46 protein-coding genes and 1 pseudogene (2 of these 47 running past the window's edge) are annotated in these 57,671 nt (G+C 60.9%); 19 read left to right on the top strand and 28 right to left on the bottom strand.

Annotation, left to right across the window (positions count from 1 at the left end):
* Window positions 1–1,635: the 5' portion of an APC family permease gene (locus EKH49_RS05735; RefSeq protein ID WP_201739568.1), read on the bottom strand. 360 nt of this gene lie to the left of the window's left edge; only the first 1,635 of its 1,995 coding nucleotides appear in the window; its start codon is at window positions 1,633–1,635; its stop codon lies off the left edge, out of view.
* A gap of 145 nt (window positions 1,636–1,780) precedes the next feature.
* Between EKH49_RS05735 and EKH49_RS05730 the strand changes: the two genes are divergently transcribed.
* Together EKH49_RS05730 and EKH49_RS05725 are read left to right on the top strand one after the other, a co-directional pair.
* Complete coding sequence (locus EKH49_RS05730) at window positions 1,781–2,458, top strand: potassium channel family protein (RefSeq protein ID WP_128470082.1); 678 nt, start codon at window positions 1,781–1,783, stop codon at window positions 2,456–2,458.
* Window positions 2,459–2,473: 15 nt separating this feature from the next.
* Window positions 2,474–3,139 carry a potassium channel family protein gene (locus tag EKH49_RS05725; protein WP_066144433.1) on the top strand — a complete coding sequence of 222 codons (666 nt, stop codon included), beginning with the start codon at window positions 2,474–2,476 and terminating at the stop codon, window positions 3,137–3,139.
* On the opposite strand, the gene EKH49_RS05720 is transcribed toward EKH49_RS05725, so the two are convergent.
* From EKH49_RS05720 to dut, 4 genes are all read right to left on the bottom strand, one after another.
* Complete coding sequence (locus EKH49_RS05720) at window positions 3,136–3,867, bottom strand: DUF3159 domain-containing protein (protein ID WP_236641049.1); 732 nt, start codon at window positions 3,865–3,867, stop codon at window positions 3,136–3,138. The genes EKH49_RS05725 and EKH49_RS05720 overlap by 4 nt on opposite strands.
* Before the next feature lie 62 nt (window positions 3,868–3,929).
* Window positions 3,930–4,304 carry a hypothetical protein gene (locus EKH49_RS05715; protein WP_128470081.1) on the bottom strand — a complete coding sequence of 125 codons (375 nt, stop codon included), beginning with the start codon at window positions 4,302–4,304 and terminating at the stop codon, window positions 3,930–3,932.
* Window positions 4,305–4,307: 3 nt separating this feature from the next.
* Entirely contained in the window at window positions 4,308–4,997 is a 690-nt protein-coding gene (locus EKH49_RS05710) for a DUF3710 domain-containing protein (RefSeq protein ID WP_128470080.1), read from the bottom strand.
* Between the two features lie 38 nt (window positions 4,998–5,035).
* Window positions 5,036–5,494, bottom strand: coding sequence for a dUTP diphosphatase (dut, locus tag EKH49_RS05705; protein WP_128470079.1), 459 nt, complete (start codon window positions 5,492–5,494; stop codon window positions 5,036–5,038).
* A 141-nt stretch (window positions 5,495–5,635) separates the two neighbouring features.
* Between dut and EKH49_RS05700 the strand changes: the two genes are divergently transcribed.
* Complete coding sequence (locus EKH49_RS05700; RefSeq protein WP_128470078.1) at window positions 5,636–6,169, top strand: DUF3093 domain-containing protein; 534 nt, start codon at window positions 5,636–5,638, stop codon at window positions 6,167–6,169.
* 87 nt (window positions 6,170–6,256) lie between these two features.
* On the opposite strand, the gene EKH49_RS05695 is transcribed toward EKH49_RS05700, so the two are convergent.
* Window positions 6,257–6,556 carry a DUF4193 family protein gene (locus EKH49_RS05695; protein ID WP_128470077.1) on the bottom strand — a complete coding sequence of 100 codons (300 nt, stop codon included), beginning with the start codon at window positions 6,554–6,556 and terminating at the stop codon, window positions 6,257–6,259.
* 259 nt (window positions 6,557–6,815) lie between these two features.
* Here EKH49_RS05695 and sepH point away from each other — a divergent pair, with 259 nt between their 5' ends.
* Complete coding sequence (sepH, locus tag EKH49_RS05690) at window positions 6,816–7,880, top strand: septation protein SepH (RefSeq protein ID WP_128470076.1); 1,065 nt, start codon at window positions 6,816–6,818, stop codon at window positions 7,878–7,880.
* Window positions 7,881–7,960: 80 nt separating this feature from the next.
* Here sepH and EKH49_RS05685 read toward each other — a convergent pair whose 3' ends face one another.
* From EKH49_RS05685 to EKH49_RS05675, 3 genes are read right to left on the bottom strand one after another with little or no spacing between them, the layout of a single operon-like run.
* Entirely contained in the window at window positions 7,961–9,145 is a 1,185-nt protein-coding gene (locus EKH49_RS05685) for an alkaline phosphatase family protein (protein ID WP_128470075.1), read from the bottom strand.
* A 2-nt stretch (window positions 9,146–9,147) separates the two neighbouring features.
* Window positions 9,148–9,735: a DUF5998 family protein gene (locus EKH49_RS05680; protein ID WP_121867005.1), complete on the bottom strand. Its 588-nt coding sequence runs from the start codon at window positions 9,733–9,735 to the stop codon at window positions 9,148–9,150.
* A gap of 51 nt (window positions 9,736–9,786) precedes the next feature.
* Window positions 9,787–12,447 carry a bifunctional acetate--CoA ligase family protein/GNAT family N-acetyltransferase gene (locus EKH49_RS05675; protein ID WP_128470074.1) on the bottom strand — a complete coding sequence of 887 codons (2,661 nt, stop codon included), beginning with the start codon at window positions 12,445–12,447 and terminating at the stop codon, window positions 9,787–9,789.
* 98 nt (window positions 12,448–12,545) lie between these two features.
* Between EKH49_RS05675 and EKH49_RS05670 the strand changes: the two genes are divergently transcribed.
* Entirely contained in the window at window positions 12,546–15,179 is a 2,634-nt protein-coding gene (locus EKH49_RS05670; RefSeq protein ID WP_128470073.1) for a DNA gyrase/topoisomerase IV subunit A, read from the top strand.
* Between the two features lie 86 nt (window positions 15,180–15,265).
* Here EKH49_RS05670 and cydC read toward each other — a convergent pair whose 3' ends face one another.
* From cydC to EKH49_RS05655, 3 genes are read right to left on the bottom strand one after another with little or no spacing between them, the layout of a single operon-like run.
* Complete coding sequence (gene cydC, locus EKH49_RS05665; RefSeq protein WP_128470072.1) at window positions 15,266–18,595, bottom strand: thiol reductant ABC exporter subunit CydC; 3,330 nt, start codon at window positions 18,593–18,595, stop codon at window positions 15,266–15,268.
* A 26-nt stretch (window positions 18,596–18,621) separates the two neighbouring features.
* Window positions 18,622–19,647 carry a cytochrome d ubiquinol oxidase subunit II gene (cydB, locus tag EKH49_RS05660; RefSeq protein WP_128470071.1) on the bottom strand — a complete coding sequence of 342 codons (1,026 nt, stop codon included), beginning with the start codon at window positions 19,645–19,647 and terminating at the stop codon, window positions 18,622–18,624.
* Window positions 19,648–19,671: 24 nt separating this feature from the next.
* On the bottom strand, window positions 19,672–21,270 hold the full coding sequence (locus EKH49_RS05655; RefSeq protein ID WP_128470070.1) for a cytochrome ubiquinol oxidase subunit I: 1,599 nt from the start codon (window positions 21,268–21,270) through the stop codon (window positions 19,672–19,674).
* A gap of 397 nt (window positions 21,271–21,667) precedes the next feature.
* Here EKH49_RS05655 and EKH49_RS05650 point away from each other — a divergent pair, with 397 nt between their 5' ends.
* Window positions 21,668–22,039: a BlaI/MecI/CopY family transcriptional regulator gene (locus EKH49_RS05650; protein WP_066144398.1), complete on the top strand. Its 372-nt coding sequence runs from the start codon at window positions 21,668–21,670 to the stop codon at window positions 22,037–22,039.
* Window positions 22,040–22,344: 305 nt separating this feature from the next.
* On the top strand, window positions 22,345–23,025 hold the full coding sequence (locus EKH49_RS05645) for a M56 family metallopeptidase (protein ID WP_330857411.1): 681 nt from the start codon (window positions 22,345–22,347) through the stop codon (window positions 23,023–23,025).
* A 72-nt stretch (window positions 23,026–23,097) separates the two neighbouring features.
* Here the strand turns inward: EKH49_RS05645 and EKH49_RS05640 are convergent, their stop codons facing one another.
* Window positions 23,098–25,206, bottom strand: coding sequence for a DNA gyrase/topoisomerase IV subunit B (locus tag EKH49_RS05640; RefSeq protein ID WP_128470068.1), 2,109 nt, complete (start codon window positions 25,204–25,206; stop codon window positions 23,098–23,100).
* Between the two features lie 221 nt (window positions 25,207–25,427).
* Between EKH49_RS05640 and EKH49_RS05635 the strand changes: the two genes are divergently transcribed.
* On the top strand, window positions 25,428–25,652 hold the full coding sequence (locus EKH49_RS05635; RefSeq protein ID WP_038991880.1) for a DUF7455 domain-containing protein: 225 nt from the start codon (window positions 25,428–25,430) through the stop codon (window positions 25,650–25,652).
* Between the two features lie 124 nt (window positions 25,653–25,776).
* On the opposite strand, the gene EKH49_RS05630 is transcribed toward EKH49_RS05635, so the two are convergent.
* From EKH49_RS05630 to EKH49_RS05615, 4 genes are all read right to left on the bottom strand, one after another.
* Window positions 25,777–26,988: an RNA polymerase sigma factor gene (locus EKH49_RS05630; protein ID WP_128470067.1), complete on the bottom strand. Its 1,212-nt coding sequence runs from the start codon at window positions 26,986–26,988 to the stop codon at window positions 25,777–25,779.
* 254 nt (window positions 26,989–27,242) lie between these two features.
* Window positions 27,243–28,346 carry a DUF4192 family protein gene (locus EKH49_RS05625; protein WP_161567459.1) on the bottom strand — a complete coding sequence of 368 codons (1,104 nt, stop codon included), beginning with the start codon at window positions 28,344–28,346 and terminating at the stop codon, window positions 27,243–27,245.
* A gap of 89 nt (window positions 28,347–28,435) precedes the next feature.
* On the bottom strand, window positions 28,436–29,698 hold the full coding sequence (locus EKH49_RS05620; protein WP_128470065.1) for an MFS transporter: 1,263 nt from the start codon (window positions 29,696–29,698) through the stop codon (window positions 28,436–28,438).
* Window positions 29,695–30,657 carry a proteasome assembly chaperone family protein gene (locus EKH49_RS05615; RefSeq protein ID WP_128470064.1) on the bottom strand — a complete coding sequence of 321 codons (963 nt, stop codon included), beginning with the start codon at window positions 30,655–30,657 and terminating at the stop codon, window positions 29,695–29,697. The genes EKH49_RS05620 and EKH49_RS05615 overlap by 4 nt, the downstream gene beginning before the upstream one ends.
* Window positions 30,658–30,910: 253 nt before the next feature.
* On the opposite strand from EKH49_RS05615, the gene EKH49_RS05610 reads away from it, so the two are divergent.
* From EKH49_RS05610 to EKH49_RS05595, 4 genes are all read left to right on the top strand, one after another.
* The gene (locus tag EKH49_RS05610) at window positions 30,911–32,425 is read left to right on the top strand and encodes a leucyl aminopeptidase (RefSeq protein WP_128470063.1); all 1,515 of its coding nucleotides are present in this window, start codon (window positions 30,911–30,913) and stop codon (window positions 32,423–32,425) included.
* A 280-nt stretch (window positions 32,426–32,705) separates the two neighbouring features.
* Window positions 32,706–34,085: a dihydrolipoyl dehydrogenase gene (gene lpdA, locus EKH49_RS05605; protein ID WP_038991885.1), complete on the top strand. Its 1,380-nt coding sequence runs from the start codon at window positions 32,706–32,708 to the stop codon at window positions 34,083–34,085.
* A 117-nt stretch (window positions 34,086–34,202) separates the two neighbouring features.
* Window positions 34,203–35,936, top strand: coding sequence for a 2-oxoglutarate dehydrogenase, E2 component, dihydrolipoamide succinyltransferase (sucB, locus tag EKH49_RS05600; RefSeq protein WP_128470062.1), 1,734 nt, complete (start codon window positions 34,203–34,205; stop codon window positions 35,934–35,936).
* Between the two features lie 111 nt (window positions 35,937–36,047).
* A complete protein-coding gene (locus EKH49_RS05595; RefSeq protein ID WP_128470061.1) occupies window positions 36,048–36,398 on the top strand; it encodes a hypothetical protein in 351 nt (116 codons plus the stop codon).
* A gap of 78 nt (window positions 36,399–36,476) precedes the next feature.
* Here EKH49_RS05595 and EKH49_RS05590 read toward each other — a convergent pair whose 3' ends face one another.
* The gene (locus EKH49_RS05590; protein ID WP_128470060.1) at window positions 36,477–37,988 is read right to left on the bottom strand and encodes a serine/threonine-protein kinase; all 1,512 of its coding nucleotides are present in this window, start codon (window positions 37,986–37,988) and stop codon (window positions 36,477–36,479) included.
* Window positions 37,989–38,066: 78 nt separating this feature from the next.
* Between EKH49_RS05590 and lipB the strand changes: the two genes are divergently transcribed.
* The 3 genes from lipB (at window position 38,067) to EKH49_RS05575 (ending at window position 40,691) form a co-directional block, all read left to right on the top strand.
* Window positions 38,067–38,741 carry a lipoyl(octanoyl) transferase LipB gene (gene lipB / locus EKH49_RS05585; protein WP_255209585.1) on the top strand — a complete coding sequence of 225 codons (675 nt, stop codon included), beginning with the start codon at window positions 38,067–38,069 and terminating at the stop codon, window positions 38,739–38,741.
* A 33-nt stretch (window positions 38,742–38,774) separates the two neighbouring features.
* Window positions 38,775–39,773, top strand: a complete 999-nt coding sequence (gene lipA / locus EKH49_RS05580) for a lipoyl synthase (protein WP_066144368.1) — start codon at window positions 38,775–38,777, stop codon at window positions 39,771–39,773.
* 168 nt (window positions 39,774–39,941) lie between these two features.
* A complete protein-coding gene (locus EKH49_RS05575; RefSeq protein WP_128470059.1) occupies window positions 39,942–40,691 on the top strand; it encodes a DUF4191 domain-containing protein in 750 nt (249 codons plus the stop codon).
* A gap of 71 nt (window positions 40,692–40,762) precedes the next feature.
* Here the strand turns inward: EKH49_RS05575 and EKH49_RS05570 are convergent, their stop codons facing one another.
* Complete coding sequence (locus EKH49_RS05570) at window positions 40,763–41,200, bottom strand: RDD family protein (protein ID WP_128470058.1); 438 nt, start codon at window positions 41,198–41,200, stop codon at window positions 40,763–40,765.
* A gap of 274 nt (window positions 41,201–41,474) precedes the next feature.
* On the opposite strand from EKH49_RS05570, the gene glnA (EKH49_RS05565) reads away from it, so the two are divergent.
* On the top strand, window positions 41,475–42,899 hold the full coding sequence (glnA, locus tag EKH49_RS05565; protein ID WP_128470057.1) for a type I glutamate--ammonia ligase: 1,425 nt from the start codon (window positions 41,475–41,477) through the stop codon (window positions 42,897–42,899).
* 87 nt (window positions 42,900–42,986) lie between these two features.
* A complete protein-coding gene (locus EKH49_RS05560; RefSeq protein WP_128470056.1) occupies window positions 42,987–43,352 on the top strand; it encodes a hypothetical protein in 366 nt (121 codons plus the stop codon).
* 11 nt (window positions 43,353–43,363) lie between these two features.
* Here the strand turns inward: EKH49_RS05560 and EKH49_RS16835 are convergent, their stop codons facing one another.
* The 4 genes and pseudogenes from EKH49_RS16835 to glnA (EKH49_RS05545) all read right to left on the bottom strand — a co-directional run bounded on the left by EKH49_RS16835 (window position 43,364) and on the right by glnA (EKH49_RS05545) (window position 48,901).
* Window positions 43,364–43,831, bottom strand: a complete 468-nt coding sequence (locus tag EKH49_RS16835; RefSeq protein ID WP_236641048.1) for a nucleoside deaminase — start codon at window positions 43,829–43,831, stop codon at window positions 43,364–43,366.
* A gap of 360 nt (window positions 43,832–44,191) precedes the next feature.
* A pseudogene (locus tag EKH49_RS17165) lies at window positions 44,192–44,476 on the bottom strand (DUF1990 family protein); the annotation flags it as partial.
* A gap of 5 nt (window positions 44,477–44,481) precedes the next feature.
* On the bottom strand, window positions 44,482–47,508 hold the full coding sequence (locus tag EKH49_RS05550) for a bifunctional [glutamine synthetase] adenylyltransferase/[glutamine synthetase]-adenylyl-L-tyrosine phosphorylase (protein ID WP_128470054.1): 3,027 nt from the start codon (window positions 47,506–47,508) through the stop codon (window positions 44,482–44,484).
* Window positions 47,509–47,560: 52 nt separating this feature from the next.
* The gene (glnA, locus tag EKH49_RS05545) at window positions 47,561–48,901 is read right to left on the bottom strand and encodes a type I glutamate--ammonia ligase (RefSeq protein ID WP_128470053.1); all 1,341 of its coding nucleotides are present in this window, start codon (window positions 48,899–48,901) and stop codon (window positions 47,561–47,563) included.
* 136 nt (window positions 48,902–49,037) lie between these two features.
* Between glnA (EKH49_RS05545) and panB the strand changes: the two genes are divergently transcribed.
* Entirely contained in the window at window positions 49,038–49,874 is an 837-nt protein-coding gene (gene panB / locus EKH49_RS05540; protein ID WP_128470052.1) for a 3-methyl-2-oxobutanoate hydroxymethyltransferase, read from the top strand.
* 105 nt (window positions 49,875–49,979) lie between these two features.
* On the opposite strand, the gene EKH49_RS05535 is transcribed toward panB, so the two are convergent.
* The gene (locus EKH49_RS05535; protein ID WP_128470051.1) at window positions 49,980–50,174 is read right to left on the bottom strand and encodes an SPOR domain-containing protein; all 195 of its coding nucleotides are present in this window, start codon (window positions 50,172–50,174) and stop codon (window positions 49,980–49,982) included.
* Window positions 50,175–50,307: 133 nt separating this feature from the next.
* Between EKH49_RS05535 and map the strand changes: the two genes are divergently transcribed.
* Window positions 50,308–51,183, top strand: coding sequence for a type I methionyl aminopeptidase (gene map, locus EKH49_RS05530; RefSeq protein ID WP_128470050.1), 876 nt, complete (start codon window positions 50,308–50,310; stop codon window positions 51,181–51,183).
* 84 nt (window positions 51,184–51,267) lie between these two features.
* On the opposite strand, the gene nrdR is transcribed toward map, so the two are convergent.
* The 4 genes from nrdR to EKH49_RS05510 all read right to left on the bottom strand — a co-directional run.
* A complete protein-coding gene (gene nrdR / locus EKH49_RS05525) occupies window positions 51,268–51,756 on the bottom strand; it encodes a transcriptional regulator NrdR (RefSeq protein ID WP_128470049.1) in 489 nt (162 codons plus the stop codon).
* An 84-nt stretch (window positions 51,757–51,840) separates the two neighbouring features.
* Window positions 51,841–53,193 carry a histidinol dehydrogenase gene (hisD, locus tag EKH49_RS05520; protein WP_128470048.1) on the bottom strand — a complete coding sequence of 451 codons (1,353 nt, stop codon included), beginning with the start codon at window positions 53,191–53,193 and terminating at the stop codon, window positions 51,841–51,843.
* A 78-nt stretch (window positions 53,194–53,271) separates the two neighbouring features.
* A complete protein-coding gene (gene dnaE / locus EKH49_RS05515) occupies window positions 53,272–56,835 on the bottom strand; it encodes a DNA polymerase III subunit alpha (protein WP_128470047.1) in 3,564 nt (1,187 codons plus the stop codon).
* Window positions 56,836–56,941: 106 nt separating this feature from the next.
* A protein-coding gene (locus EKH49_RS05510; RefSeq protein ID WP_128470046.1) for an RluA family pseudouridine synthase crosses the window boundary here: on the bottom strand, window positions 56,942–57,671 show its 3' portion. It continues 215 nt past the right edge of the window; the window shows 730 of its 945 coding nt (coding positions 216–945); its start codon lies off the right edge, out of view; its stop codon occupies window positions 56,942–56,944.

Here is a 57,671-nt window from a genome sequence, read left to right as displayed (position 1 = left end):
CGCCTCAAGCTTCGAGGGACGCGAAGCGCGGGCGAAGGCCAGGGCACGCAGCACCGGCTTGCGCACGGTGGATACCAGCACGAGCGCATGCACGCGCGAGGGCAAGGCGGTGACGGCGAAGTCCTCGTCTACCGCCAGCTCGTCGTCGACCTTCTGGTAGTGGCGCTGCAGCGAATCCATGATCAGCATCAATATGGCAATGCCCAGCACGGCCAGCCACGCACCATGGACCAGGCGGGTGGCCATGACGACCACGAGCACCAGCGCCGAGAGCACCAGTCCCACCAGGTTCAGCAACCGCTTGCGCTGCTTGGCCGCACGGATCTTGCGGTCTGCAATGGGCACCAGAACACGTTTCCAGTGCTTGAGCATGGCCAGCTGGCTCAGCGTGAAGGAAACGAATACGCCCACCACGTACAACTGGACCAGCAAGGTGACATCGCCTTGGAACAGCAGCACCAGCGCGATCGCGGCAATGCCCAGGGACAGGATGCCGTTGGAGAAGCCCAGGCGATCGCCACGGGTGCGCAGCTGGCGCGGGAGGAAGCCGTCGGTCGCCAGATGGCTGGCAAGCAGCGGGAAGGAATTGAAGGCCTGGTTGCCGGCCAGCAGCAGCACGGCAATGGTCAGCACCGAGACGATCACCAGGCCGAAGGTGAAGTCGCCGAACACCGCCTGGGCCAGCTGGCCCAACACCGGGATCTGTACGAAGCCTTCGGGGAGCGGCTCGCCGTGAAGCAGGAACGAGGCCTGCGGATCGGCGACGACCTTGATGCCGGTGGCCCGGGCAAGCATCAGCGTGCCCAGTGTCAGCACGCCGGAGAGCAGGCCCAGCACCAGCAGGATCCGCGCCGCGTTCTTCGCCCGCGGCTTGGCCAGCGACTGCACGTTGGAGATCGGGACCTCGATGCCGGTCAGCGCGGCCGACCCCGTGCTGAAGGCACGCAGGATCAGCAGCGCACCGACAACGCCATGCAGGCCATTGGCGAACTCGGCCTCCGGCACAATCGTGAAGTCCGCACTCGGGGCGAGCCCGAGGGAACCGGTCAGCGCCATCACGCCGCCAATAGCCACGAGCAGCAGCATGCCGATGACGAAAAGGTAGACCGGGATGGCCAGCGTCCAGCGGCCTTGCCCTTTGCCGCGCAAATTGCCGACCACGAGGAAGGCGACCAGGGCAGCGGCCACCCACGCCTTGTATTCGGCCACTGCCGGGAAAATGGCGGCGAGATACAGGGCCGCCGACGAGCTGGAAACAGCAACGGTGAGCACGAAGTCAACCAGCAGCGCCGCGGCCACCGCAGTGCCCGGACGTGCACCGAGGTTTTTCTTCACGATTTCATAGTCGCCGCCACCGGAAGGGTACTCCATTACCGATTGGCGGTAGGACAGCACCAGCACCACCAGCACCGCGAGGACCGCCAGTCCAACCATTGGCGAGAGCGCGGTCGCGGCGATGCCCGCAATGGCCAGAGTCAGCAGGATCTCGTCCGGCGCGTACGCCAAGGACGATAGGGCGCTGGAGGAGAAAATCGGCAACGCGACATTGGGTGGCAACGGCTTCTTTTTCAGCTGTTCAGTGCTGAAAGGCCGGCCCACCAGGATCCGCTTCAAACCGTCAAATAATGCAGGCACGACACAACGTTATCGCAGGGTGCACGGCGCGGGCGTGCTTCACCATCGATAAACTGGGCGCGATCAGCGCTATTGTTGCATTCGTAGCACACAGCCCGTGGGCGCCAAGCGGCACGCGGCAAGCAGCAAAACCAAGGAGTTCTCGGTGGCACATTTCGTGATCATGGGGTGCGGACGCGTCGGTGTCGCGCTGGCCCACACGCTGGATTCGGCGGGGCATTCCGTGGCAGTCATTGACCAGGACCCGCATGCCTTCCGCCGGCTGAGCAAGGATTTCTCCGGCACCACGGTGACCGGCATGGGATTCGACAAGGACACGCTGGAAGCTGCCAAGATTGGCGAGGCCTACGCGTTCGCAGCTGTTTCCAGCGGTGATAATTCCAACATTCTCGCCACTCGCGTATCGCGCGAAACCTATAACGTGCCCCACGTCGTGTCCCGCATCTATGACCCAGGACGAGCGGAGATCTATCAGCGTCTGGGCATCCCCACCGTGGCAGCGGTCCGCTGGAGCACCGATCAGGTGCTTCGCCGGATCCTGCCGGACTATTCGATGCGCGGGGACTTCCGGGAGCCCTCGGGACGTCTGGTGCTGTCCGAAGTGGCCTTGCACCGCGACTGGTATGGCCACCTGGTCAAGGAGCTGGAAGCCGCCGCCGGGGTGCGCGTGGCCTATTTGACCCGCTTCGGCGAAGGCACCATCCCGGAGAACCGCACCCGGCTGCAGGGCGGCGACCTGGTGCATGTGATGATGCGGCTGGACGAGTCCAAAGACGTGGAAAAGATCCTTGCCAGCCCGCCAGCGGCGCAGACCAACGAATAACCTGAGAGGCATCCCATGAAGGTCATGATTGCCGGGGCCGGCTCGGTCGGTTCCTCCATTGCCCGTGAACTAGTCATCAACCACCACGAAGTCCTGCTGATCGATCTGCAACCGGAAATGGCCGAACGCGCAGATCTTGAAGCGGTGAAGTGGCTGATTGGCGACGCATGCGAATTAGCCGTCTTGCAGCAGGCGCAGCTTGAAGAGTACGACGTGGTCGTTTCGGCGACCGGCGACGACAAGGTCAACCTTGTGGTCTCGTTGCTGGCCAAGAGCGAATTCGGCATCCGCCGCACCGTGGGCCGCGTGAACAATCCGAAGAATGAATGGATGTTCGACGATGCCTGGGGCGTCGATGTTGCGGTCAGCACGCCGCGGCTGATGACCGCGCTGGTAGAGGAAGCCGTGGAGGTCGGCGACCTGGTGCGGCTGCTGACGTTGAAGACCGGCGAGGTCTACATGGTCGAGTTCACAGTCCCGCACGATTCGGCCTTGATCGGCCGCAGCATCGGGCGCATCTCGTGGCCCGAAGACACCACCATGATGGCAGTGGTCCGCGACAAGACGCCGTTCCCGCCCAGTGCCGATGATGTGATTGAGGGTGGCGATGAAATCTTCTTCATCACCACCCCGCACGCAGAACCCTTGCTGCGCCGAACGTTGCGCGACGCCACCCGCTAGTCCGCTGGTTTTGGCGTACTGGTCTCGTCGCCGGCTACAGCCGCCGGCTTCGAAACCAGCCACGCGAACCACAGCCCCGCCGCGTACAGCGGCACGCCCATCAAGGCACGGGCCAGGCCCAGGGCCACGACATCATCTGCGATGTACATCGGGATCTGCACCGCCAGGCGCAGCGCGAAAACAGCAATGATGATCCAGGTAGCCACCTGGTAGCGGCGCAGACGTTCGGGCTTCTTGCGCCATTCAGTGCCTTCATTGCGGATGAATCCGAAGAGCAGGCCGATCAGCGGCCAGCGGGCCATCACCGAAATCAGCAGTCCCGCCAGATAGGCGGCAGACACGTAGAACCCCGGAATGTAGTAGTCCTTGGCGTTGCCCGAAGTCCGTGCGGCGAAGGCGCAGATCAGGATGCCGATCAGCCCAGAGCCTGCCTGGATCAGCGTCGAGCGCTTGGCCAGGCGGATGATCATGAACACGACGCCGAGGCTGATCGAGGCGATCAGCCCCCAGCCCAGATTGCTGGTAAGCGCGAAGACCATGATGAACACGAAACCGGGAAGCACGGTTTCCAGGATGCCGCGCACGCCGCCAACGGTGGAGAGCAAGTCAATTCCGCCGTCAGCGTCTTGCGTGATGTTGGAGTTCGAGCCGATCATCTCGGCGAAACTCGGATGCTTAGTTTCCGGTGCGGAATCATCGTCCGGACGGGATGCGTCGTTGTTCACCATGCCTACTTCCAATTAGACGCCAGCTGGCTGGCGTTCTCGAATCCTTGAGTGGCCGTCGCCGGTCATCGACGGACTTCCGGCACGATGACGTAGCGCGGATTGAAGATCGTCGGGATCTGATCCACAGGAGCAACCATTCCCGAGTACTCCACCTTCACGCCCGGCTTGATGCCCGGAACGGTTTTCTGTCCCATGAACGCCAAGCGAACATGCGGCACAGTTCCGCGACGTGCCGACACGGTACCGAGCCGATCCACCACTACAGCGGTCAGCCGCGGGGCGACATTCGGCGCGGAGTAGCTCACCGATTGGACGTACCCGGTGTGCTCGACCCGCCCCTTGGATGGCAGCTGTTCCAGGCTGTCCAGCCGCTGGTAGGTGGGCTTCTGGCCCGAGGGGCCGAGCTGCGGAGTGACGGGTTTGTCCTTCAGCGACATTCTCTAGCCGATCTGGGTGATCTCTGGTCCGCGTTCTGGACGCTTCAGCTCAGGGTTCTGCTCGGGGGCTGCCGGACGGGCCTGGGCATTGGACGGGACGCTCAATGGCAGAAGTTCAGCCGGAGGCAGCGGCTTGTCGCCGCGATTGACCACGACGTCACGCAGAATCCCGTCGACAATGTTGGCGGCCTCCTCGTTGCCGATGGCCGCGCCGCCAATGACTGCACGCAGGAACCAGCGGCGGCCATCGATGCCGACAAAGCGCAGCGCAACATGCCCGGCGCGGCCGTCTGGCAGCTGCTGCGGCACCTTGGCGAGCAGCTCCTGGCCGTACTCGCCATCACGGGTGAAGATTTCACCGTTCTGGGCGCTGATGTCGCTCTTGATCTTGTCGCTGATGCCTGGCCACAGCGACTCGGACTTCGAAGACGAGAAAGCCATCAACTGGATCCGCGACTCGGCGATCTCCAGCGACACCGCGATAACACGCTTGTTGGACTCTTCAACGTCCATGCGGACCTTCAAGCCGGCAACCGGCTTGATCAGGATTGAGCCGAAGTCCAGGTACTCCTGCGTATTCTCGATGTCGTCGTAATCGAACGGGCCGGTCTTCGGCTCCTGCTCGTTCTGGACTGCATCCTCAGCTGGTTCGGCGACTGGCTGCTCTTTGGCCTTCTTGCGCTTGAAAATCATGGTGTCCTTAGAAAATCTTGTTTTGCTTTCAAGGGTACTTAATTGGAGTTAAATCCGCCGGTCGAACCGAATCCGCCTGCGCCGCGGGCGCTGTCTTCCAGCGAATCCACTGCGATGAATGCAGCCTGCTCGACTTTCTGGATCACCAGCTGGGCAATTCGGTCGCCACGGCTGATTTCGAAGGGCTCGGACTTGTCCGTATTCAACAAGGTGACCATGATCTCACCCCGGTACCCAGCGTCAACAGTACCCGGTGCATTTACGACGGTAATGCCGTGCTTGGTTGCCAAGCCGCTGCGCGGGTGCACCAGACCGACATAGCCATGCGGGATGGCTAGCGCGATGCCGGTCGGAACGAGTGCGCGAGCGCCTGGCTCCAGCACCAGGGATTCGCGAGCATGCAAGTCAGCACCGGCGTCCGAAGGATGCGCATAGCTGGGGACCGGCAAATCGGTGTCAAGCATCTTGATGGCTATGGAAATTGATGGCTCACTCATCGATGTAGGTCTTCCCCCGGAGTCTTGTGAAATGGTTACTCGATAGTTTCTCGTGCCTAACTCTATCGCGCACGCCGTCCAATGGCCTGCCAACCGGCTTCGAGGTCTTGAATCGGAGAATTATTGCCTAGACTTGGAACCATGAGTAATTCCAGCCCCGCGGGTTCGAACGTCCAGTACAGCGAAAAGCTTTGGCCATCGGCCAGCACCTGGATTTGGCCAATCATCATTTCCATCACCGCAGGTATTGCGCTAGCTCCGATCAGCAGCATCCTTGGATGGATTGCCGGTGCCGTCGTGTTGCTTTCGCTGATCGCGGTGTTCCTGCTGCGCACGCCGACCATCGAGGTCACCGATGAATCGGTGACCGTTGGACGGGCCAGCATTGAACGCAAGTACATCGGGGATGTTGTCGGCTACCGCGGCGATGAGGCATTCAAGCAGCGTGGGCAGAAGCTGCACGGCCTGGCCTACATGCTGCTGCGCGGCTGGATCGACGGAGTCGTTCGCATGGAGGTCACCGACGAGCGTGACACCACGCCGTATTGGCTGACGTCTACCCGGCGTCCCGAAGAGCTGGCGGCCGCCCTCTCGGGCGTGATGTACGAATTCACCGACGAAGGCAAGGCAGAAGCAGCCAAGCTGGAACAGTCCGAAGACGCTGCCGGCGAATAGCGTTGACTGCCTTGGAGCCCGAAAAGCGCATGGCGCCCAACCTTCTGGTTGGGCGCCATGCGCTTTTCGGAACTGCTGCGCGGGTTTTCATCCTTCGCACTCGCTGCAGAATTTTTGCCCGTTGTCCTCACGGACCAGCTGCGTGCGGTGGCGCACCATGAAGCATGACGCGCACGTGAATTCATCGGCCTGTTCCGGCAGGATTTCGACGCTCGCTTCCTCCTGCGGCGCCTCGCCGCCGGGCAGAACGTACTCTTCAGCCAAGGGGGTTTCCGCTTCGTCAACCATGTTGGCCATGGCTGCGGTCTTGCCTGCTTTGAGCTGAGCGATTTCCTTGGCTCGTTCCGCTTCTGACATTGCCACGGGTGCAGCAGATTCACTTGCCATAATCGTTTTTGCTCTTTCCTGCGGGTCTTCGTCCTAGCCGGCTGCTCCACGAGGTGGAGACGTGTACCGGCATAGAAGTATAACGTTCTTCTGGGTAATCCATTCCCGTTCCTGCCACGCTATGCCATGGGCGCAAGGTTCGAGGAATTACTGCGTGAAGTTGAGGACTAATCTTGCGCCACACCCTGCGTGGTGGTAGGAATTCGCGCCTCAAGGTGGCAGAGTTTTACACAGGAAATAGAGCGTGTGGAGGGTAGGAATGCGTCAGCTGAGACTGGTAGGAATTCATGAAAATGGTTCCAGCCTGCAGGTCAGCAGTGACGACGGGATGAGCTTCGAGCTGCCTGTTGACGATGCACTGCGCAGTGCAATGGCTGAAATCGCCCGTTCGAGGGCTCCGAGGAACCGCGAGGAGTCCTCGGTCCATTCGCCGCGCGAAATCCAGGCACGAGTGCGCGCTGGCGCCTCCGCCTACGACCTGTCGCTTGAATGGGATGTCCCCGTCGAGGATATCGTCAAGTACGAAGGCCCGGTACTGGCTGAACGCGAGCACATCGCCGAGCTGGCACGCCGCGTCGAGGTTTCCGGACCGCAGACCGACGCAGAATACCGCGAGGTGTTCGGCGAAGAGCCGGCCGATCTCGGTTCCATGGTGGTCCACCGCCTGCACCAGCTGCACATCGATGCCGAGTCGGCGCGCTGGAATGCCTGGAAAGACCCAGAGGGCCAGTGGATCGTCACCGTGGAGTTCGATTCCCCGCTGCCGACCGAGAATGTCGAGTCACTGGATTCGGATTCGACTGCCGCTGCCGAGAACATTGCGCGGTGGGCTTTCACTCCCGCGCGCAAGACGTTGAAGAACCTGAACCGCTGGGCCCAGACCCTGAGCGAGCAGGTAGCTCCTGAATACTTTCGCCCGGTCTCTGCACTGAACCAGCCAGAGGTGGAACCGGCCACCGCAGCCAGCACTCCGGAACCCGATGAGACCGAAGAACTGGTCACCTTGCTCAACGCTCGCCGCGGGCAGCGCACTAAGGACCAGGACCCGGAACGCGAGGCTCGCTACAACGAGATCATCGAACGCAGCATGAGCAAGTACGACACCGATGACGAGGACGCGCTGCCGCATCTTCCGCAAGGGATTTCCGCGCGCACCTCGCAGCTGGTGGTCGTCACCAATGAGGACGACGATTCGGGCCGTGCCGAGGACAAGCCAGCTGAACAGTCTGCCGAGGAGTCAGCTCCGCGCAAGGCCAAGCGTTCGTCCGTTCCCAGCTGGGATGACATCATGTTCGGCAAGCGCAAGAAGGACACCGACTCCTAGTGCCCAGGTGACACTGGAAAGCACAAGGGTGCGGGAACAGCATTGGACCAATGCTGTTCCCGCACCCTTTGCGTTGCCGGCTATTTGGTGCGGTGCACCAGCAGCGGGACGAACCGCTCCCCCGCGGTGAGCGACCCGTGCTGCCCCACCATGTCGAAGGCCATCGGTGCGACGCGTCGGCCGTCATAGAAGGCGATGGCTTCGGCCGCCAGGATCATCAGATCACCCAACCGTGCCGCATGTTCTTCGGTGATGGCACCGAAATAGCCGCGTTCTATGGCTTCCTCGCGGGTCATCACCCAGGCTTTGGTGCCGTAGGCCCGCTGCCAGGCCTCGCGAACCCGCAACCGGCAGGCCGCATCGGCTTGAGGGTCGAAGGTCAGTTGGACGCCGCGAGGTTCGCCGCTGGTCAGCTCGACGCCCTCGACCAGCTCAGGCTGCTGGCTGTAGTCGATGCGCTGGGACGCTGGAATGTCCACCATTCCATGGTCGCCGGTGATCAGCACCGTGGTTTCTTCCGGCAGCTTGGATACCAGGTTCTTGATGACGTAGTCCAGCTCTTCGAGGGTGTCCCGCCACTGGCTGGAATCAACGCCGTATTTGTGGCCTGCCTTGTCCAATTCATTGAAGTACGTGTAGACCAGCGCGTTGCGGTTCGAGTCGAAGATCGTGCGGGTAGCACGCGCGCGCGCCGCCGGCTGGTTGGCCGGCACGAATTTGGGACCGCGCAAGGACGCACGGGTCAGGGCCGACTTGGCAAACATCGGGATCGACACGGTCGCCACGTGGATGCCGTGCTCGGCGATCTTCTGGAAAACGGTCGGGCGAGTCTGCCAGGTTTCGGGGTCCAAGTCCCCAGGCCACCCGCCCAGCTGGTTGACCACACGGCGCTTGGCCGGGTCGATGACGTCATAGCCGACCATTCCATGCTCGCCAGGAGCCAGGCCCGTGGCCAGGCTGCTCAGGGATGTCGCGGTGGTCGAAGGGAAGCCGGTGCCCAGCTTCTGCCCCTTCTCGAACAGGCCGCGCAGGAAGGGCGCATGCCCGAGATGGCTTTTGAGCTGGTTCCAGCCCAGTCCATCAACCATGATCAGGGCTACACGCTTGGTCGGGGCGAAGCCCAGGGCATTCTGATAGCCGCCAACCCCCAGTGCCGCTGCCGCCGACGGAAGAATCTCCGACAGCGTAGCTTGGCCGTACTTGGGTGCTTCTGGGATTTTCTGCGCCGGGACAGGCAGGCTGCTGAGCTCTTGTTCCTCGATCATGCTCAGGCGATCGTGGCCAGGCGCAGGCGCACAGCGAACTCGCGGGCCTTGTTCACGGCCTGCTGGCCATCGGCTTCGGCGCTGACACGGATGACCAAGTCCTCAGGCTGCGAGGTGCCATTCAGCCCGTGGTCGGCATCGCACTGCGGATCCCCGCAGGACGCAGGGGCCAGATCGATCCGCTTGGTACCGTCCCAGGACAGCCCGAAGGTCAGTTCCTTGACTGGATCGGCGGACGAGTAATGCTGCGGCTGGTGGTAGACATAGCTCGTGGCAACCGAAGCGATGCGCGCCAGCGAAATCATTTCGACCGATACCTGCGCCATGACATCCTTGCCATGGTCATCAAGCTGCTGGTCATCTACATGCAAGATGAAAAGCACCTTTTCGCTCATAACCATGACGGTGATGTGGCGGTGGACTTCGGTATGGTCGAAGTGAGTTTCCAGATGCACATAGTGGTCAAGCACCGGCTGGCCCATCATGGCTTCAGCCAGCACATCCTGGACCATTTGCGGATAAAAACCCGCACGGACCAAGTCATGCTGAAGCTCAGCGCCAGGCGTGGTCGAATACGTTGGAGAACTCATGCCCCAATTCTACTCAGTCGCCTCCGGCAATTCACGTTTCCGCGTTTGCACTCAGCTGCGCAGGGCACGGCGGACGCTATCCGTGCGCTGCTCTGCGTTGCTGATCTGGATGCTCACCGCCAGCACGCTCAGCGAATCGGTGGCCACGGTGATCGGAGCGAATTTGGCAACTGTCACTTCAGGATGATTGTCTTTGAAGAGCGAGACACGGGTGATGAAATCCTTCAAAGCCTCCAGATCCACGGCCGGCAGTCCCTGGTAGCCGAAAAGGCGCACGCTGCTGCGCGGACGGCGGATGAGCTGTTCCAGATCATGGGTGGAGAACGGCGCCACGCCGTGGGCCCAGTCATCGAGCAGGTTGACCGGATCGCCGCTGAGCCCGAAGGAAATGACCGGCCCCAGCAACGGGTCCTCCATGGCCTTGACAACGCAAGCCTGCCCGGCTGGCGCCATGCTCTGCACATCCAGGGAGTCCACGCCGTATGCGGCCATCAGCGACTTCATGTGCGCGAAGTTCGCCTCCAGGCTCTGCTTGTCCGGGATGCTCAAGCGCACGCCGCCCAGGTCCAGACGTTGCCGCAGATCGGGGTCGTTGGCTTTCAAGGCGACCGGCCAGCCGAGCTGCTCGGCCGCCGCGACGGCTTCTTCGGCTGTGTGCACCACCCGGTGGGAAAGGAACTTGATGCCGTAGAAGTCCAGAAGCTTCCGCACCTGCTCGTCGTTCAATTCCAGCAAGTTGGTCCCTGAAATGGTCTTCACCAACTCATCTAAGTACTCTGCCGCGCCTTCGACATCGATGCCATCCGGGTCGCTCATCGGCTCGTAGGGAACGTCCACCCACTGCTGGTAGCCATAGGCCTTGGCCAGAGCACCGATGACCGTGGTGGGAGATGTATACACCGGAATTCCCTGCTTCAGGCCTCCGGTAATCTTCGTATCCGCCAGCCCCGGAACCAGGGCCACCACCGGTTTCGGCTGCCCGATGAACTCCTTGGCTACCCTGAGGACCGCTCGGGTATCCAGCTCCGAGTAGGGCAGGTGCGCCAACATGATGGCGTGGACTTGCGGGTCATCCACCAGTTCCTGGATCCGGGCACGCAGCACCGGAATGGCCTTGGACTGGCCGATGCTGTAATCCAGCTCGTCGCCCCGCACAGTGGTGTTCAGGTTCCGGTCTTCAGCGACATCGCACACAACCTCGGCGATGGTCAATGAATTGGACAGGATCGCGACGTTCGGGCCCTTGGGTGGCGGGAAGACTGAAAGCAGGGAGGTGACATCCAGGAGCTCTTCGGCGGAGCGCACGCGGATCACGCCGGACTGGCGAAGAATTGCGTTCATTGCCCCCGGCGCTGCCTGCCCTACGCGCACCGAATGGCCCGGTGGAAGGCGGCGGCCCATCACATCGGACTTGGCCACGATTACCGGTTTGCTGCGGGCCAGGCGCCGCGCAATGCGTGCGAATTTGCGCGGGTTGCCGAAGGATTCCAGGTACAGCGCGACGACATGGGTCCTGGGGTCGTCTTCGAAGAACTGCATTGCGTCGTTGCCGGAAACATCGGCCCGCAGGCCGGCCGAAATGGCACTGCTTGGGCCTACACCCTGCTGCAGGGCGACGCCCTGGATGATCGTGCCCATGGCTGCCGATTGGGTGAAGAATCCTACGTTTCCTGCGGCCGGGACATGCTGGCTCCCGGTGGCGTACAGCTTCACCTGCGGGTCGGTGTTCATCAGGCCGGCCGATCCCGGACCGACCACGCGCATTCCGTTGGCACGAGCCAGCGCCACAAGTTCGCGCTGTGCGCCCAGCCCTTCGAGGGTTTCGTATCCGGTGGTCATGATGACCAGGGACTTCACCCCGTGGGCGGCGCAATCGGCAATGGCGTCCTTGACCCCCTCACGCGGAATGCACAGGATGGCGACATCAACCGGTCCTGGAATTTCGGTGACCTTTCCGTAGGCCACCATGCCACCGACTTCCAAGGCCGCATCGTTCACCGCATAGACCGCACCGGTGTACCCGGATTCGATAATTTGCTCCAGCACGTCGTGCCCGAGCTTGCCCCAGGTGCGGCTGGCACCGATCACGGCCACCGACTTGGGCGCCAGCAGCGCTGCCACGCTGCTCGCTTCGGCGCGGTGCTCTCTCGCCTCTGTCACTTCGCGGGACTTCTCAGTGGGGCTGATGGAAAATTCCAGCATGACCACGCCATCCTCGAAGTGGCGGGCGACGGCGTATCCGGCATCGGAGAAGACGGTGAGCATCTTGCGGTTCTCCGGAAGCACCTCGGCGGAGAACTTCTCAATGTCGTTTTCACGGGCCGCCGCGGCCAGGTGCTCCAAGAGGATCGAGCCGATACCGGTTCCCTGGTACTCGTCCGAGACGTTGAAGGCTACTTCGGCTTCCCGCGGATCATCCAAGCGGTCGTAGCGGCCGACGCCGATGATCCTCGCGCCCCGAACCACGGTGAAGGCGACGCGATTCACATGGTCCACATTGGTGAATCGTTCCAGCTCTTTGGGGGTCAGCGACGACTTGTACGTAAAATAGCGTAGGTAGACTGACGTCTCGGACTGCTGCTTGTGCATGTCCTGGAGCGCTTGGGAATCCTGCGGGGTGATTGGCCGCAGGTGCGCTGTTGTCCCATCGCGAAGCACAACATCTGCTTCCCAATGCGCCGGATATGCCGCCGAAAGTTTACGATCCACCATAGGCTTAGGATAGTCGGCAGTTCGGCGTTGCGCCCAGATGCAACACGAAGATTCGGCAGTTCCGGCCCTAAGACAGTAGATGAAGGACGAACAGAGTAATGGCTCGTAAGAAGTCTGAAGAGATTCCAGCGGATTTCGTTGAAAATATCGTCGATATAGACGTCACCAATGAAATGGAATCATCCTTCTTGGAGTACGCCTACTCTGTCATCTACTCCCGTGCTCTTCCCGATGCCCGCGATGGATTGAAGCCGGTTCAGCGACGCATCCTGTTCCAGATGGCCCAGATGGGCTTGCGCCCCGAGAAGGGCCACGTCAAGTCGGCCCGCGTGGTCGGCGAGGTCATGGGCAAGCTGCACCCGCATGGCGACACCGCGATCTATGACGCCATGGTCCGTTTGGCCCAGGATTTCTCGCTGCGCCTTCCGCTGATCGACGGACACGGCAACTTCGGTTCGCTCGATGATGGACCGGCGGCTCCGCGCTACACGGAAGCGCGCCTGGCAGCTTCTGCCGTTGCCATGACCGCGAATCTGGATGAAGACGTCGTGAACTTCGTCCCGAACTACGACAACCAGTTCATGCAGCCAGAAGTGCTGCCCTCTGCGTTCCCGAACCTGCTGGTCAATGGCACCACCGGCATTGCCGTGGGCATGGCCACCAATATGGCTCCGCACAATTTAGGTGAAGTTGTCGCCGCCGCGCAGCACCTGCTAAAGGAACCCGACGCGACCGTTGATGAGCTCATGAAGTTCATTCCGGGCCCGGATCTGCCTTCGGGCGGCAGCATTATCGGATTGGACGGCATCAAGGATGCCTACCGCACCGGCCGCGGCTTGTTCCGCACCCGGGCTACGGTGATCATGGAGAAGATTTCGGCGCGCAAGTCGGGCCTCGTGGTCACCGAGCTTCCCTACGGCGTGGGTCCTGAAAAGGTCATCGAGAAAATCAAGGATGGCGTCAACAGCAAGAAGATCTCCGGCATTTCAGATGTCGTGGACCTGACCGACCGGCATCACGGCCTGAAGCTGGTTATCGAGCTGAAGAACGGTTTCAACCCGAACGCCGTGCTTGCCAGCCTGTACAAGTACACCCCGATGGAAGACTCCTTCGGCATCAACAACGTTGCCCTGGTCGACGGCCAGCCGCGGACCATGGGGCTGCGTGAGCTGCTGACCGTGTATGTGGACCATCGGATGGATGTTGTTCGCCGCCGCACCGTGCACCGTCTGGCCAAGCGCGAGGACCGCCTGCACCTGGTTGAGGGCCTGCTCATTGCCATCGTTGATATTGACGATGTCATTGCCATTATCCGTTCCTCCGAGCAGACCGCTGAAGCTCGCGAACGGCTGATGACGGTCTTCGACCTGAGCGAACCGCAGGCCAGCCACATCCTGGAACTGCGGCTGCGCCAGCTGACCAAGTACTCCAAGCTGGAGCTTGAAACCGAGGCCGAGCAGCTGCGCAAGGAAATCGAAGAACTGCGCGCCATCTTGGAATCCGATGAGCTGCTGCGCACCGTGGTTTCCGATGAACTCGGTGAAATGGCCGAGACCTTCGGCACCCCGCGCCGGACCAAGCTGCTGAAGTCTGCCCAGCTGGCTCCGCTGAAGGGCACCTCGCTGCCCGAAGAAGTCGGGACCGGCAAGAAGGCCAAGCTGGCGATGGAAGTATCCGATACCCCGTGCTGGGTTCTGCTCTCGGCCACCGGACAGATCGCCCGCACCCCTGATCGCCAGGCCGTGGATTACTCCGCGGCTCGCATCAAGCATGATGTGCTCACCTCGCAGGTCGCCTCCAGCGCCCGCGGAGAAATCGGTGCCCTGACATCTGCCGGCCGCATTATCCGCATCTCGCTGATCGACGTTCCGGTGCTCCCGGAGTCCCATGGCTTCCCGCAGCTGGCCCATGGCGTGCCGATTTCCGAATTCCTCAAGCTGGGCAAGGGCGAAAGCGCCGTGGCGCTGGTTCCGCTGAACCGGGTCATTGCCATTGGCACGCAGAACGGCGTGGTCAAGCGCGTCACCCCTGACTACCCGCTGAACCGCGACGAGTTCGAGGCGATTACGCTCAAGGACAAGGACGTGGTGATTGCCGCAGCGCCGGCCGATGACGCCGACGAGCTGGTGTTCATGACCAAGAACGCGCAGCTCCTGCGCTTCAGCGCTTCGGCCGTGCGCGCCCAGGGCCGCACCGGCCAAGGCATGGCGGGCATCAAGCTCGCTGCCGACGATGAGGTGATCTTCTTCGGAGTGATCCCTGCCGGTGCCAGCGACGCCGTAGTGGCCACCATCGCTGCCGGTTCGCAGACCCTTCCTGGGACGTCGGGCCAGTCGGTGAAGCTCACCGAGTTCTCCGAGTTCCCGGCCAAGGGCCGTGCCACCGCGGGCGTGCGCGCGCACCGTTTCGTCAAGGGCGAGGACCACCTGCAGCTGGCTTATGCCGGCCAGGGCCCGGCGCGCGCCAGCTCCTCGGCGGGTGTGGTGCGTGCCTTGCCGACCGAATACGGCAAGCGCGATGGTTCCGGGGCGCCATTGGCCCAATCAGTGAACATCATTGGCGGAGCCATCAGCGGCGGAGACGAAGCTCCGGCAGCACCTGCTGCCCAGGAACCCATGCCAGCCACGGCCCAGGAAGCGTTGATCCCCGAGCCAGCCAAGGCCAAGCCAGTCCCCTCCATCACCCCGGGAGAAGATGCGCTGCCTTTCGATGACGGCGGAATAATCCTCTGAACCGAAATGCGCTGAGCCGACAGCGACAGGGTTGAACGCGGCGCCGTGTCCACCTTGCATGCCAAGATGGAAACGGCGCCGCCGGTCTATGCGTAGACGGCGGGCTTCTGGTTGCCCAGTTCAATGCGGTGGGTGCACTGCGCAGCGAGCTGCTGGTCATGGGTGATCATGACGACGGTTCGCCCGGCAAGAGCCTGATGCAAGGTCGAGAGCAGCTCTCGGGCCTCATCGACGCCGAGGTGTGCTGTCGGCTCATCGAGCAGGATGACCTGGTGGCCGCCTGCCAAGGCGCGCGCTACGGCGAGCTTGCAGCGTTGCCCGCCGGACAGCTGGTGCCCGCCGGAACCAATGCGCGATTCGAGGCCTTCGGGCTGTGTTGCCAGCCAGTCCGCAAGCCCGACCTGCGCCAAAACCGCTTCCAGCTGGGCATCGCTGCGCTGCTGGTCGTCATCGACTCCCAGCATCAGGTTCCGGCGAATCGACGAGTCGAAGAGGTGCGCTTCTTGCGGGCACCACGCCACCGACGACAGGTTTGCCTGCTGCAGATCCAGCAGGTTGCCGTGGGCATCGATTCCCTTCAGCGCTCCCGAGCGCGCAGGCAACGCGCCGAGCAAGGCGGTGAGCAATGTGGATTTCCCTGAGCCCGAAGGCCCGGTAATGGCCGTCCACTGTCCCGCGGGAATGCGCACGCTCAGATTCACCACGACCGATGGACCATCGTCGTATCCGAGGCTGAGATCTTGCGCTTCGTAGCCGGCGATCTTTCGCGGCATGGCTGGAGCATTGCCTTGCGCCGCTGGTGCCGGGCTGCTGCGCATGCCGCGTTCGGCCAGCTTCGATGACAGTTCCTTCAGCGCCCGTCCCTGCTGCACCGCGAGCAAGGCATTTCCAGCGCTCTCCCCCAGCGCGAGGCTCAAGAGCACGGCGAGCGCTGTATGGGATGCGCTGCTGTGCGATAGCGCGGTGATGGCGATGGCAAGCAGCACGCTGGCCAACGTGGCCAGGGCGGTGGCGCTGCCTTGGCCTATTGCGTGCCGGCGAGCGCGTTGCGTATTGCGGGTTTCTGCTTCCTGGAAGCGGCCTAGGATGCGTTCCAGTGCCTGGTTGCTGCGCAGCGCGGACTTGTGCCGCAAGATGCCCAGCACGCTCTGGTTCATCTGCATCCGGTGGCGCAGCTGGAGCACGAAGTGCTCGCCTTCAATGCGCTGGACAAGCCAACGAACCGGGAAGACCAGCACCCCGAACGCGCCAAGGGCAAGATAGCCGAACTCCGGCTGGATGATGTACAAGGCCGCAACAGCGGCCACCCACAGTGCGATTGCCTGCAGCGGCGGGAACAGCACGCGGGCCAAGAGGTCGCGCAGTTCATCCACCTCGGCCAGCAAGAATCGCAGGATGACCGAGGAACGGCTGAGCAGGCCCCATCGTGCCGGGTTGGCCACCATGGCGTTCCACATCTTCTCGCGCAGATCAGCAGCGTAGGCCAGGACCGCGTCGTGGATTGCCAGTTGTTCCAGGTAGCGGAAGACTGCTCGCCCGATGCCGAGGGTGCGGACCATGACGAAAGCTACGGTCAGGTGGAGAATGGCCGGCTGGTAGCTGGATTCAACGATCAGCCATCCGCTCAGCGCCGCGAGCGCCACGGCGCACAGCACGCTCGCGGTCCCCCAGAGCACCGCTTTCGGGGCAGCCTTGTAGCCCATGAGCAAATCGCGCATCGGATTGAAGCGGGTGTTCCCAGCCGCTTGGGCTGTTGCCCCCGGCTGGGTCTGCGAGGCATCCGGCTGCTGGTGGCACATGGCTTGCCCATACGCCACGGCTTCAGCAGCCTCAACGGCATGTCCCGGATTCTGGCTCTGGCCAAAGGCTGGGTCATGGCTGGCGAGCAGCATGGCGCAGCGGGCAGGCAATTCCCCAAGCAGTTCGCGCACTGCCCGGGCGTTGGCCTCATCAAGGTGCGCGGTTGGCTCGTCGGCCAGCAGCACCGTGCACTGATCGTCGCTGTGGACCCGCAGCAGGGCTCGCAGCACTTCCAGGCGGCGCAGCTCGCCGGGCGAGTATTCTCCGATTGGACGGTCGAGCATGGAGCGCAGCGACAGCCGGGTGCTGAGCTCCTCGCGCAATTCGGCAGGTGCCGCCGGGGCATCCTGGTCAAGTTGTTCGCTGCCGGTCATTGCGTTGAACTGCGGATGCTGGCTGATCATGGCCAACTGGCCGGCAATGAAGATCCGCCCGCTAGCCAAGGCCGGGTCGAAGGTGTTGTCGCTGCTGTGCGCCTCGGCGATCAGCTTGAGCAGCGTGCTCTTGCCCGTACCGCTGGCCGTGGACAGCACGAGCCGTTCGCCGGCGCGCAACTGGATATCGACGGCGCGGTGGATTGGATGCTCGCCATCATAGCTGATCTGCAGATCCGAGACTTCCAGGACGTTCTGCGGATTCGCTGCGGTGCCAGCCCGCAGCTGACGGGCCGGGGTGGGTGCGGTGAGGGCCGTGTACTTCTGGTAGGCGGCCAGCCCGTCATCAGCCGCATGGTAGGCGGAGCCCACTTCACGCAGTGCGGAGAACAGCTCGGGTGCCAGGATCAGGATGATCAGCCCGGAGGCGAGATCCATGTTCCCGCCGACCAACCTCACGCCGATCATCACCGCGAGGACCGCCACCGAGAGGGTCGAGATCAGTTCCAGCCAGAAGCTGGACATGAAGACGGTCTTCAGGTTGGCCATGGTGGCCACCCGGTACTTGTTGCTCACGGCCGCGATGGCGTTGCCGTGGGAACGGGCTCGGCCAAGTCCCAGCAGCGCCGGCAGGCCTTGGGCCAGTTCATAGAGCTGATGGGCAAGCCGGTCGAGGGTGGCCTGGGATTCATTGAGGGTGTCCTGGGTGTGCAGGCCGATCAGTGCCATGAACACCGGGACCAGCGGGATGGTCAGGACCAGCACCACCGCGCTGATCCAGTCCAGTTGGAGGATGAAGATGCCAAGCAGCAGCGGTACGGCCACGGCGCCAATGAACGCGGGAATGAATTTGGTGAAGTAGTCATCGAGCTTCTCAAGGCCATGGCTGGCCAAGGTGGCGGTGACCGGTATGGACTGCTGCTGTCCCGCGGGGACGATGGCCGGCTGCTCGGCTTGCCTGCGGACCAGGTTCAACCGCAAGCGTTCCTTTGCGCCTAGGCCCATGCGCCGGGCTCCTGCATTCAAGCCCCACGCGCTGAGTGCTCGAAGCGCGGCCCCGGCTAATGCCAGGACCAGCAGCTGCGGTTCATTGGCGCCTCCCGCGGCCATGGTGGCGATCCATTGGCCCAGAGCGTAGGCGACGAGGACCAGCCCCGCGACCTTGAGCGCTGAGAACAGCGCCAGGACCAGGAATTGTCGTGGCGAGATCAGGTCACGCGGCAGGAATCGCGGGGATGGCATTGCTACTCTTTCCGTCGAAAACGCAGTTACTTGATGATCGAGACGACACGATGGGTGTCGGGGATATGCTCTTCGCGCAAGCGCTTGCGGAATACCCAGTAGCTCCACGCCTGGTAGGCCAGGACCAACGGCACGCCAAAGGCAGCGACGATGCTCATGAGCTTCAGGGTGTAGGCCGTGCTTGACGCGTTGGCCACGGTGAGATCGAAGGCCGGGTCAATGGTCGACGGCAGCACCACCGGATAGGCGGCGGTGAAGATCGCGGCGACTCCGGCCAATAGGGTGACTCCCAGGGCAATGAAGGAAACTCCGTCGCGTCCCGCGCGTCCGCTGATCATCGAAACGGCAAGGGAGATGACAGCCAGGCCCATCACTGCCCATGCGATGCTGGAGTCGTTATCCAGCAGCACCAGCAGGGCCCACGCGACCAGGGGCAGGATTGCCGCCGGCAGCCAGCGGCCCACGAGCTTGCCTGCTTCGTGGCGGACCGTCCCGTCGGTTTTCAACCGCAGGAAAGCCAATGCATGGATCCAGCAGAACGCCACCACCGCTACGCCACCGAGAATGGCATGCCAATTCAGCCAGGCGAAGGCTCCGCCGATCCGATCCCCGTTCTCATTCAAGGGCAACCCCAAGGTGGTCAACGCCAGCATGGCTCCGACGCCGAAGGCAGCCACCAGCGATCCGAGGCCCAAGGCCAGATCCCATGCTTTCCGGGTTGCGGCGGTGATCGCCTTGCCCCGGTATTCGATGGCCACTGCACGGAAGATCAATGCCACCAGGACAATGGTCAACGGAATGTAGAGTGCCGAGAATAGCGAGGCGTACCAGTGCGGGAAGGCGGCAAAGGTGGCGCCACCGGCGGTCAGCAGCCACACTTCGTTGCCGTCCCAGACCGGGCCAATGGTATTCAGCAAGAGGCGCTTGCGTTTCTCAGTGGAACGGCCAAGCCCAATGAGCATGCCGACCCCGAGGTCGAAGCCTTCAAGGAAGAGATAGCCGCACCAGAGCAGCGCGATCACAACGAACCAAAGTGTTGGAAGCCAATCCATTGAAATTCTCCTTCGTCCGTTCCGCTAGTAGGCGAATGCCAGTACGTCGTCATCGTCGTTGTCTGGTCCCTCTGGGCCTCCAGATGACGAATGATCTGCCGCTTCGAGCTCCGGCATTGCCGATGCCACGCCGCCGCGGATGTAGCGAGTGAGCAGGACCAGCTCCACAACCAGCAGCACGCCATAGATTGCTGTAAGCGAGATCAGCGAGAACAGCATTTCTCCTGCGCTGACCGTGGGCGAGACTGATGCCGCGGTGTACATGAATACCTGGTCGACGCCACCCATCTGCGGGTTGGGCGCAACGGTGAACGGCTGCCGGCCCATTTCGGTGAAAATCCAGCCGGTGGCATTGGCGCCGAAGGGCGCGGCGATGCCCAAGACCGCCAGTCTCGAAAGCCATTTGTTTTCCGGGACAGTGCCCTTGCGGGTGATCCACAGGGCGACACCGGCCGCCAGTGCCGAGAGTCCGCCAAGGGTGATCATCAAGCGGAAGCCCCAGTAGGTCACTTCCATGACGGGCAGGTAGTTGATTTCCTGGCCTGCGTAGGGGCCGAAGGACTCGTCGTTTGGATAGTACTTGCCGTATTTTTCCTGGTATTCGGGAATCAGGGTATTCACGCCCTTGATTTCGGTGGTGAAATCTCCGTTGGCCAGGTACGAGAGAATTCCCGGGATTTCGAAGACAGCTACGACGTTGTCGCAGTTGGTTGCGCCCTGGGCGGTGATATCGCCCAACGACAGCACGGAGAAACCGGTTCCGTCATGGCATGCCGCCTCTGCCGCTGCCATTTTCATCGGCTGCTGTTCGAACATCAGCTTTGCTTGCTCGTGCCCGCTCAGGGCAACTCCGAGGAAGGCTACCATGGCTACCGAGGCGCCGATGCGCAGGGACTTGATCCAGACCTGGTAGTCGGTCTTGTCGCGGCTCTTGCCGCGGTTAGGATCCTCGCCCACGACCACGTATCCGTTGGCGTCCACGGTGTCGATGCCTTCTTTGCGGCGGCGGTAGAGGTGGAACCATGAAATGCCCAACAGGAAGCCGCCGGCGACAGCGAAGGCGCCGAAGATGGTGTGCGGGAAGGTCACAAGCGCAGTGTTGTTGGTGAAAACCGCCCATGCGTCGGTCATCACGGCGCGGCCGTCAACAATTTTCGTTCCCACCGGGTGCTGCATCCATGAGTTCGCCACGAGGATGAAGTAGGCCGAAAGAATCGTTGCCAAGGAAGCGCACCAGATCGTAGCCAGGTGGACACGCTTGGGAAGCTTCTTCCAGCCAAAGATCCACAGCCCCAGGAAGGTCGATTCGACGAAGAAGGCCAGCAGTGCTTCCATGGCCAACGGGGCACCGAATACGTCGCCGACATAACGGCTGTATTCGCTCCAGGCCATGCCGAATTGGAACTCTTGGACGATGCCCGTGGCAACGCCCATGATGAAGTTGATGAGGAAAAGCTTTCCCCAGAATTTTGTCATTCGCAGCCAGTGCTCGTTGCCGGTGCGATGCCACATGGTTTGCAATGTGGCCACGGTCAAGCCCAGTCCAATGGTCAGGGGCACCATCAAGAAGTGGTAGACCGTCGTAATGCCGAATTGCCAGCGGGCAATCTCTAGAGCATCCATGGATTCCTCAACTATCGTGGGATGGAATTTAAACCGCTTTTCTACCGTTCGTAGAAAAGTCCTCCAAAGCAACCATAGACGATTTCGACAGCTTGTAGAAATTGAAGGGATTCGCAGTTTTGCTCGGCTCCGAATTTCGCCACGGCGAACGTGCGCGCAAATACTAAGCCTATTGACAGGGTCGTGTCTATCGTTCTTAAAAACCCAAGTCAACAAGTTTCATCCTCACCTTCCCGTAACTTGCGGCGCAACAGCTAAAGCCCGTACTCACCCATCTCTTTTACGCTCCGTAGAAATATTGTGGAAAAATGGCTACAATTAAGAGCCCAAGCAGTCTGCATGCTCTCCTTGAGTGCAAGCAACCGCGTTAAAACTAATGCAAGTGAGGTACGACCTAGTGGCCAGCCTTGGCGATCTGGAACGCTCCGTCATGGATCTTCTGTGGGATTCCGCAGAACCACTCACCGCGAATGACCTTCGTGATGATTTGGCGGCGCTTGGCACCGACGCGAAAGAACTCGCAGTAACGACGGTGCTGACTGTGCTAGCACGTCTCGAGAAGAAGGGTTTGGTGGAGCGCGAGCGCACTACCCGCCCTCATCGATACGCAGCTTCATCCTCCCGTGAGGATCACACCGTTGGACTGCTCAACGACGCCCTGGGCACAGCCCAGGACCGTGAAGCAGTCTTGGCACGATTCATTGGAGGCATCTCCCCCGACGAAGCAGCTTCCCTGCGTGCTATCTTGGACTCAGTAAAGTCCGCATAATTTAGATGAACTTCGGGGACTGAGTGCTTCTCACCTCATATTTCCTAGCGGCGTTGGCTATCGCTTTGGCGTGGCCGACGCCGTTGGCTTTATCCAAGGCGAAATGGACCGCGCGCTCACCGGTGCAAGCGGTACTCCTGTGGCAAGCCATTGCTCTAGGCGGTGGCCTTTCCATGATCGGCTCAATGCTTGTCTGGGGCTTGGATCCACTAGGCGATGATCTGATCTCCGCACTGCATGGTGGATGGCTCCTACTGACAGGAGACACGAGTGTGCCCTACCCCGGCATAGTGCACCTCTTCGCCTTGAGCACAGCTCTGCTCTTCGGTTTCCACCTGGTATTGACCCTCATGCGTGCTGCTTGGCGCACCTCTCGCCAACGAGCCAAGCACCGGCAGCTGCTTCGCCTGTTGAGCAACCCCTCGCAGACGCGCGCGAACACCTTGGTGATCGATCATGATATGCCTGTGGCATACTGCGTGCCCGGCATCTCGCAGTCGGTGACAGTACTGTCACGGGGATTGCTCACCCAGCTTTCGGCTCAAGAGCAGCAGGCGGTCATAGCCCATGAACGCTCCCATTTGGATCAACGGCATGATCTGCTAATCCTGGCCTTCACGGCCTGGCACGAAGCGTTGCCCTGGTTGCCGACCTCACGGCTTGCACTCGATGCAGTGCGCCAACTGATCGAAATGCTGGCCGACGACAAAGCGCTGGAAAAGGTCAATCGGCAAACGCTGCTCAAAGCCATCGTCACTGTGGCCACCGCAGCGACCATGGATGACCGCTCGTCAACGACTCATGCCTCTAGCGCCGGTCTGGTTGGCATGCCCGATGGCGAAGTATCATCCCGCAGGCTCAAGCGCTTGCTTTCCCCGCAAGATCCGCTGAGCCGCCCGCAACGGGCACTGGTGCTGCTGAGCACCATCATGCTGATGGTCTGCCCGACAGTTCTGCTCATCGCGCCACGGCTGCTGGACTGGTAGCACCCGCTCAATCCCATGCAACGACGTCCTTGAACCCCAGTGGAGTTCAAGGACGTCGTTGCATCTGCGGTTCTAAACGTCGATGCGTTCCCGCTCAAGATCGTCGGCGCCGTCGATGATGAACTTCTTGCGCGGTGCCACATCCGAGCCCATCAGCAGGTCGAAGACTTCTTCGGCTGCCTGCGCATGCTCGATGCCAACACGGCGCAGCATGCGATGGCGTGGATCCATGGTGGTTTCAGCCAGCTGGTCTGCATCCATCTCACCCAGGCCCTTATAGCGCTGGATCGGCTCCTTGTAGCGTCGGCCCTCCTTCTCCAAGCTGGCCAGCAGCTTGGTCATTTCCGCCTCTGAGTAGGTGTAGATGACTTCGTTCTGCTTGGCGCCCGGATTAATTACCTCGATGCGGTGCAACGGCGGGACCGCCGCATAGACGCGACCGTGCTCAATCATCGGACGCATATAGCGGTAGAACAGCGTCAGCAGCAGGGTGCGAATGTGCGCACCGTCAACGTCAGCATCGGTCATCAGGATAATCTTGCCGTATCGCGCTTGCTCGATGTCGAAGCTGCGGCCTGAACCAGCACCTATCACCTGGATCATCGCTGCGCACTCCGCATTGGAGAGCATGTCCGAGATCGACGCCTTTTGCACATTGAGGATCTTGCCACGAATCGGCAACAACGCCTGGTACTCGCTGGAGCGTGCAAGACGGGCAGTGCCCAATGCGCTGTCGCCCTCGACGATGAACAGTTCGGATTTGCCGACTTCCTTGCTCCGGCAATCAAGCAGTTTGGTTGGCAGCGACGAGGATTCCAAAGCCGTCTTGCGACGCTGGGTTTCCTTATGCATGCGTGCCGACACACGAGACTTCATCTCGTTGACGACCTTCTCCATCAGAGTGGAGGCTTCAGCCTTTTCGTTGCGCTTGCTGGAGCCCAGACGATCATTGAGCGCCTTTTCCAGCACCTTGGAAACAATCTGGCGCACTTGTGGGGTACCCAAAATTTCCTTGGTCTGGCCCTCGAACTGGGGCTCGGCCAATCGGACGGTCAGCACGGCGGTCAGACCGGCCAGAACATCGTCCTTTTCCAGCTTGTCCTTCTGGCCGAACTTGAGCTTGCGCGCGTTGGCCTCGATATTCTTGCGGAAGGACTTGAGCAGGGCCTGCTCGAAGCCTGCGGTATGCGTACCGCCCTTGGGTGTCGCAATAATATTGACGAAGCTGCGCAGGGTGGTTTCATAGCCGATCCCCCAGCGGACCGCCACGTCCACTTCGCAGACACGCTGCACATCTTCAATATGGCTGCGGCCGTTGCTGTCGATGACCGGAACCTTTTCATGGAAGGAACCGCTGCCGTGGAAGCGCCAGATGTCGGTAACCGGTGAATCGCTGCTCAGGTAGTCGACGAATTCGCTAATGCCGCCGTCGTGCTGGAACACTTCCTCATGAGGTCCGTCTGCGCCCGGAGTGTCCGGCAGTCCGCGTTCATCACGCAGGGTGATGCGCAGCCCCGGGACCAGGAAGGAGGTTTGGCGGGCGCGATCCTGCAATTCCTTGTAGGAGAATTTCGCATCCGGGGTGAAGATATGGCTGTCGGCCCAGTAGCGAATGCGCGTTCCGGTTACGCCGCGTTTGGCTTTGCCGATAATTCCCGGTGGCGTTGCGGTCTCATGGGCCTTGAACGCCGCATCGGCTTTCTTGCGCCCCTTATCGGTAAATTTGCCTGGTTCGCCGCGACGGAACTGCAAGCCGTAGGTTTTGCCGCCGCGGTCAACTTCCACGTCCAAGCGGGCCGACAGAGCATTTACTACTGAGGCGCCCACGCCGTGCAGGCCGCCGGATGCGCTGTAGGAGCCACCGCCGAACTTGCCACCGGCGTGCAATTTGGTGAAGACGACTTCCAAACCGCTCAGCCCAGTCTTGGGTTCAACATCCACGGGGATGCCACGGCCATCGTCTCGGACTTCGACCGAGCCGTCAGAGTGCAAGATAACATCAATGGCCTGCCCAAACCCGCCTAACGCCTCGTCAACAGAGTTATCGATGATCTCCCAGAGGCAATGCATCAAGCCACGGGAGTCGGTGGAGCCAATGTACATGCCTGGTCGCTTACGAACTGCTTCCAGGCCTTCCAATACGGAAAGGTGCCGGGCACTGTAATTGTCGGATGAAGCCACTGAGCTGATGTCTCCTACTTGCATGAGAAAGTACGTCTTGGTTCATATTCTAATCGTTAATGTGTTCGAATACCCGCTATTTTCCGGTGCTGGCAAGCACGCCGGGCAGGTATGAGCTTATCCACATGCGCTACGCGGTGAGCGAAAGAACAGCCCATTCGGGATAAAGTCGGGATCCAAGCTGGTTGTATAGAGTAACCATCAACTTTAGGAGGCTGGCAATGACTACTACGACCGCTAGTCGTGAACTTAACGCCCTCGACCGGTGCGACCGTTGCGGCGCACAGGCCTACGTGCGAGCCGTGCTGGCTTCGACCGGCGGTGAGCTGCTTTTCTGCGCTCACCATAGCCGCGATGTAGAGCAAAAACTGCGTCCGCAGACTTCCCTATGGCAGGATGAGTCCTCGCGGCTCTACGAAAAGCCCAAGGTAGACGCCAACGACTAATCTCGTGGCCAACTGCTGATCAAAGAAGGCGACCCGCTTTGGGTCGCCTTCTTCTTGCATTAATGGCAATGAAAAATGTGGCCAGCAGTTCATTGCATGAACTGCTGGCCACATCCTCAGATTCTTAGTCCAGATAGTCGCGCAGCACCTGGGAACGCGATGGGTGGCGCAGCTTCGACATCGTCTTGGATTCGATCTGGCGAATGCGTTCGCGGGTCACCCCGTAGACCTTGCCGATTTCGTCCAGCGTCTTAGGCTGGCCATCGGTCAGGCCGAAACGCATTGCCACGACGCCTGCTTCGCGTTCCGAAAGCGTGTCGAGCACCGAATGCAGCTGTTCCTGCAACAGGGTGAAGGACACTGCATCGGCTGGCACAACAGCTTCCGAGTCTTCGATCAGGTCACCGAATTCGGAGTCGCCGTCTTCGCCAAGCGGGGTATGCAGGGAAATCGGTTCGCGGCCGTATTTCTGGACCTCGACGACCTTTTCAGGGGTCATGTCCAATTCCTTGGCCAACTCTTCTGGGGTCGGTTCGCGACCGAGATCCTGAAGCATCTGGCGCTGGACACGGGCCAGCTTGTTGATGACTTCAACCATGTGCACAGGAATACGAATGGTACGCGCCTGGTCAGCCATGGCACGGGTGATTGCCTGGCGAATCCACCAGGTGGCATAGGTCGAGAACTTGAAACCCTTGGTGTAGTCGAACTTCTCCACCGCACGGATCAGGCCCAAGTTGCCTTCCTGGATCAGGTCCAGGAAGAGCATGCCGCGGCCGGTGTAGCGCTTGGCCAGGGAAACTACCAGTCGAAGGTTTGCTTCCAGCAAGTGGTTCTTGGCGATCTTGCCATCATGGATAATCTGCTCGTAGTCCCAGCGCAGACGCTGATCCATCGAACCATCGTCCTTCTCCAGCTTGTCAGCTGCGAACAGGCCAGCTTCAATGCGCAGGGCCAAGTCGACTTCCTGCTCAGCGTTCAGCAGGGCAACCTTGCCGATCTGCTTCAGGTAGTCCTTGACCGGGTCAGCGGTCGCGCCGGCCACCATGACCTGCTGCTGCGGAGCGTCGTCATCACCGGTTGAAAGGGTGAAGCCCTTCGAATCATCGTCGGACTTCGCATCCTTCGAATCGGTGCCTGGCTCAGCATCGTCATCGGCGTCAGCCAACGCTCCGGTTGATTCGTCTTGCGCTGCGGTTTCGGCAGCGACCTTTTTAGTCCGAGGCTTGGCCTTGGTAGCGCGCTTCTTCGCTGCAGGGGCTGCTGACTCGGCCTCAGCCGCGTCGACCTCGGCCTCAGTTGCTATGCGATTAGCGTTCGTCTCAGAAGATGACACGAATAACCTTTCTAACGATGCGTTCCGGATGCACCTGCCGGTAACACCACTATGACCCTGTCAAGTCCGATAGTGCTCAGTCGCTGACTAAACACCTAGGGCTGGCACATTGGTATCAACGCATCAAGCCCGCCTAATGTTCCCGAAATCCGCAGATTTCAAGACCTAGGCAATTCGAACCTAACCGGGTCTGTTGTCCCATTATCCATGAATTAGCATCAGGACACCACTTGAGACACTCCGGCCGCCGTTGCTCACCTGAAATTGGCACGCCAAGCCCGCAATTGATCGGTCGCCCACTCGGGCATGATTCCATGGGACATCAGTTTCTGCAGCAACCGCGCCAACTCGTAGTTCGGGTTTTCTTCTACAGCCCGGCCCAGCAGGCACAAAGCCATAGTCCCCCGGCCTCGTGCCCACTCGATCCAGGCAAGAATGCACAGCAGGGCCTGCCGGGCGTTGCCTTCGGCCACGCCGAGCAGGTCTCTTGCTACCGACCACAGCCGGTCAATCCGCTGCCAGTCTGGCGCATGCCAACCACGGCCCAGCAAGTAGTTGGTCAAGGGCGAGGCAGCGGCTTCCCGGTCTCCGCGCATCACGCCAAAGAGCACATCCAATGCCGCGTCCAGACCTTGGCCAGCCAAATACGGAAGCAGATCTCGGACGATTTTCACTTCCAAGGATCCAAGCAGAAGTGCGGTGTGCTCATGCTCGTCGTGGATCCAGGTTCGGGCTTCCGCTTCGGCGAGGTCCATCGTCTGCAGCCATGCTTCAAGGCAGTTGATCACGTTGTGCTGCTGGCTGGAAACAATCTTCAGGATCTCGGCGGCCTGCGGCCACTCAGGGATTCCACTGCCGTCCCATGGAACATCCAACGGCGCTGATCCAGCAAAGACCAGCGACAGGTGCGTCTCGTTGGTTTCCAGCGGACGTACCGGGGTCGGCTCTGCGTAGTCGTCGGTCGCGTAGTTCCAGACGAATCGGCCCTGCCGGCACCAGCTGTGGCGCAACAGGACTTTTTTGCCGGCCAGCCCCTGTTCGAGCTGCGCAACCAGATGCGAGTACGGAATACGGCCCTCGGCCAGCGAATCTTCCGGCGCGTAGACCACCAGAACCACGCCTTGGATATGGGGCATGCGATCCAGGAGGCGAAACACCTGCGCGGTCCACGACTCCCGCTCCGCCGAAGTGTCCGCTTCTGGCAAATCGACACGCAGGGTCGCTTCCAGGTGGTCCTCGTCGATCAGCATCAGCACGGCGGAATTTTGCGGATAGAAACCGAGGGCATGAGGCACATAGGCCAGGATGTCCTCGCAGCTGGAGAGCGAGAGGGGATGGCGTTCTGGTGTAGTTGTCATGGCTCCACGGTGCATCGCGGCGCTTGGCACAGGACGTCAACGCGTGCGAGCTGTGGAGAACCTTTTGGTCCAGGCCTCGGGGCCGGCGGTTACTGTTCAGCGAGGAATCGGCGCGCCTTGCGGCGTTCGATGACCATGAATGCCATGCCGAGCAATGCCATGACGAATTGGAAGGACAGTGCCACCCGGAAAGCCGGCAGGTTGTAGAGTTCTCCGACCGAGCCGTTGGCCTTGTGCAGCATGTCCATGATGAAACCGATGACGTAGATGGTGACGAATGCTCCGATGAATCCGCCGGTATTCACCAGGCCGGTGGCAGTTCCCAGAACCCGCGGCGGGTTGAACGTACGCGCGAAGTCGAAACCGATCACGGAGGCCGGGCCGCCGGCGGCAATGGCGACCATCAGGAGCACCAGAATCCATAGCGGCGCCTGTCCCGGCCAGAGCAGAACGGTCGCCCATAGCGCCAAGATGGAGCCCACGATGGACAACGCAATATTGGAACGTTGGCTGGCATGGCGCGCGGTCAAGGCGCCGAGGATCGGACCCAGCACGATGGCGACGACAACGAATACAGCCATCAGGCCCGAAGCCAACGCGCCATCTATGCCTTGGCCCTCGACAAGGAACGGGTAGCCCCACGTCATCATGAAGGTGTTGATCATGAAGGCCGTAGAGAAGTGGGTCCAGAAACCCAAGCGGGTCCCTGGCTGCTTCCATGCCTGCGCGATCCGCGAGCCGGTCTCCTGCTCCCCCGCGCCATGCCCATCCCAGTTCTTGCCATTGCGCACGAAGGCGATCGTCGTGATGAAGGTGGCGAAAGCGAACCCTGACATGATCGAGAATGCCGCGGACCAGCCGACGCCAAGCAGGATCATATGGAATGGAAAGAGGCTGATCAGCTGCCCGAGCTGGCCAAAAGTACCGGTGAGCTGGGTGAGCACCGGAATGCGCGAGCCGGAGAACCACAGGGGCAAGAGCTTGAGCACGGAGACGAAGACCATCGCGTCGCCCATGCCGACCATGACGCGCCCGGCCAAGCCCATAGGCACGTTGACCGAAATCGCCAGGAACGCTTGGCCGGCAGCCATCAGCAGGGCGCCGCAGGTAATCAGGATGCGGGGCCCGAATTTATCCAGCAGCAGCCCTACGGGGACCTGCGCCCCGGCATAGACAACGAGCTGCACGACCGAGAACGTCGCCAGGATCTGTGCGCTGGCATCGAAGCGTTCGGTGGCTTGGATGCCCGCGACTCCGAAGCTGGTGCGTTGGGAAATTGCAGAAATGTAGGCAAGAATTGCGAAGCCGAAGACGAGCCACGATTTCGGCGAATTCAGTTGGGCCTGGCTCACTGGTCGTGATCACCTGGCAACGGTTCGATATGACCGTTTTTCAACCAATCTTCAGTGTTCTCGATGGCGGCCAGGAAATGCTCGGCGCTGGCGCCCAGTTCCTCGGCATCCGCCATCTGCTCATCTTCGTCCAGCAACAGCGAACGCGACGCGTGCTCCTTGGCATGCGCGTCGAAACGTTCCTCGAATCCGTCCACCATCTGGCGGACGTCGCTATTGGCTTGAAGCTGCTCGGCGAGCTGCTGGTCAACCAATCGGGCTGCTTCGCGCAGCTTGTCGGTCGGCAGAGCCAGCTTCAGCGCCGCGCCCACATACTCCAGCGTCGCAACGGCGACCGCCGGGTACTCGGATTCGGCAAGGTAGTGCGGGGTATGCATCGAGTAGCCCACGACATCTCGGCCGGCTTCGCTCAGGCGGATTTCGAGCAGCGAGGCCAAGCCTGCCGGAGATTCGACCGTAGGGCTCCATGTCGAGATGTTCTCGATCAGATCCTTGCGGTTGCCGTGGGCGGTCACGCCGACCGGCCGGGTATGCGGCACCGGCATCGGCAATGATGCGGTCCCAACAACCAGCGATACGTTGAAGGCCTCGATGAATGACTGCAGTTCCGCGATCACGCGTTCCCACTTCAGATCCGGTTCAACTCCGTTGAGGAACCAGAACTTGCGGTCCATCTCATCAGTCATCAGGTAGATCTCGATGCGCGGGGCCTGGTATCCGGCGAAGTGGTCGCCAAGGAAAGAGACGCGCGGGCGCTGGGAGGTGTAGGCGATCAGCTCGTCGGCATCGAAAGTGGCGAAGAGTTCGGATTCCAGACGGCCGAAAAGCTCGTTGGAGACCTGCGCGTGATTATGCCCGGCGTCACTGATGCTCTTCAGCGAAATGAACATCCCAAGACCTTGAAGGCGCGAGTCATCCAAATCGTCTGCGACCAGCGTCATCAACGAATCCTTGGACATTTTCTCCTCATTCAGGGTCGGCATCCGGCACAGCAGGGCGGCAACCATCGGCTAGGACTGAACTTCTGCAACAGATCAATGCTCCATCCTATCGCTACTTGGCTTTCGCTCGCTGTGAAGTAACGCACGATGACGCGGAACCTCGGATAACCTAGATGCAGGAGACGCACAGCCCACCGGCAGGATCTGCTCCGGAATACCACTTGGGCTGTCGCGACCTTAGACCCTACAAAGGCATAGAAGGAATGATTTTGTGATCAACTCCAGTGATCTCACTCTGAGCGCCATTGGCACTGACATCAAGCGCAAGAGCGCTGACGCCCTCATCCTGGGCGTACTCAAGAACGGCGACAAGGTGTCCATCGCGGCATCCCCCTTCGCCGCCGACACCACTACCTCGCTGGAGCAGTCGCTCTCGGCTTTGGGCGTTGCCGGGAAGGCCGACGAAATCACCGCGCTGCCTGGCGTGGACGGCACGAAGGCCAAGGTCCTGCAGTTCATCGGCCTTGGCGTTGACGAGCTGGCCGATCTGACCGAAGAGAAGCTGCGCCGTGCCGCCGGCTCGGCTGCCCGCCAGTTGAGCAACGCCAAGAGCGCCATTTTCGCTTTGCCTGCCGACAGCGTTGAGCGCGTTGCCGCCGTGGCTGAAGGCATCGCCTTGGGCAGCTACCGCTACGAGAACCACCGGTCGAAGAAGAGCGAGAAGCCAGTACTGGCCGAAGCCCAGATCGTCACCTCGGTTGCCACTTCCAAGGATCTTCCGGCCGTGCTCAAGCGCGCGGCAATCCTGGGCCGCGCGGTCCGCGGCACCCGCGACCTGATCAATGCCCCAGCCAACGTGCTGTACCCGGAGTCTTTCGCCGCGGCGGTCAAGGACTACTCCAAGCCGCTGCCGCTGAAGGTCACCATCTTCGATGAGAAGCGACTGGCCAAGGACGGCTTTGGCGGCCTGATCGGCGTCGGCGGCGGCTCGGCTCGCCAGCCGCGCATGGTCAAGGTCGAGTACGCGCCGTCGAAGGCAGCCAAGCACATCGCTTTGATCGGCAAGGGCATCACCTTCGATACCGGTGGCACCTCGCTGAAGCCTGCTGCAGGCATGCACGCCATGAAGTCGGACATGTCCGGTGCCGCCGCAGTCTTCCAGACCGTCGCCGCCGTCGCCGAACTTGGGCTGAACGTGAAGGTCACCGCATGGCTCTGCCTGGCAGAGAACATGCCAGGCGGCGCCTCGACCCGTCCGGGCGATGTGCTGACGATGTTCGGCGGCAAGACCGTTGAGGTGCTGAACACTGACGCCGAAGGCCGCCTGGTCATGGCTGACGGCTTGGCCGCAGCCAGCCTGGAAAAGCCGGATGTCATGATCGACATCGCTACGCTGACCGGCGCGCAGATGCTGGCTCTGGGCCTGCGCACTGCAGGCGTCATGGGCGACAAGCAGGTCACCAGCGACCTGGTTGCCGTCTCGGACAAGGTGGGCGAATTGGCTTGGGCCATGCCGCTGCCGGAAGAGCTGCGTCCATCCATCGAGTCGCAGGTCGCCGATCTGGCGAACATCGGTGAGCGCATGGGCGGAATGATGACCGCTGCCGTCTTCCTCGAAGAGTTCGTCGGCGAAGTCGACGGCAAGAAGATTCCTTGGGCCCACATCGACTTTGCTGGTCCGGCCTTCAACGAAGGAAGTGCCTGGGGCTACACCCCGAAGAACGGCACCGGCTCGCAGGTACGCACGCTGGTTGCCTACGCAGAACAGGTTGCCGCAGCGAACTAGCCGTTAAACGCAGCGGCAAAGCAGCTGCAGTGCCATGAAACTCATCCCGGTATCGCCAGAATCAATTGGCCGATGCCGGGATGAGCTCAAAATTAGAGACATACCTGACTTTTAGTGCCCCGAAGGTGACTCTAGCCATTCGACGGTACTAAGGTAAGTTTTGAAACATCACCGTGGATCAAAGGTGCGCGCCCGCATGTGTCACGCTCCAGAAAGTCCACACCCGATCCCCTGGTCGGCCAAAGCCGGCCTCACTAAGCGAATACGAGGGAGCGTTCACGTGGCCGATTCGGCAGCAACGCAAGAATTTGATGTCCTCATCCTCGGCGGCGGATCCGCTGGATACTCGGCAGCATTGCGCGCCATCCAGCTGGGCTACACCGTTGGATTGATCGAGAAGGAAAAGCTGGGCGGCACCTGCCTGCACACCGGCTGCATCCCAACCAAGGCTTACCTGCATGCAGCAGAGCTGGCAGAGAACGCTCGCGAGGGTGCCAAGTACGGCATCAACTCCTCGCTGGAGTCGATCGATCTGGCCGGCGTTCGCAAGTACAAGGAAGGCATTGTCGCTGGCAAGCACAAGGGCCTGCAGGGCTTGCTGAAGATGAAGAAGGTCAACGTCATCACCGGTAACGGCCGACTGGTTGCCCAGGATTCCATCGATGTCGATGGCACCGTCTACAAGGGCAAGTACATCGTCCTGGCCACCGGATCCACTTCCAAGACCATGGGCCTGGAAATCGGCGGCCGCGTGCTGACCAGCACCGAAGCACTGAACATGGAAGACCTGCCAAAGAGCGCCATCGTTCTGGGCGGCGGCGTCATCGGTGTCGAATTCGCCTCGGTCTGGAAGTCCTTCGGCGTCGACGTCACCATCGTCGAGGGCCTGCCATCGCTGGTTCCAAACGAGGATCCAGCCATCATCAAGAACCTGGAGCGTGCTTTCAAGAAGCGCGGCATCAAGTTCAACACCGGCGTTTTCTTCGAGAAGGTCGAGCAGGATGCCAACGGCGCCAAGGTCTCGCTGGCTGACGGCAAGGTTCTGGAAGCTGAGATCGTCCTGGTTGCTGTGGGCCGCGGTCCAGTCACCGAGGGCCTTGGCTTCGAAGAGCAGGGCATCACCATTGATCGCGGTTTCGTAATCACCGACGAGCGCCTGCACACCGGCGTTGGCAACATCTACGCCATCGGCGACATCGTTCCAGGCGTCCAGCTCGCACACCGCGGCTACCAGCATGGCCGCTTCGTCGCCGAGGAAATCCACGGCCTGAAGCCAACCATCGTTGAGGACATCAACATCCCGAAGGTGACCTTCTGCGAGCCAGAGATCGCATCGGTGGGCTACTCCGAGCCGAAGGCCAAGGAGAAGTTCGGCGCTGACCAGATCGAAACCACCGAGTACAACTTGGCTGGCAACGGCAAGTCCTCGATCTTGGGCACCAGCGGCATCATCAAGATGGTTCGCGTCAAGAACGGCCCAATCGTTGGCGTTCACGGCATCGGCGGACGCATTGGCGAGCAGATCGGTGAAGCCCAGCTGATCGTGAACTGGGAAGCATACCCAGAGGACGTATCGCAGCTGATCCACGCTCACCCAACCCAGAACGAGTCCCTGGGCGAAGCCGCAATGGCTTTGGCCGGCGCACCGCTGCACGGTTAATCACGTTTTGGTCATTCAGGCAGCGCGTTGATGTAACGCGCTGCCTGAATGCACTAGGCTCGGAGGCAACGCCTCCCACCACATGTCAAGCTTTATAAAACAAGGAGATACGGGACGATGTCTGAAACCGTAAACCTACCCGCACTGGGTGAAAGCGTTACCGAAGGTACGGTAACCCGCTGGCTGAAGCAGGTCGGCGACCGCGTAGAGGTAGACGAGCCGTTGGTGGAAGTTTCCACTGACAAGGTTGACACTGAAGTTCCTTCGCCGGTAGCTGGCGTCATCGAGGAAATCTTTGTGGCCGAGGACGAGGACGCCGAAGTTGGCGCCCCACTGGTTCGCATCGGCGATGGCTCCGGCTCCGGCGACGCTGCACCGGCAGCACCAGCCGCTGAAGAAGCACCTGCCGCACCAGCCGCAGAGAAAGCACCAGCTGAACCGGCAGCCGAAGAAGCTCCTGCAGCCGCATCTGCCGGTGGCGCTGCCTCAGGCACCGAAGTTACCCTTCCAGCCCTGGGCGAGTCGGTGACCGAAGGTACCGTTACCCGCTGGCTGAAGGAAGTTGGCGATGAGGTATCCGTCGACGAGCCGCTGCTTGAGGTTTCCACCGATAAGGTAGACACCGAAGTTCCTTCCCCAGTTGCTGGCACCCTGCTGGAAATTCGCGTTCCAGAAGATGAGACCGCTGAAGTTGGCGCTGTTCTGGCCGTAATCGGTGCCGCTGGCTCCGCTCCAGCAGCTGCTCCAGCCAAGGAAGAGGCTCCAGCTGCTGCTCCTGCAAAGGAAGAGGCTCCTGCTGCCCCAGCTCCGGCCAAGGAAGAGGCTCCGGCCGCTCCGGCAGCCCCAGCTCCAGCTAAGGAAGAAGCACCTGCTGCCCCTGCCGCTCCAGCTGCACCAGCAGCCGAGGCAAACAACGAGTCCGGCTACGTCACCCCGCTGGTACGCCGCCTGGCTAACCAGCACAACATCGACATCGCTTCAGTGAAGGGCACCGGTGTTGGCGGCCGCATCCGCAAGCAGGATGTGCTGGACGCTGTTGCCGCCCAGGAAGCTGCTGCTCCAGCTGCCGCTGCTGCCGCTGCTCCTGCCGCCGCAAAGCCAGCTGCCCCTGCAGTGGAGGTTTCCTCACTGCGCGGCACCGAGGAAAAGGCTCCACGAATCCGCCAGGTCATCGCTCGCCGCATGCGCGAGTCCCTGGACGTATCGACTCAGCTGACCCAGGTCCACGAAATCGATATGACCCGCATCGTGAAGCTGCGTGCTGCGGCCAAGGCCAATTTCAAGGCCACTAACGGCGTGAACCTCACTTACCTGCCATTCATCGCCAAGGCTGTTGCCGAAGGCTTGAAGGCACATCCTAAGCTGAACGCCGAGTACAACGAAGAGACCCAGAAGATCACCTACCACAATGCCGAGCACTTGGCATTCGCAGTCGACACCGACAAGGGCCTGCTGGTTCCCGTCGTGTCGAACGCTGGCGATCTGAACCTCGCCGGCATGGCTTCGCGTATCGCTGATGTTGCTGCACGTACCCGCAGCAACAAGATCGGTCCAGACGAGCTGTCCGGTGGCACCTTCTCGATCACCAACATCGGTTCGGTTGGCGCACTGTTCGACACCCCGATCATCAACCAGCCACAGGTAGCCATCCTGGGCACCGGTGCGATCGTGAAGCGTCCAATGGTCGTCACCGATGCAGAGGGCAACGATTCGATTGCCATCCGCCACATGATGTACCTGTGCTTGACCTACGATCACCGTCTGGTTGACGGCGCCGATGCAGGCCGCTTCCTGCAGACCGTCAAGGCTCGCCTTGAAGGTGGCGCCTTCGAAGGCGAACTGGGACTGTAAAGATCCAGTTGCGATCCTCGTCGCCTAGGTAGATTATCGCCCCTGTCGTTGATTCGGCAGGGGCGATTCTGCGTTTTCTACGATCAGTCGAAGATAGATTAGGCTAGTGTCATGACTATTCTTCTTTCTCTCCTGATTTTCGTGCATATCTTGGGCGCAGCAGCCATCTTTGGTGGCTGGCTGGCCAATTTCAAGACCCCTACGATCTCTGTCTGGCAGTGGTACGGCGCCATCGTGCAGCTGGTCACGGGTCTGGCCATGGTCGGCATTCTCGAGGCCGGCGACGGTTCGCCAAACCACATGAAGATTGGTATCAAGACGCTGATTGCAATCATCATCCTGGTCGCAGCTTTCATTGGCCGCAAGAAGATGAAGAACGGCGAGGAAGTTTCTACCGGTATCGCCCATGCAGTGGGTGGCATGACCTTCATCAACATCGCGGTTGCGGTTCTCTGGAGCTAATCCGCTGCAGCCTATATGGCGGGAGATGAAACCAGCAGCTTTGAGCAAGCCCTGGTTTCGTCTCCCGCCATTATGCATTTAACGTCGTAATACCTTGCCGATCTTCCAGCCGCTTTCATCCAGCACCATTTCAACTTCAATACTTTGCGGCTCGGCAGCCTGGACGGTGTGCATCGTGGCCCCTTCAGCATCCACGTAACGGTATTCCTCTTGGGTCGAAGTCGCGGCAAGAATGACAGTGTCACCCTGCCCACGGGCGGATACCGTCACGTCCTTCAGTCTTGTGCGCAGACCTTCAAGTCCCAAACCCATGTCCCGTAGCTGATCGATCGTTTCCAGGTCGCGCTCCAATTGCTCTGCACCAGGAGTGTAGAGCTCCTTGAGCCTCTCCCCCGCCAGCTGCCCCATCGCCTCGTCTCGTTCTCCTGAAAGTGCCAGGAATGCCGAGACCACCGTTTCTCGATTCAACGCACAGGCGGGCACTTGTGCAGCATCCTTGATTCGGCAGTCTTGTCCTGCTGGTGGCGCCGTGGCAGGCGCAGTCGTTTCGTTCGCCACAGCAGCCCGGAAATGATTGACGCCCACCATGCTCCCGAGCACGACCATGATGCCCAAGACGGCAGCACCCACCAGCTTCATGGCCCCGGGTGTACTGCGCAACCGATGGCAGTGCCAGGATTCATCATTCCCGCTATTCCGCTGCCTTCCTGCGGCATCCCGTGCACGCTTTGAGCGCCTGTGCGCAGCACCCGATTCCTGGGTTGGATGGATGGTTTCCATCAGATGCGTAGCTTCAGGAGCTACATGGCCTTCCCAATGGATGGGCTCAGCTGGACAACTCGCGAACAGGGCTCGAGCGAACTGGTCGGCGGTTGGCCTCGCTTGCGGCACCGGATTCATGGAATCGATCAAGAGCTCATGAATGATCGAGGGGACGCTGGGGAACATCACGCTAGCTGGTGGACGCATCAGTTCATCTTCGGGAACCCGTCCCGACAGGAGAAACCACAAGCAGGCGCCCAGCGAGTACACGTCCTGCTCTCCGGTTTGGCCTTCCAACAACCCGGCCTGCATTTCAGGGGCAACGAATCCGGGCGTGCCGGAACCAGTGAGTGCTTGGCTTGACGAAGCAGTTTCCTGGAAGTCGATGATCTTCGGCATGCCCTTGGCGGTCAGCAGGATGTTGGCTGGCGACAAGTCCCCATGGCGCTGGCCCTGCGAATGCATGACCGATAGCGTTTGCGCAATGGGAGCCAATGCGGTCACGCATTCACCCAGCGCAAAGGCGCTGCGGCTCGCAACAAGATCCGCCAAACTCCCGCCGGGACAATATTCCATGATCAGCCCCTCGCCGAATTGTGTCGGCAGGGTTCCGTAAAAATCAACGACATATTTCCGTGACTGCCTCACCTCTTCCTGGCGCAGAGAAGTGATGTTTTCCATAGTCAGGCTAAGTTTAAGCGTCAGATACATCTGGTCGCTTTCCCTCCGGATCAGCCAAACTTTACATGGTGACTTGGCACTTAGCGGCTTGACGGTCACATGCCCCGGGCTCGTCGGCCACGCTAGAACATTCGTTGATTCATCCATGTTTCCGTTGTATCCCACAAACAGAAAATGCAAGCTGGATATCCACAGGAGAGCTCAACGGCACTGAATTAGCGACCGATCGTTCAAGAGCGTAGGCTAGCCGTCATGGCGATCGAATTCGAACGAGTCGGACTAGGCTCAAAATTTGTGCCCTACATGGAAGCTTGGGATTACCAGATCCAACTGCATGATGCGGTAGCCGCGGACACGCAAACCCCTAGAGTCCTGTTCCTGGAGCACGAAGCGGTTTATACCGCAGGCAAGCGAACTGAACCCGAAGACCTCCCGCTGGACGGCACCCCCGTCGTGGATGTCGACCGCGGTGGAAAATTGACCTGGCATGGCCCGGGACAGCTCATTGGCTACCCCATCGTCAAGCTCCGCAAAATCAGCGCAATCCGTCTTTACGTGGAGACTCTGGAAGAAGCCCTGATTAATGTCGTGAGCGAACTCGGCATTCCAACGACCCAGATCAAGGGCCGTTCCGGAGTTTGGGTCCCAGGCAAAGACGGCGCGCAGGACCGCAAGATTGCAGCCATCGGCATCCGTATCAACCACGGAGTCACCATGCACGGATTCGCCTTGAACTGCTCGAACGCGCTTTCCGCCTACGACCAGATCATCCCCTGCGGCATCTCTGATGCAGGTGTCACCACGATTTCCGAAGAACTGGGCCGTACCGTCACCCCCGAAGACGTCGTTGACCGAGTTCAAGCGGAAATAGAGCGTCTGCTTACCCCTCAAGTCGTCTAGACAACCACTCACTTCCTTCAGAAAGAGCAGTAAATGAGCATCGAGCCAGAAGGCCGTCGACTACTGCGCGTCGAAAAGCGCAACGCCGCCGTTCCCGTGGAGCGCAAGCCCGAGTGGATCAAGGCGAAACTCAACATCGGCCCCGAATATGTGGGGCTGAAGAACCTGGTGCAGTCCGAAGGACTGCATACCGTCTGCGAAGAAGCAGGCTGCCCGAATATCTTCGAGTGCTGGGAAGACCGCGAGGCCTCGTTCCTCATCGGCGGTTCCGAGTGCACCCGCCGTTGCGACTTCTGCCAGATTGCCACCGGCAAGCCGGTGGCAATCGACCGCTCGGAACCATTCAAGGTGGCCATGAGCGTGAAGAAGATGGATTTGCGCTACGCCACCGTCACCGGTGTTGCCCGCGATGACCTCGAAGACGAGGGCACCTGGCTGTACGCGGAGACGGTGCGGCAGATCCACAAGATGAATCCGAACACCGGTGTCGAGCTGCTGATTCCCGACTTCAGCGGCAAGCCCGAGAACCTGGATGCCATCTGCGATTCGGAGCCGGAGGTCTACGCCCACAACGTCGAGACCGTGCCCCGCCTGTTCAAGCGCATTCGCCCAGCATTCCGCTACGAACGCTCCATGGATGTGATCACCCACGGCCACAAGCGTGGATTGATCACCAAGTCCAACCTGATCCTGGGCATGGGCGAAACTCGTGAAGAAATTTCAGAGGCCATGCGCGATCTCTACGAGGCCGGCTGCGATCTGCTCACCTTGACCCAGTACCTGCGCCCCACGGACCTGCATTTGCCAGTTGACCGCTGGGTCACTCCGCAGGAGTTCCTTGAACTTCAGCAGGAAGCCGAAGAACTCGGATTCTCGGGTGTAATGGCCGGACCACTGGTTCGCTCGTCCTACCGCGCTGGCCGCCTCTGGGCTGGTGCCATGCGCAAGAAGGGAAGGGAAATCCCTGAGGCCCTGTCGCATATCGAGTCCTCGGGCAACACCCGCCAGGAAGCAGCTTCGCTGATCAAGTAGCTGGTTGTTGAGAACCAGCTCGGACCATGGCCCCGAACCTGCAGATGGAAACCAATGCGGGTTCCGGGGCCATTCCGTTGCCCGTTGATGGACAATTCAGCTGAAAATGCCATGTTCGATCCAGCACGGCTTAGAACTATCAACTTCATCGCGTAGAATTAAGGCACTATGGCCAAAAACTCCGACAACGACGCAGCCGCGCCTAAGCGTGGCTTGTTTTCGCGTAAACCAAAAGCTGAGAAGAAGAACAAAGAACCAGGCCGCCTGAAGCAAATTGGCCAGGTCTTCCAGATGACTCGCCGCAATGACCCTATGGTCGTGTGGTGGATGGCATTGGCCGCCTTGGCCGTCATTGCTGTCTGCTTGGTCATCGGCTTCTTGATCAATAACTGGATCACGATGTTGATCATCGCAATCCCGTTGGCGCTTCTTGCTGCAATGTTCATCATGTCGCGCCGTGCCGAGAAGGCTGCGTTCTCGCAGCTTGAGGGCCGTCCAGGTGCCGCTGGCGCTGCCATGAGCGTGCTGCGTCGCGGCTGGATCCTGAAGCAGGAACCGGTTGCCTACAACCGCCACCAGGATCTGGTGTTCCTCGGCATCGGCCGTCCAGGCATCGTCCTGGTCACCGAGGGCCCGAAAAACCGCGTTCGCGAACTTGCCTCATCCGAGCGCAAGCGCATTGCCCGCGTTCTGCCGAACGTGCCTGTGCACATCATCAACGCTGGTTCCGAAGAAGGCCAGACTCCGTTGGCTGAAGTTGGCAAGTCAATGAAGAAGCTTCCGAAGTCGATTACGAAACTGGAAGTCAGCGCAATCGACAAGCGTCTGAGCACCTTGACTGCGAATCGTCTGCCCATCCCCAAGGGCGTAGATCCAAACCGCGTACGTCCGAACCGCCGCGCTATGCGTGGACGCTAAAGACAAGCACTAAAGAAGCCGCAACAGGATTTTCCTGTTGCGGCTTCTTTAGTGCTGTCCGGAGCTAGTTGCTAGGAGATATTCACCAAGATGGTTTTCGGCAACCGATCATGAAGGCCACGCTGGTCCTTGTCGGTGATGAAGGCCGGAATGGCCAAGCAAAGCAGCAGCGAACGAATCAAGCCTTGCAATGGCTTGATCGCGGTTCCATCCAGCGACTGCACCTGCATGCCAAAGGTGCGATGCCCGATCGTGTGCCCCGTGAACCCGACACCGATGATTTGCCCGGCACAAAACAGGCCCAGCGTTGCCAGGTCATGGCTATTGAACAACCACCAGCTGAGCAGCATGGACAGTCCCCAGTCCAGGAGCAGGGCGCCGACCCTTCGCGGGAACCTGGCAACGGAGCCAGGACCCTTGACTGGGCGTCCCATATCCTGCCCGGGCCATTCTTGCGTATTGTGCTGCGGCGGCCCTTCAAGCCACGAGCTGAAGTCTTTTCTTTCCACCTATACAGTCTATCCAGCAATTCTGTGCCCCAGTTAGAACCCCATAACGCGGTAGCAAGTATCCAAGTCAGATTGTTACAGCTGGCAATCTGCGCAGATCAGATCGATACGACACGCCCGGATTCTCCGCTTGTAACAGGTTGGAAACAATAGAGACACCATTCAGAAATGGATTATAGGTAAGCTTGATACGTAAGCAAGAGGACCAGGCAGATAATTCTGGCTACGGGTTCCGTTTACCAAACCTCATATCTCACCAGGGAGTCACCTGCACATGTTTACCAGTCCAGAAGAAGTCTTGGCATATATTGCCGAAGAGGACATCAAGTTCGTCGATATCCGTTTCACCGACCTACCAGGTGTACAGCAACACTTCAACGTGCCGGCCAAGTCCGTGGATGCCGACTTCTTCGTCAACGGCCAGCTCTTTGATGGTTCTTCCATCCGCGGCTTCGCCGGCATCTCTGAGTCCGACATGCAGCTGATCCCAGATGTCACCACCGGTTTCATCGATCCGTTCCGTCTGGAAAAGACCCTGGCCTTCAACTTCTCGATCATCAACCCACGCACCGGTGAGCCTTACCACCGCGACCCACGTGGCGTTGCCGAGCGTGCTGAGGCATACCTGGAATCCACCGGCATCGCTGACACCGCATTCTTCGCCCCAGAAGCTGAATTCTTCATCTTCGAGGACGTTCGCTACGAATCCAAGCCGCAGGGCGCGTTCTACTCGATCGATTCCGACGAAGCACCCTGGAACACCGGCCGCAAGGAAGAAGGCGGCAACCAGGGGTACAAGACTGCTTTCAAGGGCGGCTACTTCCCGGTGGCTCCAACCGACAAGCAGGCCGATCTGCGCGACGCAATCTGCGTTGAGCTGGATAAGGCAGGCCTTGAGGTAGAGCGCAGCCACCACGAAGTTGGCGCTGCCGGCCAGGCTGAGATCAACTACAAGTTCAACACCATGGTTCACGCCGCGGACGAACTGATGCTCTTCAAGTACATCGTGAAGAACACCGCTGATGCTTGGGGCAAGTCCGCAACCTTCATGCCGAAGCCTGTCTTCGGCGACAACGGCTCGGGCATGCACGTGCACCAGTCGCTGTGGTCCAACGGCGATCCGCTGTTCTACGACGAGAAGGGGTACGCCGGCCTGTCCGACACCGCTCGTTGGTACATCGGCGGCCTGCTGAAGCACGCAGACGCCGTGCTCGCGTTCACCAACCCAACCGTGAACTCCTACCGTCGTCTGGTCAAGGGCTACGAAGCCCCGGTGAACATGGTGTACTCGCAGGGCAACCGCTCCGCTGGCATCCGCATCCCGATCACCGGTTCGAACCCGAAGGCCAAGCGCATCGAGTTCCGCGCCCCGGATGCTTCCTCGAACCCGTACCTGGCCTTCGCAGCGCAGCTGATGGCTGGCCTGGACGGCATCAAGAACCGCATCGAACCAGCCGAGCCAATCGACAAGGATCTCTACGAACTTCCTGCCGAAGAGGCCAAGGAAATCCAGCGCGCACCTGAAAGCCTCGAAGAGGCGCTGAAGGCTCTGGAAGCCGACCACGAGTTCCTGCTCGAAGGCGGCGTCTTCACCGAGGACCTGATCCAGACTTGGATCGAGTACAAGCGTGAAAACGAAATCAAGCCACTGAGCCTGCGCCCGAACCCATACGAATTCGAGCTCTACTACGGCTGCTAATCACCGTCCTGTACGGTAACGGCTCGACGCCGGGTCTCGCCTGTTGGCGGGACCCGGCGTCGTTTCGTCTCAGGGTAGGCTGGTGTCATGGACATATCTACGTGGGTCGGCGTGCAGCGCGACGATGGTGAAACCGTCGGTTATCTCGACCCAGCGGATCCCGACTACCAGCGGGTGACCCCGCGCAATGTCTTGGGCCACGCCGTAGCCGATGATTGCGACTACCTTGACGGCGAACAGCTGCTCGTCGAGCGCGGCATCAGCGAGTTGATGAATTCCTGGGTGCTGGATGCCGGATCCTGCGACGCTACTGAATTGCTGTCCATCGTGGAGGTCTCGCCCCACGGCATTGTGCTGGCCGATGCGTTGCGGGCTAAGGCATTGCAGCCTGCCGAACGCATCCATGTCCCGTGGCCTGATGTGGAGCATCGGCTGGCACCAGTCCAGCGCTGATACGGCGGCGGCTAGTATTCCTGCTTGTCGCCCTTGGCGGTCCACGCCTCGAAAGCGGCAAGGGCTGAAGGCATATCGACCTTGGTGAATGGGATGCGGCGTTCGCTCATGGGCAGTTCCAGCTCGGTGTAGATGAAGTTGTCGTCGAAACCGATGCTTGCCGCGTCCTGCCGGTCGTTGGCATAGTAGACGTGCTTGAATCGCGCCCAGTAGATGGCGCCGAGGCACATCGGGCACGGCTCGCAACTGGTGTACAGCTCGCACTGGGACAAATCGAAAGTCCCGAGCTCCTGCCCGGCTTTGCGGATCACATTGACTTCCGCGTGGGCTGTCGGATCGGAATCATGCACCACGGTGTTGTAGCCGGCGGCAATGACCTTGCCGTCCAGTACCACTACGGCCCCGAATGGGCCGCTGTCGTTGCTGCCCAACGCCAGCAACGACTGTTCGACCGCTGCCTGCATTAGCTGTGGATCCATGGCTTGCTCCCCTCGCACCATCGGCGCCATCAGGCACTGCGCAAACGCCGAACCGAAATCTGGATCTGAGTGCCTAGCATATCCCCTTAACAGACACCGGTGCGAGGACGTCGGAAAATTGATGCGGGCGACCGCACCCTGCGCGCGGCGATGTCCAGAGTTATCGTTGGCGTAGCGCTCGTAGGTAGCGCCATCGAGTAAGCTTCTGCGCGCCCAGCAGCAGCCAGAAGACCGAACGCCAGCCCTAGCTGTCCGAGGCCGCCGCGGGCGAACGCACCTCCAGCCACACCGATGCCCCAGCCGACGCAGGATGAACGCTTCCTCCCCGGAGACCGGGTGCCCGGGCAACGTTCGATAGGCGAATCCCACAACATCGCTGCGTTCAAGGACTTCCACAACCTCAACGGGCTCGTGGATGGACACTGGCCCCACCGGGACGATGATCTGCGGCTGGGCTCCGCTGCGGACTTTGTCCTGCGGGCTGATGCGAAATCCGCTGCGGGTCTTCACCTCCCAGTGCAGCAGCGCGACCGCGGCCTGCCCCCAGAATGCTTCGCCCGAGCCCAGATAGGCTCGGCGTTGCCACACCCGGTAACGCCCGGGCTCGGGGTTCCACAGCTTCTCGTTGATCCGTGTCAGGGACATCCGGTTTAGTCTTCGAAGCCGTAGAACAGCTGCTCGAACAGGGCTCGCGAGTGCCTGGTGGCGCGCAGGTAGTCTTCTTCCAGTTCCATGCCGGTGTTCGGCTCATAGCCGCACCAGCGAGCCACGGCTTCCATATCGCGCGCCGAGCTGGGCAGCACATCGCTGGAACGTCCGGAGGTGATGATCTCGGCGCTACGGATCCGGGTAGCCAGCCGCCAGGCAGTCGCCAGCAGCTCGCTGTCTTGCTCGGAGATGAGCTCCAGTTTGGCCAATTCTTCCAACGCCTTGAGCGTGGATGTGGTGCGCAAGGACTCGTGTTTCCACGCGTATTGCAGCTGGTAGAACTGCACCAGCCATTCGATATCCGACAGCGAGCCGCGTCCCAGCTTCAGGTGGCGGTTCGGGTCGGCACCGCGCGGGAGCCGTTCAGACTCGACGCGGGCCTTGATCTTGCGGATTTCACGAATCTCCGTGTCTTCGAGCCCCTTGCCATAGCGCACCGGCTTGATCAGTTCCATGAAGTCTGCGGCCAACTGGTCGTCTCCGGCAAATGGGCGGGCACGTTGCAATGCCTGCTGCTCCCAGATTTCCACCCAACGCTGGTAGTAGCTGGCGTAGGCGTCAATCGACCGGACCAGCATGCCTTGGCGGCCCTCGGGACGAAGATCCGAGTCGACCTTCAATTTCACTTCCGCTGGAATCGCCGGTTTCAAAGGCTTCGAAGTCCACGACACCAGGTCGGTGACCACCCGAAGCGCTTGTTCCTGGGCGGCTTGATCTTTGGCGCCGGGGACCGGACGCTGGACAAACAGAACGTCCGCATCGGAGCCGTACCCGATTTCCCGACCGCCTTGGCGGCCCATGGCAATGACCGCAATTACCGCATGCTCCCCGTGCTTGGCCTGGTCGTCAGCCAAAAGGACCTTCAGCACCCCGTCCACCATGGCGGCGTCAATGTTCGACAGGGCATTGCCGACTTCATCAACAGTTAGCAGGCCCGCTCCGTCGGCCAGCGCAACACGCAAGAACTCGCGGCGGCGCACCATGCGGATCATCCGGATGGCCGCCTCGGGCTGTTTCGTGCGATGGATGATGGAAGTGTTCTGCTGCAGCAGGTTCTCGAAGGTCTGCGGCGCTAATGAGGCGTCAGAGCCCAGCCAGGCGGCTGCGGCAGGCTCATTGGCCAGCAGATCAGTCAGGAAGCGCGTGTTCGACAGCAGATGGCTCAATCGCTCGGCGGCGGCATTCGTATCGCGCAGCATGCCGAGGAACCAATGGGACTTCCCCAGCGCCTCGCTGAGCCTGCGGAAGCCCAGCAAACCTGCGTCCGGGTCCACCCCGCGGGCAAACCAGTCCAAGAGCACCGGGAGCAATTGCCGCTGCAGGGAGGCGCTGCGCGAGACCCCGCCGGTCAAGGCTTCGATATGCCGCATCGCTGCCTTGGGGTCAAGATAACCCAGGGCGCGAAGTCTGGCCTGCGCGGATTCTGCGGTGAGCCTGACATCATCGGCCGAGAGGTTGGAACTGCTCACCAGCAGCGGCCGGTAGAAAATACGCTCGTGCAGCGAACGCACCATGCGCTTGGTTTCATTCCATCGGCGCATCAGCTTCTCCGGGCTGCTCGGCTGCAGGTCTCCGGCACCGCGAATTGATCGCGCCAGTACGCGCTGGGCATTTTCGGCCCGTGGCATCAAATGGGTTCGGCGCAATTGGCTGAGCTGGATTCGGTGCTCCAGCAAACGCAGGAAACGATAGGAGTCATCGAAATTCGTGGCGTCGTCACGGCCAATGTAGCCGGTGTCGCTCATGGCCTGGATGGCCAGGGTGGTTGTTGCCACCTGAATGGCAGGTTCCACACGTCCATGGACAAGCTGGAGCAGCTGGACGGTGAATTCGACGTCGCGCAGCCCGCCGGGGCCGAGCTTGATCTGCCACGCGACGTCTTGCTTGTCGATGTTGTCGCTGACGCGGCGGCGCATCGCTTGGACCGATTCGACAAAACCCTCGCGTTCAGAACTGGACCACACCATGGGCGAGACCATGCGCTCATAGGAGCGTCCCAGTTCCTTGTCTCCGGCTATGGCGCGGGCCTTGAGCAAGGCTTGGAATTCCCACGAGTGGGCCCAACGCCGGTAGTACGCTTCATGGGAAGATAGCGTACGGGTCAACGCCCCGTCCTTGCCCTCGGGGCGGAGATTCGCGTCCACTTCCCACAGCATCGGCTCCGGTCCTGGCACCATCAGGGCACGCGCCGTGTTGCCGCAGATGACCGTGGCGATCGCGGCGGCGAGATCTTCGTCCATACCCAGGGCTGAATCATGGACATAGATGACGTCCACGTCAGAGATGTAGTTCAGTTCACGTGCACCGCATTTGCCCATGCCGATGATGGTGATCTTCACCCGGTCGACGTCGTCCGCATCATATTGTTCGGCGGCTTCGGCCCGGGCAATGGCCAGGGCTCCTTCGAGCGCGGCCCCAGCCATGTCGGCCAGTTCGGCGGCAACCTTGGGCAGGATGCGCTGCGGCTGGGTGGATCCCAAGTCCCGGTGTGCCAGCGATAGCAAGGCCTTTCGGTAGGCGGTGCGCAAACGCTGGCGTGCTTCAGCACCGGTATAGGACGAAACCCAGTGCCCGCCCTCGGATTCGTTGGCCTCGATGGAAGCCAGCAAGTCCTCGACCAGTTGTTCCGAGGGAACGGACGCGAATTCGCCTGGAGGAGCTTGGCGGACGATATCCAAGGCCTCGGGACAGCGTATGAGGAACTCGCCCAGCGCCGACGAGCTGCCCAGGAGCCTTACCAGCCCTTGGCAGCTGGCCGGCTCCATGAAGATGTCGATGGCTTCCGGATGCCGGTCAACCAACCTCAGCGCCAGCAGCAGCGCCTGATCCGGATCTGGCGCGTGCGCCATCTTGCTCACGATCAGATCGGGATCAATCTTGGATAATTCCTTGGATTGAAGGAAATTCTTGGCCCGTTCGACGTCGCTGAAGCCAGCGTTGATCAATGCTCGCGAGGGTACTTCCGGCATGGTTTCTCGTGTTCTCCCGCATTTCGCCACGCAGCTTCACGCGGCGAAGTCTCTAGAGGATTCCCAAATACTTGTTCAGTTCGTATGGGGTGATGACCTGGCGGTACTCTTCCCATTCGGTGCGCTTGTTCGACAGGAAGGAGTTGAATACCTGTTCGCCGAGGATCTCGGCCATGAGTTCCGACTCTTCCATGGCGCGCAATGCGTCGTGCAGGCTGCCGGGCAGCGGAACGTGGCCCGAAGCACGGCGTTCCGCCGTGGACAGGCTCCAGACATCGTCCTCGGTCGGCTCTTCCAGCTCGTAGCCTTCGCGGATGCCCTTCAGGCCGGCACCGAGCAATACTGCATAGGCGAGGTACGGGTTCGCTGCCGAGTCGATGCCGCGGTATTCCACGCGGGCCGACTGACCTTTGCCCGGCTTGTACAGCGGCACGCGGACCAGTGCCGAACGGTTGTTGTGTCCCCACGAACGGTGGCTCGGCGCTTCTCCCCCGCCCCACAAGCGCTTGTACGAGTTCACGTACTGGTTGGTGATGGCGGTCATTTCCGGCGCGTGGTGCAGGATGCCTGCGATGAAGGAGCGCGCCACGTCGGAGAGCTGGTATTCACGGCCGGCTTCGAAGAACGCGTTCGCATCGCCTTCGAACAATGAGAAGTGGGTGTGCATGCCGCTGCCCGGATGGTCGGCAAACGGCTTGGGCATGAAGGTCGCGTGGATGCCCTTCTGCATCGCCATCTCCTTGATGACGGTACGGAAGGTCATGATGTTGTCGGCGGTCTGCAGCGCATCGGCGTAGCGCAAATCGATTTCGTTCTGGCCAGGGCCGGTTTCATGGTGGGAGAACTCCACCGAAATGCCTAAGGCTTCCAGCGTGGTCACCGACGCGCGGCGGAAGTCCTGTCCCACGCCATCTGGCACATGGTCGAAGTAGCCGCCGTTGTCGATCGGCTGCGGACGGCCATTGGCATCCAGCTGATCGTTCTGCAGCAAATAGAATTCGATCTCCGGATGGGTGTAGCAAGTGAAGCCCATGTTCGATGCTTCGGCCAGCTGGCGCTTGAGCACCTGGCGCGGATCGGCATTGGACGGCTGGCCTTCCGGAGTCAGGATGTCGCAGAACATGCGGGAGGTCGGTTCAACCTCGCCACGCCAAGGAAGAATCTGAAAGGTGGCAGGATCGGGCTGAAGCAGCATGTCAGATTCCGAGATCCGGGACAGTCCATCAATGGAGGAACCGTCAAAGCCCAGACCTTCTTCGAAAGCATCTTCAACTTCAGCAGGAGCCAGAGCCACGGACTTGAGTGAACCAACCACGTCGGTAAACCACATTCGCACAAATCGAACGTCGCGTTCTTCAATGGTGCGCAGTACGAATTCCTGCTGACGATCCATTTTCCACCACCTTCGGGATTCTGATATCCGGCGCTGATCACAACCGGCAAGAAAATTGACCTGTGGCAACACTATATCGGTTCAGGACGGTCCCAACGATCTGCATCGCCCTGTCCAAGTGCGGTAAAGTCGTTTCATGCCACAACCATACCTAGGGAATCCTGAAAAAGGCCCGTCCCGTATCCGACTTCATCATTTGCAGAAGGCCAAGGACAATGGCGAAAAATTCGCGATGTTAACTGCTTATGACGTCATGATGGCCGAAATTTTCGATTCGGCGGGGATCGAGATCCTGCTGGTTGGCGACTCAGCTGCCAATACCGTCCTCGGCTACGAGTCCACGCTGCCGATCAGCCTCGACGAAATGATCGTCTTCACCAAAGCTGTTGCCAATGGCGCCAAGCGCGCGTTGGTCGTCGCCGACCTGCCGTTTGGCAGCTACGAGCAGTCCCCGGCACAGGCCGTGGCCACCGCGGTGCGCCTGATGAAGGAAGGCCATGCCCACGCGGTCAAGATGGAAGGCACCGCGCACTACGCCGAACACGTTCGCGCCATGGTCCTTGCCGGTGTACCCGTCATCGGGCACATCGGGTTCACCCCGCAGTCCGAGCATGCTTTGGGCGGGTACCGCGTGCAGGGCCGCGGCGACGCCGTCGCGCAGATGAAGCACGACGCTGTGGCATTGCAAGATGCCGGCGCTTTCTGCATCCTGATGGAAATGGTGCCAAGCCCGGTCGCCGCCGAAATCGATGCAGCGCTGAAGGTCCCGACGATTGGCATCGGCGCAGGCAACTCCACCACCGGACAGGTCCTGGTCTGGCAGGACATGCTCGGCCTTGGCGGGGGGCGCACCCCACGGTTCGTCAAGAAGTACGCAGATCTGCGTGAGGTTATCGGCACCGCGGTGCGCGAATACCACCAGGACGTAGTGGCTGGCACGTTCCCGTCGGCAGAATACGAATTCAAGGAATGAGACTGGCTCACGCCGCTTAGCACAATGGTGCGGTTCCAGGTTGCCCAACCCGGAAGCGCACCATTCTGCCATTCACAGCACCGCTGGGACCGGTGCCTTCAGCGGCTACTGGTCGTCTTCCTCCGCCTCGTCCCAGGCTTCATTGCGGGCCTGGACCTTCTCCATCGCGGCTTCGGCTTCAGCAACCGTGTCATATGGGCCGAGCAATTGCGACCAATCAGACTGCGGGCCCTTCTCCACGGTCTTGGTTGAGACGTTGTACCAGTACTGGCCTTCGCCCGGGGTGCCAACTGAGCTCATGGAAAACTCCTCTAATCTCGAAACCTGCTGTTGCTTCCACGGTATCCCAACCGGTGGAAAATAGGTGCAACACCACCAGTTCTTTCGGCTATCTCTTGGTGAAGCCGAAGATACCTGTAGCTAGAATAAAAGCATGGCTATTGCTTCAACTGCACCACTTGGAAATCTCACCGCCGGCACGGTATCCCCGGAACTTCCGGTACCGAAACACATCGAACGTCCCGAATACGTTGGCAAGAAGGAACCTGCCGCCAACACGGCTCCGGAAATCAAAAGCCCAGAAGTCATCGAGCGCATCCGGGTAGCTTCCAAGATTGCCGCCCAGGCGCTGCAGGAAGTGGGCAAGGCCTGCCGGCCAGGGGTAACCACGGATCAGCTGGATCGCCTTGGCCATGAATTCCTCATGGATCACAACGCCTACCCCTCAACCTTGGGCTACCGCGGATTCCCTAAGTCGCTGTGCTCTTCACTGAACGAAGTCATCTGCCACGGCATCCCGGACACAACCGTGCTGCAAGATGGGGACATCATCAATATCGATATCACCGCTTATATTGGCGGCGTTCACGGAGACAACAACGCCACCTTCCTGGTCGGCGACGTGGATGAAGAATCCCGTCTGCTGGTTGAGCGCACCGAGAATTCGCTGAAGCGCGCCATCAAGGCCGTGATGCCAGGACGCGAGATCAATATCATCGGCCGAAGCATTGAAACCTACGCCAAGCGGTTCGGCTACGGCGTGGTCCGGGACTTCACCGGCCACGGCGTGGGTGAAGCCTTCCACTCCGGCTTGATCATTCCGCACTATGATGCGGCTCCTGCCTACAACACCCTGATTGAGCCAGGCATGGTCTTCACCATCGAGCCGATGCTCACCTTGGGCACCATCGAATGGGATATGTGGGAGGACGACTGGACTGTGACCACCAAGGACAAGAAGCGCACCGCGCAGTTCGAGCACACACTGCTCGTCACCGACGACGGCGCGGAAATCCTCACCCTGCCATAGTCACTTTGATGCCTACGGCAAACGCCAGTGCCCGAAAACTTTGAAAGGTTCCGGGCACTGGCGTTGTGCTGTGTGCAAGGATTGCTAGTCGGCTGACAGCGGACGCTGGGTTCCCTGCGGAGCCTTGCTGCGGCGATCGCGCAGCCGGGCAATGGCCGTCTCGAAATCAGTCAGCGACTGGAAGTTGTGGTAAACGCTGGCAAAGCGAAGGTAGGCAACTTCGTCGAGGCGCGACAGCGGCTCCAAGATGGCCAGCCCCACTTGGTGCGCCGGGATTTCAGCGGCGCCCGAGGTCCTGACCGCCTCTTCGACTTCCTGGGCCAGGATCGCAAGATCGTGATCGGTGACCGGACGGCCCTGGCAGGCCTTGCGGACACCGTTGATCACCTTGTTGCGCGAGAACGGTTCTACGGCACCGGACTGCTTGAGCACATTCAGGCTCGCAGTTTCGGTAGTGGTGAAACGGCGCGAGCAGGAAGTGCACTGGCGGCGGCGCCGGATGGAGACGCCGTCGTCGGCAACTCGACTATCGACCACTCGAGAATCCGCATTGCGGCAATACGGGCAGTTCACGGCACCTCCATCTGTAGCCCAAGAAGCATTCGCACGCACCCTGAGGTGGCAAGAATCAACTCATGTCACCTAACAGTTTAGCGCCTACTGCGCGTTTCGCACCGCGACGGCGTCGCCATGGGCCGGCAGGTCCTCGGCATTGGCCAGATTAATCACGTGAGCGGCCACTTCGCCCAGTGCCGCCTTGTCGTAGTTGATCACCTGGATGGCTTTCAAGAAGGTATTCACGTTCAAGCCCGAGGCGTGCAGCGCCGTGCCGCTGGTTGGCAGCACGTGGTTGGAACCTGCACAGTAGTCGCCCAGTGACACCGGAGCATAGGCTCCGACGAAAACGGCACCGGCCGCGGTGATGCGGGCGGCGGTGGCTTCTGCCTCGGCCACCATGATTTCCAGGTGTTCGGCAGCGTACGCATTGCACACCTCGATGCCCTGCTCCAGGTCCTTGACCAGGATGATGGCAGACTGGGTACCGGAGAGCGCTTCGGTCACGCGGGCCGCGTGCTTCGTGGCGGCAACCTGCTTTTCAAGTTCCTTGCGCACGCCGGCAGCCAGCTCTGGCGAATCGGTGATCAGCACGGCCGCGGCGTTGGCATCGTGTTCTGCCTGCGAGATCATGTCGGCAGCGACAAAGCCCGGCTCGGCTCCCTGATCGGCAAGGATGGCAATTTCCGTGGGACCTGCTTCAGCATCGATTCCCACCACGCCCTTCACCAGGCGCTTGGCGGTGGCCACGAACACGTTGCCCGGGCCAGAGATCACGTCCACCGGTTCGATGCCGCCGCGTTCGTCGTCAGGCACCTCCACCCCGTAGGCGAACGCTGCCACTGCCTGGGCGCCGCCCATGGCGTGCACCTCATCGATGCCCAGCAGCTTGGCCGCAGCCAGGATAGTTGGGTGCGGCAGGCCGCCAAATTCCTTCTGTGGCGGGCTTGCCAGGGCCAGCGAGCTGACCCCGGCAGCCTGGGCAGGCACCGCATTCATGATGACCGAGGAAGGATAGACGGCCAGGCCGCCTGGGACGTACAAGCCGACGCGGCGCACCGGAACCCACCGCTGGGTGACGGTTGCACCGTTAGCGTAGCGGACTTCGGCGTCGTCTGGGCGCTGGGCCTTGGCGAAGACGCGGGCTCGGTCAATGGATTCTTCCAATGCCAGGCGGACCTTCGGGTCCAGTTCTTCCAGGGCACGGTCCAGTTCGTGCTGCGGCACGCGAGTGTGTTCCAGCTCGACATGGTCAAAGCGCTTGGCCAGGTCCTTGAGCGTCTCCATGCCATGGGCGCGGACATCGTCGATGATCTGCTGCACGGTGTCGGCAGCGGTCTGGGAGTTCACCGCCGGGCGGGGCAGCTTGGCCTTCAGCTGCGCGTAGCTCAGGGATTCGTTGCGCCAATCGAGGGTGGCGAGTGCCGAGAATTCAGTTTCTGGAATAGTGCTCACCTTCCTAGTTTAACGCCGATGGCCGGGGAAGGTTTTATTAGTTACCTTCCCCGGTCATCGGGTCGGCTATTCGGGTTCCTACACGTCCAGGCAGTGCGGGCCGAGCAGGACCTTCAAATCGCCGAACAGCGCGGGGTTCGGGTTGACCCGGAAGTTCATGCCCAGGCGCATCAGCGAGGTACCGCGGCTGCCGGTGAGCTTGACCCGCACCTCGGTGTTGCCGCTGTGCGTGCGCAGCACATCGCCGAGCTTCTGCACCAGGGTTTCGGTGGCCTTGTGGGTCGGGATGCCGATGACTACCGGTCCCCCGTTGGCATCCTCGGAAATTTCCGGGATCATCATTTCCTGGGCGTTCAGGGTGATCGAGCCGTCATCGCGGCGCTGCACGCGTCCCTTGACCACCACGATCAGGTCATCGGCCAGGACCTCTGCGATCGGCTGGTAGGCCTGGCCGAAGAACATGACTTCCATCGAGCCGGAGAGGTCCTCGATCTCGCAGCGGGCATAGGGGTTGCCGCTCTTCTTGGCGATGCGGCGCTGCAGGCCGGAAATCATGCCGGCGATCGAAATGATGTGGCCGTCCTGCGGGCCGTCGTCCGAGAGCACGTGCGTGACCGGCATGTCGGCGTACTGTTCCAGGGCGGAGCCCAGACCCTGCAGCGGGTGGTCGGAGACGTACAGGCCGAGCATGTCGCGCTCGTAGGCCAGCTTTTCCTTCTTGTCCCAGTCGGGGATGTCGGGGATCGCCACATGCATCGACTCGGAGGATTCCTCGGCGCCCAGGGCGCTGAACAGGTCGAACTGGTTGGCGGCCTCGTTGCGCTTGACCTGGATCACCGAATCCACGGCTTCTTCGTGGATGGCCACCAGTGCCCGGCGCGGATGCTTCATGGAGTCGAAGGCGCCGGCCTTGATCAGTGATTCAATGGTCCGCTTGTTGCAGACCACGGCCGGGACCTTGCCCAGGAAATCGTTGAAGTCGTTGTAGTGGCCCTTCTCCGTGCGGGCTTCGACCATGCCAGCCACCGCGTTGGTGCCGACGTTGCGGATCGCGCCCATGCCGAAGCGGATGTCCTTGCCCACTGGGGTGAAGTTCAATGCCGATTCGTTGACATCCGGCGGCAGCACGGTGATGCCGATGTGACGGCACTCGTTCAGGTACAGCGCCAGCTTGTCCTTGTCATCGCCCACCGAAGTCAGCAGCGCGGCCATGTATTCGGCCGGGTAGTGCGCCTTGAGGTAGGCGGTCCAGTAGGAGACGACGCCGTAGGCCGCCGAGTGGGCTTTGTTGAACGCGTAATCGGAGAAGGGCAGCAGGATGTCCCACAGGGTCTGCACGGCCTCATCGGAGTAGCCGTTGTCGTTCATGCCCTGCTTGAAGCCGGCGAACTGCTTGTCCAGCTCGGCTTTTTTCTTCTTGCCCATGGCGCGGCGCAGGATGTCTGCCTGGCCCAGCGAGTAGCCGGCCAGCTTCTGCGCAATAGCCATAACCTGCTCCTGGTACACGATGAGGCCGTAGGTGCCGCCGAGGATTTCTTCCAGTGGCTCGGCGAGCTCCGGGTGGATTGGGGTGACTTCCTGCAACCCGGTCTTGCGCAGCGCATAGTTGGTGTGCGAGTTGGCGCCCATCGGGCCCGGGCGGTACAGCGCAATCACTGCGGAAATGTCTTCGAAGTTATCCGGGCGCATCATCTTCAGCAGCGAGCGCATCGGGCCGCCATCAAGCTGGAACACGCCCAGGGTATCTCCACGGGCCAGCAGCTTATAGGCCTCGGGATCCTCGATGGTCAGGGTTTCGAGGTCGATTTTCTCGCCGGTGTTGTACTCGATGTTCTCCAGGGCATCGGAAATGATGGTGAGGTTGCGCAGCCCCAGGAAGTCCATCTTGATCAGCCCCAGGCCTTCGCAGGTCGGGTAGTCGAACTGCGTAATGACCTGGCCATCCTGGATACGGCGCATGATCGGGATGACGTTGATGATCGGATCCGAGCTCATGATCACGCCGGCGGCGTGCACGCCCCACTGGCGCTTCAGCCCTTCCAGGCCTTTGGCGGTTTCGAAGACGCGCGCCGCTTCAGGGTCGTTGGCGACCAGGTTGCGGAAATCCCCGGCTTCGGAGTAGCGCTTGGATTCCGGATTGTCGATGTCGTTGAGCGGGATGTCCTTGGCCATCACCGCCGGCGGCAGCGCCTTGGTCAGGGATTCGCCCATGCTGAACGGGTAGCCGAGCACGCGCGAGGAGTCCTTCAGCGCCTGCTTGGTCTTGATCGAGCCGTAGGTCACGATCATCGATACGCGCTCATCGCCGTACTTTTCGGTCACGTACTTGATGACCTCGGAACGGCGGCGATCATCGAAGTCGACGTCGAAGTCGGGCATGGAAACACGTTCCGGGTTCAGGAAGCGCTCGAAGATCAGGCCGTGCCTCAGCGGGTCGAGGTCGGTGATGCGCATGGCGTAGGCGACCATGGAGCCTGCACCGGAACCGCGTCCTGGGCCTACGCGGATGCCGTGGTCCTTGGACCAGTTGATGAAGTCGGCCACCACCAGGAAGTATCCGGGGAAGCCCATCTTGATGATGACGTCCAGCTCGTAGTCCGCCTGCTTGCGCGACTCTTCCGGGATGCCGTTCGGGTAGCGGTAGTGCAACCCCTTGTCGACTTCCTTGATCAGCCAGCTGGTCTCGTCCTCCCCCGGCGGGCAGGGGAACTTCGGCATGTAGTTGGCGTTGGTGTCGAAGGAGACCTCGACGCGATCGGCGATCTCCAGGGTGTTGTCGCAGGCTTGCGGCAATTCCTTGAACAGCTCGCGCATCTCGCGCGCCGACTTCAGGTAGTAGCCGGTGCCGGAGAAGGCGAAGCGGCTGCCGCCCTGGTCGTAGGTGGGCTCGTCGAGCGTGGAGCCGGAGTTGATGGCCAGCAGCGCTTCGTGGGCCTTGGCATCGGATTCGTGGGTGTAGTGCAAGTCGTTGGTGGCCACCAGCGGAATGTCCAGTTCCTTGGCCAGGCGCAGCAAGTCCTTGGTGATGCGGCGTTCGATCTCCAGACCGTGGTCCATGATCTCGCAGTAGTAGTTTTCCTTGCCGAACAGATCCTGCAGTTCTGCCGCGGCGGCCTTGGCAGCGTCGTACTGGCCCAGGCGGAGCTTGGTCTGCACTTCACCCGAAGGGCAGCCGGTGGTGGCAATGATGCCTTCGTGGTGGTCGTTGAGCAGCTCGCGGTCCCAACGGGGGTATTTGCCGAACACGGAGTCCAGCGAGGCGCGGGAAGAACCCTTGAAGAGGTTGTCCATGCCCTTGTTGTTGTACGAGAGCAAGGTCATGTGGTTGTAGAGGCCGCCACCGGAGACGTCATCGCCCTTTTGGGATTCGTCGGTGCGCCATTTCACGCGGGTCTTGTCATCGCGTGCGGTGCCGGGGGTGACATAGGCTTCGACACCGATGATCGGCTTGACGCCGGCGCCGGTGGCCTGGCGCCAGAAATCGAAGGCACCGAACAGATAGCCATGGTCGGTAATCGCCATGGCTTCCATGCCCTGCCGGTTGGCTTCAGCGAAGAGTTCGCCAAGCCGCGCCGCACCATCCAGCATGGAGTATTCGGTGTGGGTATGAAGATGGACAAATCCGTCACGTGTAGCACTCACCCAACCAGTCTAGCGATCAATCCTGGTCTTGGGCTCACCTCGGCGCGGTGCTGTGGCTAGCACGACACAGGGTGCTGCCGGCCAGTGGCCAGCAGCACCTTGGAAGCTAGTATCCGCCGTCGCGCAGCAGCTCGACGGCCCCTGCCAGATCCGCAGGATATTCGCTTTCATATTCCATCCACTGGCCGGTCACCGGGTGGGAGAAGCCCAGCCGCTTGGCATGGAGCCACTGGCGGGTCAGGCCCAGGGCGGCCCCCAGCTTGGGATCCGCGCCGTAGGTCTGGTCTCCGGCGCAGGGATGGCCGAAGGCCGAGAAGTGGACACGGATCTGGTGGGTGCGTCCGGTTTCCAGATGCACCTCGACCAGCGAGGCCCGGCCGAAGGCTTCGATGACCTTGTAGTGGGTGACAGAGTCGCGTCCGCCTTCCAGGACGGCGAACTTCCAGTCGTGGCCCGGATGGCGTCCGATCGGCGCGTCGATGGTGCCCTCCATCGGGTCGGGCAAGCCCTGCACTACCGCGTGGTAGATCTTCTTCGGGGTGCGTTCCTTGAAGGCGCGCTTCAATTCGGTATAGGCGCGTTCGGTCTTCGCCACCACCATCAGGCCGCTGGTGCCCACGTCCAGGCGGTGCACGATGCCTTGGCGTTCGGCTGCACCGGAAGTGGTGATGTTGTACCCCTCGGCCATGAGTGCGCCGACCACTGTCGGGCCGACCCAGCCTGGGGATGGATGGGCTGCGACGCCCACGGGCTTGTCGATGACCACATAGTCATCGTCGTCCGCGACAATCTTCAGCTCTTCCACTTTCTCAACCTTAATTTCTAATGGGTCTGCT

It is taken from the genome of Glutamicibacter sp. HZAU (genome assembly GCF_004100365.1).
GTDB classification, from domain to species: Bacteria; Actinomycetota; Actinomycetes; order Actinomycetales; family Micrococcaceae; genus Glutamicibacter; species Glutamicibacter nicotianae.
Note: the sequence above shows the minus strand (reverse complement) of the source record. Positions and strands in the feature narration are given on the sequence as shown.

Excerpts from the sequence above, each read along its gene's own strand:
- EKH49_RS05725 (WP_066144433.1), top strand. The coding sequence starts at position 2,474 with ATGAAGGTCATGATTGCCGGGGCCGGCTCGGTCGGTTCCTCCATTGCC.
- EKH49_RS05720 (WP_236641049.1), bottom strand. The coding sequence starts at position 3,867 with ATGGTGAACAACGACGCATCCCGTCCGGACGATGATTCCGCACCGGAA.
- EKH49_RS05715 (WP_128470081.1), bottom strand. The coding sequence starts at position 4,304 with ATGTCGCTGAAGGACAAACCCGTCACTCCGCAGCTCGGCCCCTCGGGC.
- EKH49_RS05710 (WP_128470080.1), bottom strand. The coding sequence starts at position 4,997 with ATGATTTTCAAGCGCAAGAAGGCCAAAGAGCAGCCAGTCGCCGAACCA.
- dut (WP_128470079.1), bottom strand. The coding sequence starts at position 5,494 with ATGAGTGAGCCATCAATTTCCATAGCCATCAAGATGCTTGACACCGAT.
- EKH49_RS05700 (WP_128470078.1), top strand. The coding sequence starts at position 5,636 with ATGAGTAATTCCAGCCCCGCGGGTTCGAACGTCCAGTACAGCGAAAAG.
- EKH49_RS05695 (WP_128470077.1), bottom strand. The coding sequence starts at position 6,556 with ATGGCAAGTGAATCTGCTGCACCCGTGGCAATGTCAGAAGCGGAACGA.
- sepH (WP_128470076.1), top strand. The coding sequence starts at position 6,816 with ATGCGTCAGCTGAGACTGGTAGGAATTCATGAAAATGGTTCCAGCCTG.
- EKH49_RS05685 (WP_128470075.1), bottom strand. The coding sequence starts at position 9,145 with ATGATCGAGGAACAAGAGCTCAGCAGCCTGCCTGTCCCGGCGCAGAAA.
- EKH49_RS05680 (WP_121867005.1), bottom strand. The coding sequence starts at position 9,735 with ATGAGTTCTCCAACGTATTCGACCACGCCTGGCGCTGAGCTTCAGCAT.
- EKH49_RS05675 (WP_128470074.1), bottom strand. The coding sequence starts at position 12,447 with ATGGTGGATCGTAAACTTTCGGCGGCATATCCGGCGCATTGGGAAGCA.
- EKH49_RS05670 (WP_128470073.1), top strand. The coding sequence starts at position 12,546 with ATGGCTCGTAAGAAGTCTGAAGAGATTCCAGCGGATTTCGTTGAAAAT.
- cydC (WP_128470072.1), bottom strand. The coding sequence starts at position 18,595 with ATGCCATCCCCGCGATTCCTGCCGCGTGACCTGATCTCGCCACGACAA.
- cydB (WP_128470071.1), bottom strand. The coding sequence starts at position 19,647 with ATGGATTGGCTTCCAACACTTTGGTTCGTTGTGATCGCGCTGCTCTGG.
- EKH49_RS05655 (WP_128470070.1), bottom strand. The coding sequence starts at position 21,270 with ATGGATGCTCTAGAGATTGCCCGCTGGCAATTCGGCATTACGACGGTC.
- EKH49_RS05635 (WP_038991880.1), top strand. The coding sequence starts at position 25,428 with ATGACTACTACGACCGCTAGTCGTGAACTTAACGCCCTCGACCGGTGC.
- EKH49_RS05625 (WP_161567459.1), bottom strand. The coding sequence starts at position 28,346 with ATGACAACTACACCAGAACGCCATCCCCTCTCGCTCTCCAGCTGCGAG.
- EKH49_RS05615 (WP_128470064.1), bottom strand. The coding sequence starts at position 30,657 with ATGTCCAAGGATTCGTTGATGACGCTGGTCGCAGACGATTTGGATGAC.
- sucB (WP_128470062.1), top strand. The coding sequence starts at position 34,203 with ATGTCTGAAACCGTAAACCTACCCGCACTGGGTGAAAGCGTTACCGAA.
- EKH49_RS05595 (WP_128470061.1), top strand. The coding sequence starts at position 36,048 with ATGACTATTCTTCTTTCTCTCCTGATTTTCGTGCATATCTTGGGCGCA.
- EKH49_RS05590 (WP_128470060.1), bottom strand. The coding sequence starts at position 37,988 with ATGGATGAATCAACGAATGTTCTAGCGTGGCCGACGAGCCCGGGGCAT.
- lipA (WP_066144368.1), top strand. The coding sequence starts at position 38,775 with ATGAGCATCGAGCCAGAAGGCCGTCGACTACTGCGCGTCGAAAAGCGC.
- EKH49_RS05575 (WP_128470059.1), top strand. The coding sequence starts at position 39,942 with ATGGCCAAAAACTCCGACAACGACGCAGCCGCGCCTAAGCGTGGCTTG.
- glnA (WP_128470057.1), top strand. The coding sequence starts at position 41,475 with ATGTTTACCAGTCCAGAAGAAGTCTTGGCATATATTGCCGAAGAGGAC.
- EKH49_RS05560 (WP_128470056.1), top strand. The coding sequence starts at position 42,987 with ATGGACATATCTACGTGGGTCGGCGTGCAGCGCGACGATGGTGAAACC.
- EKH49_RS16835 (WP_236641048.1), bottom strand. The coding sequence starts at position 43,831 with ATGGATCCACAGCTAATGCAGGCAGCGGTCGAACAGTCGTTGCTGGCG.
- EKH49_RS05550 (WP_128470054.1), bottom strand. The coding sequence starts at position 47,508 with ATGCCGGAAGTACCCTCGCGAGCATTGATCAACGCTGGCTTCAGCGAC.
- glnA (WP_128470053.1), bottom strand. The coding sequence starts at position 48,901 with ATGGATCGTCAGCAGGAATTCGTACTGCGCACCATTGAAGAACGCGAC.
- panB (WP_128470052.1), top strand. The coding sequence starts at position 49,038 with ATGCCACAACCATACCTAGGGAATCCTGAAAAAGGCCCGTCCCGTATC.
- EKH49_RS05535 (WP_128470051.1), bottom strand. The coding sequence starts at position 50,174 with ATGAGCTCAGTTGGCACCCCGGGCGAAGGCCAGTACTGGTACAACGTC.
- map (WP_128470050.1), top strand. The coding sequence starts at position 50,308 with ATGGCTATTGCTTCAACTGCACCACTTGGAAATCTCACCGCCGGCACG.